The sequence below is a fragment of the Kitasatospora sp. NPDC094019 genome, from assembly GCF_044764505.1.
Taxonomy (GTDB): domain Bacteria; phylum Actinomycetota; class Actinomycetes; order Streptomycetales; family Streptomycetaceae; genus Kitasatospora.
In genome coordinates this window covers 932,891-987,744 of the sequence record NZ_JBIWIF010000001.1, presented here as the reverse complement: position 1 = coordinate 987,744, position 54,854 = coordinate 932,891, and the positions used below count along the sequence as shown (strand labels likewise).

Below are 54,854 nucleotides of genomic sequence, written 5' to 3'. Positions count from 1 at the left end.
ATCGGCCGGGCCGGGCGACCGTTCGAGGAAAGCGACGGTGATCGGCCCGCCCCGGTTCCCGCTCGCCCCTCGCCGCCGGAGGGGCCCCGAGAACCAGGACATCGGGTCGGCACGACAACGCTCCGGGCTCGCGGTGGTGCGGTCCGATGTGCTCGCCGTACCCGGGATCGCCGAGGACGGCCCGACAGCCGAGCAGCAGCAGGGTCAAGAGCCGAGCAGCAGGGTGAAGAGGGCGGGCTACGGCACATCACGGCTCGGCAACAGGCCGTGGTCCCCCCGAGTACGAGCGATATGGTCCCGCTCTCACATCCATTTCGACAGGGACTTCCATGCGCATACGCATCGCCCTTGCCGCCGCGGTCCTGGTCGGGACCGCGACGGCGTGCAGCAGTACTTCCGGCACCGGCACCGGGGCCGCCTCGCCGTCCGTACTGCCGACGGTCACGAGGACCGTCGTCGAAACGGTCACGGCGCCCGCAGCCCCAGCTCCCACGGTCACGGTCACAAGCACGGCGACGGTGACCGCGATCGTCACGCCGGAGCCGACCGGTGAGGCCGCGGCGAAGCCCGACGGCACGATCGCCGGAAGTGGGACCTACCTGGTCGGCACGGACGTTCAGCCCGGCACGTACAAGACAGCCGGCCCGAGCGACAGCACGGGCCTCTGCTACTGGGAACGCAGCAGCGGAACCAGCGGGGACGCCGGTTCGATCATCGCCAACGACGCGCTGACCGGACAGGGAGTAGTGACGATCAAGAAGTCCGACGCCCTGTTCAAGTCGCAGGGATGCCAGAAGTGGACGAAGGTCGGCTGATCCGACAGTGACCCGCCCGGCCGCCGTGGCGGCGGCCGGGCGCGTTGTGCTGATCGTTCGCGCGGCGTGGCCGGTCCGGTTCCCGAACCGCCTCGACGAGGCGACGAACGCCCTCGGCACGAGCCGTGCCGCCGCACCGGTGGCCAGGACCGCGCTCGGATCCATGTGTACAGAATGCGTACTGCCCGCCCGGTGGGTACCGGACGGGCAGCAGCGGAAGGGCCTATGAGCCGGCACTTCCGGTCGTTCTCTGTGCACCGCACCCGCGTGGCGAACGCAGGCCGCGTGCGGTGCGAAGTGTGTCGTGCGCCTCGGGGGTTCCGGGTAGAGGGCCGGGCGTCCCGAGGGGTGGGGCCGTCGTGCGGCCCCGGAGGCGTCAGACCTGGACGGCCGTGTTGACGCGCTTGGTGATGGCCGACTTCTTGTTGGCGGCCTGGTTGGCGTGGATGACGCCCTTGCTCACGGCCTTGTCCAGCGCCTTGGAGGCGGCGCGGGCCAGCTCGGTGGCCTTCTCGGTCTCGCCGGCCGCAGCGGCCTCGCGGGCCTTGCGCAGGGCGGTCTTCAGCGAGGACTTGACGGCCTTGTTGCGCAGGCGCGCCTTCTCGTTGGTCTTGTTGCGCTTGATCTGGGACTTGATGTTCGCCACGAAAGTGCCTCAGTCTGTGAAATCGGATCTGGGGGTTCCCGGCCGGGGCCGGGAGGCTGCACCAGCGGCCCTCGGGTCAGCTGAGAGGGCATGCCGGGGCCAGGTGCAGCGGCCAACGCTACCAGGGTCGGCGGGCCCGGCCCAAACCGGTCAGGCCCGCAGGAGCGGTTCGCCGTAGTGCTCGACCTCGGGGAACGGCCGGTAGAAGTGGTGCAGCAGCGCGCGCCACTTCTGGTACTCGGGGGAGCGGCGGAATCCCTCGGTGTGGTCGGTGAGCTTCTCCCACTCCACCTGGAGCAGGAACCGGGAGCCGCGCCCCTCGTCCAGGCAGCGGCGCAGGGCCAGCGAGCGGAAGCCCGGCCGGCCGGCGATCAGGGGTCGGGCCTCGGCGAAGGCGGCGAGGAAGTCCTCCTCCTGGCCGGGCAGGACGTCGAGCAGAGCGCTTTCCAGGATCATGGCCCGCCATCCTGCCGCCCCGCCCCGCCCCGATCCCCCGCGGGGGCGGCCCCCGCGGGCCCCCGGGCGGCCCGAAGCGGACGGGTGGCGCGCGGTCCGGCCGCGGGAGGTGGGAAGATGGGAGGAACTATCTCGATCGGACGACCGTCCGGTCGCCCGGGAAGCCGGTCAGCGATGATCCGGACACCCCCGGCCCCCGGACCAACGGAGAATCGGACCAAGGTGCCCGCGACCCCCAGCAATGTGCCAGAGCCCAGCCGTACCGACCCGGCGCTGATCCGCAACTTCTGCATCATCGCCCACATCGACCACGGCAAGTCGACCCTCGCCGACCGGATGCTGCAGATCACCGGCGTGGTGGACCCGCGGCAGATGCGCGCCCAGTACCTCGACCGCATGGACATCGAGCGCGAGCGCGGCATCACGATCAAGTCGCAGGCCGTCCGTCTCCCGTGGGCGCCGAAGACCGGTCCCCAGGCCGGGACCACGCACATCCTCAACATGATCGACACCCCGGGCCACGTGGACTTCACGTACGAGGTGTCCCGCTCCCTCGCGGCGTGCGAGGGCACCATCCTGGTCGTCGACGCGGCCCAGGGCATCGAGGCGCAGACCCTCGCCAACCTGTACCTGGCGCTGGAGAACGACCTCACCATCGTCCCGGTGCTGAACAAGATCGACCTGCCGGCCGCGCAGCCGGAGAAGTACGCCGCGGAGATCGCCCACATCATCGGCTGCGACCCGTCCGACGTGCTCCAGGTCAGCGCCAAGACCGGCCTCGGGGTCGAGGACCTGCTGGACCACATCGTCAGCACCGTCCCGGCCCCGGTCGGCGTCAAGGACGCCCCGGCCCGCGCGATGATCTTCGACTCGGTGTACGACTCCTACCGCGGCGTGGTCACCTACGTCCGTGTCGTGGACGGTCAGCTGACCAAGCGCGAGCGCATCGCGATGATGTCCACCGGCGCCACCCACGAGCTGCTGGAGATCGGCGTCATCTCGCCGGAGCCGAAGGTCGCCGACGGCCTGGGCGTCGGCGAGGTGGGCTACATCATCACCGGTGTGAAGGACGTCCGGCAGTCCAAGGTCGGTGACACCATCACGTCGATGCACAAGGGCGCGACCGAGGCGCTGGGCGGCTACAAGGACCCGCGCCCGATGGTGTTCTCGGGTCTGTACCCGCTGGACGGCTCGGACTACCCGCTGCTGCGCGACGCCCTGGACAAGCTGCGGCTGAACGACGCGGCGCTGGTGTACGAGCCGGAGACCTCGGTCGCGCTCGGCTTCGGCTACCGCTGCGGCTTCCTCGGCCTGCTGCACCTGGAGATCATCCGGGAGCGGCTGGAGCGCGAGTTCAACCTCGACCTGATCTCCACCGCCCCGAACGTGGTCTACCGCGTGGTGATGGAGGACGGCACCGAGCACACCGTCACCAACCCGAGCGAGTTCCCCACCGGAAAGCTCGCCGAGGTGTACGAGCCGGTCGTGCGCGGCACCATCCTGGCGCCGAACGAGTTCGTCGGCGCGATCATGGAGCTCTGCCAGGCCCGCCGGGGCAACCTCCAGGGCATGGACTACCTGTCCGAGGACCGGGTCGAGCTGCGCTACACGCTGCCGCTCGCCGAGATCGTCTTCGACTTCTTCGACCAGCTGAAGTCCAAGACCCGCGGCTACGGCTCCTTCGACTACGAGCCGATCGGCGAGCAGAGCGCCCAGCTGGTGAAGGTCGACATCCTGCTGCACGGTGACGCGGTGGACGCGTTCTCCGCGATCGTGCACAAGGACAAGGCGTACGGCTACGGCGTGATGATGGCCGGCAAGCTCCAGAAGCTGATCCCGCGCCAGCAGTTCGAGGTGCCGATCCAGGCGGCGATCGGCTCCCGGGTGATCGCCCGCGAGACCGTCCGCGCCATCCGCAAGGACGTCCTCGCCAAGTGCTACGGCGGTGACATCTCCCGGAAGCGGAAGCTGCTGGAGAAGCAGAAGGAGGGCAAGAAGCGGATGAAGATGGTCGGCCGGGTGGAGGTTCCGCAGGAAGCCTTCATCGCCGCGCTGTCCACCGACGCCGAGACCCCCAAGGGCGAGAAGAAGTAGCCCGCGGCGCCATCGCGAGGGGCCCGGGACGCACACCGCGTCCCGGGCCCCTCGCGCGCGTGCGTCCCGTCGTCTCGCGCGTGTGTCCCGTCCCCTCGCGCGTGCGTCGCCGCACACGGGGCCGCTCAGCGCAGCGACATGACGACGCTCCTGAGGATCGCGGCCTTGACCAGCCGCCCGGTCCGGCCCGTGAGCACCGAGGGCCGCATCGAGTCGTCACCGTGGATCAGCTGGACCAGCCCGTCGCGCCGGCCGAGGCTCAGGCACTGCACGACGTAGCGGAAGGCGAACGGCTCGTCGGTGCGTCCGGCGAGCACCTTGCCGAGGTACTGGCCCTGCGGCAGGGCGGTGGCGCAGCCCATCCGGAGGGTGCCGGTGCCGGGGACGGTGACCTCGGCGGCGTCGCCGATCACGTACACCTCGGGGTGCGAGACCGACCGCAGGTGGTCGTCGACGATCGCCCGGCCGGCCGGGGTGACGGCGAGGCCGGCCTCGGCGGCGAGCGGGTGCGGTTCCATCGAGGCGGCCCAGACGACGAGGTCGGCGGGGATCCGGCCGTCGGCGGTGCTGAGGCCCTCGGCGTCGACGGCGGTGACGGCGGTGTGCTCGTGGATCGTGACGCCGAGCCCGCGCAGCACCCGGTGCACGTGGCCGCGGCCCTTGGCGGAGAACCAGCCGCCGACCTGGCCGGCGGCGACGATCCGCACCGTCCGGTCGGGGTGGGCCTCGGCGAGTTCGGCGGCCAGTTCGATGCCGGTGGCGCCGCCGCCGACCACGGCGACGGTACCTGGGCCGTCGGCGGTGCGCAGCCGGTCGGCGATCGCGGCGGCGTGCTCGGCGGCGTAGGCGTGTTCGGCGGCGCCGGGGACGTCGTGCCAGGCGGTGCGGCTGCCGAGGGCGTGGACCAGGGTGTCGTAGGCGACGACCTCGCCGTTGTCGAGGACGATCTTGCGGCCGTCGAGGTCGATCCCGGTGGCGCGGGCCGCGATGTGGCGGACGGCGCGGCCGCGCAGCACCTCGGCGACGGCGGGCCGGTGCTCGGGGTGCCCGGCGGCGGTCTCGTGCTGCCGGACGCGGTGCAGGATCCGCTGCTCGGGGGCGATCAGGGTGACCCGGCCTCGCTTCCCGGCGCGGGTGGCGGCGGCGAGGCCCGCGTAGCCGGCGCCCAGTACGACGATCTGCTTCTCGGTCATGTCGTCCCGCTCCTTCGTGACGCCGTCGGTGGCGTCCGCTCGCGTCGCCCCGGGGTGGCCGGGGCGCGCTCTCCGCGTGTTCGGAAGGGGGACGACGGAGCCCGCCGGGGTGTGACGGTGACCTGCGTCACACCGCCGGAGGGGCGGCGGCGGGGTTGAGGTGGGTGAGCTTCTCCGGGTTGACGACGGTGTACGCGGAGGTGATCCGGCCGTCGGCGACGGTGAAGCCGATCACGCCGCCGACCACGCCCGGCTCCAGGTACCAGACCAGGCCGGGTTCGCCGTTGACGAGGGCGTACTCGATGACGGTGTCCGGGGTGCCCCACTTGGCGACCAGGCCGGCGACGAGCCGGGAGACCTTGTCGGCGCCGAACACCGGGCGGGCGCCGGCGGTGACGATGCCGCCGCCGTCGGAGTGCCAGACGACCTCGGGGTCGAGGACGGCGAGCAGGCCCTCGATGTCGCCGCGGGCGGTGGCGGCGGCGAACGCCTCGACGGCCTGCCGGTGCTCGGCGGGGTCGGCGGTGGCCCGGCGGCCGCCGTCCTTGACCCGGCGGCGGGCGCGGGAGGCGAGCTGGCGGGCGGCGTCGGGGCTGCGGTCGAGGGAGGCCGCGATCTCGTCGAAGCCGACGCCGAAGACGTCGTGCAGGACGAAGGCGGCGCGTTCGGCGGGGGTGAGCTGTTCGAGGACGGCGAGCAGGGCGAGGGAGACGGATTCGCCGAGTTCGGCGAGGTCGGCGGGGGAGGCGGGGCCGCTCTGGTAGGAGACGGACGGTTCGGGCAGCCATTCGCCGAAGTAGGACTCGCGGCGGGCCCGGGCGGAGCCGAGCTGGTCGTAGCAGAGGCGGGTGACGACGGTGCTGAGGTAGGCGCGGGGGTCGGCGACGCCGTCGCGGTCGGCGGCGCGCCAGCGCAGCCACGCCTCCTGGAGGACGTCCTCGGCGTCGGTGAAGGAGCCGAGCATCCGGTAGGCGACGGAGCCGAGGTAGCGCCGGTTGGCCTCGAAGGCGTCCGGGACGGTCCGGCCGGTCGCGGCCGCGCCGGTGCTGCCGCTGCTGTCGGCGCCGTTGCCGGTGCTGCCGCTGCTGCCGGAGGTGCTGGGCGCGGCGGTCGTCGCCGACGGGTCGTCACTCACGGCCCCACGGTAGCGTCCCGCCCGTCGGCGCGGCCGGGCGGGACGGCCCCGGACGTGCGCGAACCCGGGGCGGTCGGCCGTCGGGCCGGACGCCCCGGGTTCGCCGGGACACGGGCGGCGCGCGGAGGACGCGCGACCGCGGCGGGGACGCTACTCGACCTCGGCGACCGCCTCGGCGAACTGCGCCTGGTAGAGCCGGGCGTACGCCCCGCCGGCGGCGATCAGCTCGTCGTGGCCGCCCTGCTCGACGATGGAGCCGTTCTCCATCACCAGGATCACGTCGGCGTCCCGGATGGTGGAGAGCCGGTGGGCGATGACGAAGCTGGTGCGGCCGGTCCGCAGCCGGGCCATGGCCCGCTGGATGAGCACCTCGGTGCGGGTGTCGACGGAGCTGGTGGCCTCGTCGAGGACCAGGATCGACGGCTGGGCGAGGAAGGCGCGGGCGATGGTGATGAGCTGCTTCTCGCCGGCGCTGACGCCGGCGCCCTCGTCGTCGATGACCGTGTCGTAGCCGTCCGGCAGGGTGCGGACGAAGCGGTCGACGTGGGCGGCCCGGGCGGCCTCGACCACCTGTTCGCGGGTGGCTCCCTGGGCGCCGTAGGCGATGTTGTCGGCGATGCTGCCGCCGAACAGCCAGGTGTCCTGGAGCACCATGCCGATGCCGGAGCGCAGGTCCTCGCGGGACATGGCGGCGATGTCGACGCCGTCGAGGGTGATCCGCCCGGAGCTGACCTCGTAGAACCGCATCAGCAGGTTGACCATGGTGGTCTTGCCGGCGCCGGTGGGGCCCACGATGGCGACGGTCTGGCCGGGTTCGACCTTGAGCGAGAGGTCCTCGATGAGCGGCTTGTCGGGGTCGTAGCGGAACGCGACGTCCTGGAAGACCACCCGGCCGCGCAGGGTGTCGGGGCGTTCCGGCATGGCCGGTTCGGGGGTCTGCTCGGCCGAGTCGAGGAGTTCGAAGACGCGCTCGGCGGAGGCGACGCCGGACTGCACCAGGTTGGCCATGCTGGCGACCTGGGTGAGGGGCTGGCTGAACTGCCGGGAGTACTGGATGAACGCCTGGACGTCGCCGATGCTCAGGGCGCCGCTGGCCACCCGCAGGCCGCCGACGACGGCGATGAGCACGTACTGGAGGTTGCCGATGAGCATCATCGCGGGCTGGATGATGCCGGAGATGAACTGGGCCTTGAAGCTGGAGGCGTAGAGGGCCTCGTTGTGCTCGCGGAAGGTCTCGGCGGACTCCTTCTGCCGGCCGAAGACCTTGACCAGGGTGTGGCCGGTGTACATCTCCTCGATGTGGGCGTTGAGCTGCCCGGTGGAGCGCCACTGCTGGACGAACTGGGGCTGGGCGCGCTTGCCGACGCGGGTGGCGACGACGACGGACAGCGGGACGGCGATCAGCGCGATCAGGGCGAGCAGCCAGGAGATCCAGAACATCATGGCGAGGACGCCGACGACGGTGAGCAGCGAGTTGATCACCTGGCCGGTGGTCTGCTGCATGGTCTGGCTGATGTTGTCGATGTCGTTGGTGACCCGGCTGAGGACCTCGCCGCGGGGCTGCTTGTCGAAGTAGCTGAGCGGCAGCCGGGCGAGCTTGGCCTCGGTGTCCTGGCGCAGCCGGTAGCCGACGCGCTGGATGGCGCGGGCGGCGAGGCGGCCCTGGACGACGCCGAAGACGGCGGAGGCGACGTAGATGGCGAGGACCCAGAGCAGGATGCTGCCGATGGCGTCGAAGTCCATGCCCTGGCCGGGGGTGAAGTCGACCGAGGAGATGAGGTTGGCGATGTCGCCGTCGCCGCGGGCGCGCATGGCGTCGACGATCTGCTGCTTGGAGGCACCGGCCGGGAAGCGGCTGCTGACGACGCCGGCGAAGATGAGGTCGGTGGCGTGGCCGAGGATCTTGGGGCCGACGATGGCGGCGCCGATGCTGAGGACGCCGAGGGCGAGGACGCCGGTGATCAGGGCGCGTTCGGGGCGGAGCAGTTTGAGCAGTCGCTTGCCGGAGGTCTTGAAGTCCATCGACTTCTCGGCGCCCTGACCGCCCATGAAGCGGCCGGGGCCGGCCGGTCCGCGGCGGGCGGCGGCGGCCTGGGAGTTGCCGCCCGCCGCGTCGGGCCCGCCGGGCCGTCCGCCCGGTCCGCCCGGTCCACCCGGACGTCCGCCGGGCGCCTTGGCGAAGTCAGGCCGTCCGCCCGGTCCACCCGGACGTCCGCCGGGCGCCTTGGCGAAGTCAGGCCGTCCGCCGGGTCCGCCCGGACGTCCGCCGGGTGCCTTGTCGGCCCCGGGTGCGGGCCTGTCGGGGCTGGTCACGCCGCCTCCTGCTCGGTGAGCTGGGAGAGCACGATCTCCCGGTACGTCGGATTGCCGGCCATGAGCTCGCCGTGGGTGCCGGTGCCGACCACGGCGCCCTCGTCGAGGACGATGATCCGGTCGGCGTCGCGGATGGTGGAGACGCGCTGGGCGACGATCACGACGGTCGCCTGGGTGGTCTCGCGGGCGAGCGCCTTGCGCAGCTTGGCGTCGGTGGCGTAGTCGAGCGCGGAGAAGGAGTCGTCGAAGAGGTAGATGTCGGGCCGGCGCACCAGGGTGCGGGCGATGGCCAGGCGCTGGCGCTGGCCGCCGGAGACGTTCCCGCCGCCCTGGGCGATGGGCGCGTCGAGGCCCTCGGGGAACTTCTCGACGAACTCCTTGGCCTGGGCGATCTCCAGCGCGTGCCAGAGCTCCTCGTCGGTGGCCTCCGGCCGGCCGTAGCGGAGGTTGCTGGCGACGGTGCCGGTGAACAGGTAGGGCTTCTGCGGGACGAGTCCGACGCTGTCCGAGACGGCGACGGGGTCGAGTTCCCGGACGTCGACGCCGCCGAGCAGGACCTGCCCGGAGCTGACGTCGAAGAGCCGGGGGACGAGGCCGAGCAGGGTGGACTTGCCGCTGCCGGTGGAGCCGATGACGGCGGTGGTCTCGCCGGGCCGGGCGGTGATGTCGATGCCGCGCAGCACGGACGCCTCGGCGCCGGGGTAGCGGAAGTCGACCTCGCGCAGTTCGAGGTGGCCCCGGCGCGGTACCCCGGTGACGGGGGCGACGGGCGGTACGACGCTGGAGTCGGTGCCGAGCACCTCCTGGATGCGTTCGGCGCAGACCTCGGCGCGCGGCACCATCATGAACATGAAGGTGGCCATCATGACGCTCATCAGGATCTGCAGCAGGTAGGAGAGGAACGCGGTGAGCGCGCCGATCTCCATGTCGCCGCTGTTGATCCGGTGGGCGCCGAACCACAGGACGGCGACGCTGGAGACGTTGACGACGAGCATCACGCTCGGGAACAGGTAGGCCATCAGCTTGCCGACCTGCAGCGAGACGCCGGTGAGGTCCTCGTTGGCGTCGCCGAACCGGTTCTGCTCGTGGTCGTCCTTGACGAACGCGCGGATGACCCGGATGCCGGTGATCTGCTCGCGCAGCACCCGGTTCACGGTGTCGATCTTCTCCTGCATGCTGCGGAAGCGCGGGCGGAGCTGGCGGACGAGCACGGCGACCACGATCGCCAGGGCGGGGACGACCGCCAGCAGCAGACCGGAGAGCGGCACGTCCTGGTTGAGGGCCATGATGATGCCGCCGACGCACATGATCGGCGCCGCGACCATCATGGTGAACGACATCAGGACCAGCATCTGGACCTGCTGGACGTCGTTGGTGGTGCGGGTGATGAGGGACGGGGCGCCGAACTGGCCGACCTCGCGGGCGGAGAAGCTCTGGACGCGGTCGAAGACGGCGGCGCGGATGTCGCGGCCGACGGCCATGGCGGTGCGCGCCCCGTAGTAGACGGCGCAGATCGAACAGAGGGTCTGGAGGACGGTGACGCCGATCATCACGGCGCCCACCTGCAGGATGTAGCCGGTGTCCCCCTTGATGACGCCGCTGTCGATGATGTCGGCGTTGAGTGTGGGCAGGTAGAGCAGCCCGAGGGTGGACACCAGCTGGAGTACCACCAGCAGGGTGATCGGTCGGGAATAGGGGCGGAGGTACGCCCTGAGCAGTCTGATCAGCACTGGCTCACTCTTGTCGTCGGCGGCGGCTTTGGCATCCCAATTCTCGTTGTTCGGAGGGCTCGTACAGCCGATTCCGGGCAAGCGAGCCGGATCTTTGTCCGGCTCTTTGCCGAACGTTCCGGGCGCCGGGGTGGTGCCGTGCACCGATGGTTCGGGAGGGTGCCAGCTCGGCCCGCCCCCTTACGGAATGACCGGTTTCCCCCTAGGCTGCTGAAAGCCCTCTTGTTACTCGCTGGTACCGGCCCGGTCGCGTCAGGCGGGCCGGCGACCGCCCCCACGGCCGCCGCGCGTCCAGTCCGCGGTGCCGGCCCCACCCGCAGACCCGTTCCGCAGACCCGTTCCGCAGGCCCGTTCCGCAGACCCGTCCCTCCACGTCCATCGGACGGCCACCCGCCCCCGGAGGTCCTCGTTGAGTTCCGCGCAGTCCCTGATCGACTCCGGCCGTCCCGACCTCGTCGCCGGGCGTCCGACCTCCGTCGCCCACCTGTTCCAGGAGCGGGTCGCGCTGACCCCCGGCGGTGAGGCGTACCGCTACCCGGTGCCGGTCGACGAGCACGCGGCCGACAGCACCCCCGGCGCCGAGCAGTGGCGGTCGCTGACCTGGGCGCAGGCCGCGGCCCGGGTGTACGCGGTGGCTGCGGGGCTGCTGTCGCTGGGCATCGAGGCCGAGGACCGGGTCGCGCTGGCCTCCTCCACCCGGCTGGAGTGGGTCCTGGCCGACCTCGGCAACATGTGCGCGGGCGCGGCCACCACGGCCGTCTACCCGAGCACCAACGCCGACGAGACCGCGTTCATCCTCTCCGACTCCGGCTCCCGGGCCCTGTTCGCCGAGAACACCGCCCAGCTGGACAAGGTCGTCGCCGAACTCGACCGGCTGCCCGAGCTGCGGACCGTCGTCCTCTTCGACGCGCCCGACGGGCCGCCCGAGGCCGGCCGGCTGAAGGTGCTCTCCTTCGCCGAGCTGGAGCAGCTCGGCGCCGACTACCTGGCCGCGCACCCGGACGCGGTCCAGAAGGCGATCGCCGCGCTCGACAAGGAGCAGCTGGCGACCCTGATCTACACCTCCGGCACCACCGGCCGCCCCAAGGGCGTGCGGCTGGTGCACGACTGCTGGGCGTACGAGGGGCGGGCCCAGGAGGCCAGCGGGCTGCTGGGCGCCGACGACGTGCAGTTCATGTGGCTGCCGCTGTCGCACGTGTTCGGCAAGACGCTGATCTCCGGGCAGATCGCCACCGGGCACGTGATGGCGCTGGACGGCCGGGTGGACCGGATCATCCACAACCTCCCGGTGATCCGGCCGACCGTGATGGCCTCGGCGCCGCGGATCTTCGAGAAGGTCTACAACGGCATCGCCGGCAAGGCCAGGGCCGAGGGCGGCGCCAAGTACAAGATCTTCATGTGGGCGGCGCGTACCGCCCGCGACCACGCCCGCGCGGTGCAGGAGAGCCGGATCGCGACCGGGGTGGGGACCGCTCCGGCGGGGCTGCGGCTGAAGCACGCGATCGCCGACCGGCTGGTGTACGCGAAGATCCGGGCCGCGTTCGGTGGGCGGCTGCGCGGGGCGGTCTCCGGCAGTGCCGCGCTGGCGCCCGAGATCGGCTACTTCTTCGTCGGCGCGGGCGTGCCGATCCTGGAGGGCTACGGCCTGTCCGAGACCAGCGCCGGCTCCTGCGTCAACCGGGCCGAGGACATCCGGGTGGGCACGGTCGGCCGCCCGCTGCCGGGCACCGAGGTGCGGATCGCCGAGGACGGCGAGATCCTGCTGCGCGGCCCCGGGGTGATGCGCGGCTACCACAACCTGCCGGAGAAGACCGCCGAGGTGCTGGAGTCGGACGGCTGGTTCCACACCGAGGACATCGGCGAGCTGTCCCCGGACGGCTTCCTGCGGATCACCGACCGCAAGAAGGACCTGTTCAAGACCTCCGGCGGCAAGTACGTCGCGCCGAGCGAGGTCGAGGGCAAGTTCAAGGCGGTCTGCCCGTTCGTCAGCAACATCCTGGTGATCGGCAACGGCCGCAACTTCTGCACCGCGCTGATCGGTCTGGACGAGGCCGTGATCATGCCGTGGGCCGCCGAGCACGGGATGGCCGGCAGCTCGTACGCCGAAGTGACGGCCGACCCGCGGACCCATGAGCTGATCGAGGGCTTCGTGCGGCGGCTGAACGGCTCGCTGCAGCGCTGGCAGACGATCAAGAGGTTCCATCTGCTGCCGCGCGACCTCGACGTCGAGCACGGCGAGCTCACCCCGAGCCTGAAGATCAAGCGCCCGGTGGTGGAGCGGACCTACGCGGACCAGGTCACCGCGATGTACACGGGCGCCAACGAAGCCTGAGCGCGCCCGTCCCGTACGGCCGGGGGGACCACTCCGGCCGTACGGGACAATGGGGTCATGCCCTCCGCACTCCCCGACGGCGAACCGGTGCCGTCCGACGGTTCCCTGCCCGCCCACGCCCTCGACGGGCTGGGCTCGCGGCCGTTCGGCTTCTACCTGCACGTGCCCTACTGCGCCAGTCGCTGCGGCTACTGCGACTTCAACACCTACACCGCCACCGAGCTGCGCTCCTCCGGCACGGTCGCCTCCCAGGAGACCTACGCGGACAACGTGGTCGCCGAGGTCCGGCTGGCCCGCCGCGTGCTCGGCGACGCCGCCCCGCCGGTGCGCACCGTCTTCCTGGGCGGCGGCACCCCGACCCTGCTGCCCGCCCGCGACCTGGTGGCGATGCTCGCCGCGATCCGGGAGGAGTTCGGGCTCGCCGAGGGGGCCGAGGTCACCACCGAGGCCAACCCGGAGTCCGTGGACCCGGCGTACCTGGCGGAGCTGCGCGAGGGCGGCTACAACCGGATCTCCTTCGGCATGCAGTCGGCCCGCCCGCACGTGCTGAAGCTGCTCGACCGCCACCACACCCCCGGCCGCCCCGAGGCATGCGTCGCCGAGGCGCGCGCGGCGGGCTTCGAGCACGTCAACCTCGACCTCATCTACGGCACCCCGGGCGAGTCCGACGACGACTGGCGGGCCTCCCTGGACGCCGCGATCGGCGCCGGCCCGGACCACGTCTCCGCCTACTCGCTGATCGTCGAGGAGGGCACCCGGCTGGCCGCCCGGGTCGGGCGCGGCGAACTCCCGATGATCGACGACGACGTGCACGCCGACCGCTACCTGATCGCCGAGGAGGCGCTGAGCGCGGCCGGCTACTCCTGGTACGAGGTCTCCAACTGGTCCACCACCCCCGAGGGCCGCTGCCGCCACAACGAGCTGTACTGGACCGGCGGCGACTGGTGGGGAGCCGGCCCCGGCGCCCACAGCCACGTCGGCGGCGTCCGCTGGTGGAACGCCAAGCACCCCGCCGCCTACGCCCGCGCCCTCGCCGAGGGCCGCACCCCGGCCCAGGGTCGCGAACGCCTCGCCGCCGAGGACCGCCGGGTCGAGCGGATCCTGCTGGAGCTGCGCCTCGCCGAGGGCATCCCGCTGGACCTGCTGACGGAGACCGGCCTGAAGGCCGCCCGGCAGCACCTGGCCGACGGCCTCCTCGCCCCGGAGCCCTGGGCCGACGGCCGCGCCGCCCTCACCCTCCGGGGCCGCCTGCTGGCCGACGGGGTGGTACGTGACCTGGTGGACTGAGACTCGCTAACGTGGTGTCAGCCGTCGGAGGGAGCGCGCAATGACCGCCATCGATGACCGGATGACTGGGATCTTCGAGAACCTGGAGGTCCCGGAAGGCTTCAAGGCCGAGCTCATCAGGGGGGAAATCGTGATGACGGCCGGGCCGGAGCTGGCCCACAACCTCATCATTCGCGCCATCCAGCATCAGACGCCCTATGACCGCTGGAACGCGCTGACCACGCAGGACGTGGCCTTCGTCGGTGCGGCCAGCGAGCCGCAGCCGGACCTGGTCGTGTTCGAACGCGGGGCGGTCGAGGAATCCGGGCGGCTGTTGCCCGCGTCAGTGGTGACGCTGGTGGTCGAGGTGGTCTCCAAGACCAGTGTGTTCCGCGACTACCGGACCAAGCGGGAGTTGTACGCCGAGGGTGCGATTCCCGTGTACCTGATCATCGATCCGATCAAGGGCGTGTGCGTGCTGCTGACCGAGCCGGCCCGGGCGAGTGCCTCGGGGCTGCCCGACTACGTGGCCGAGCGGACCACCAAGTTCGGCGAGCCCGTGCCGCTCGACCTGCTGGGTGTCGTGCTCGACACCACGGAGTTCCAGCCCTGCTCCTGACCCGGCCGGGGCCCGGCGCTACTGGTCGATCCGGCGGACGGGCTGCCCGGTCAGTCGGGCCATCGTCTCGAAGTCGGCGTCCTGGTGCAGCACCGTGAGCTTGTGGCGGGCGGCGGTGACGGTGACCAGCAGGTCCACCGGACTCGCGCACTGGTGGGCGCCCGACTGGGCGAGCCGTTCCTGCAGTTCGGCGGCGTCCTGCCAGGCGCTGTCGTGCAGGTGCTGGTACGGGAAGAGCTCCCGCAGCAGACCGGTCGCCTCGAAGTAGGCGGCCCGGCCGCCCACCGCGCGCAGGTACTCCTGGCGGACCGGCTCGCAGAGCAGTACCAGCCCGGCCGTCACCGCCTCGTCCCAGGCCGCTCCGGTCTGACCGCGCATCAGCCGGACCAGCGCGCTGGTGTCGATCAGGAACTCCTCGGTCACGCGGCCGGCCTTCCGGACGCGCCCGAAGTGTCGTCTGGGTAGCCGATGACCGAGAAGTCGATCTCGCCCTCGGCGACCATTTCCCGCATCCGGGCCAGTGCCGCGGTCCGGCGCCGGCGGTCCGCTATCTCCCGGAGGGCGGCGTTGACGGTGTCCTTCTTGGTGGTGGTGCCGAGGTAGCGGGCGGCATCGGCAAGTGCCTCGTCGTCCAGGTCGATCACGGTGCGGGACATGGTGACCTCCAACGGCGTATATCCGGTTGGGGAAAAGGATATACGCCGGGGTGTCACTCCGGCAGGGCGACGAAGTCGATCAGTTCCTCGACCCGGCCAAGCAGCTCGGGCTCCAGGTCCCTGAAGGAGTTCACCTTCGACAGGATGCGCTTCCAGGCCGCCGGGGTGTCCTCGGGCCAGCCGAGGCGGCGGCAGGTGCCGGTCTTCCAGTCCTCGCCCCGGGGGACCGCGGGCCAGGCCGGGATGCCGACGGCGGCGGGTTTCACGGCCTGCCAGACGTCGATGTAGGGGTGGCCGACGACCAGGACGTGCGGGCCGGTGACGCGGGCCGCGATGCGGTGCTCCTTGGTGCCCGGGAGCAGGTGGTCGACCAGGACGCCGAGGCGGCGTTCCGGGCCGGGGGCGAACTCGGCGACGATCGCGGGCAGGTCGTCGACGCCCTCCAGGTACTCGACGACCACGCCCTCGACCCGCAGGTCGTCGCCCCAGACCCGCTCCACCAGCTCGGCGTCGTGCCGCCCCTCGACGTAGATCCGCGACTCGCGGGCCACCCGGGCCCGGGCGCCGGGGACGGCGACCGAGCCGGAGGCGGTCCGGGCGGGGGTGCGGGCCGGGGCGGGTCCGGCCGGCCGGACCAGGGTGACCGTCCGGCCCTCCAGCAGGAAGCCGCGCGGGACCAGCGGGAACACCCGGTGCTTGCCGAACCGGTCCTCCAGGGTGACGGTGTGCCCCTCCGCGGTCTTCTCGCAGCGCACCACCGCGCCGCAGAAGCCGGACGCGGCCTCCTCGACCACCAGGTCCCGCTCGGCGGGCACCTCGGGGGCCGGCGCCTGGTTCTTCCACGGCGGGGTCAGGTCGGGTCCGTACTGGCGGCTGCGCATTCCCCGGAGTCTATTTCCCGGAGCCCACGGGGCGTCAGCCGGTGAACGGCGAGTTCACCACCAGCAGCTCGGCGATCCGCGCGCGCAGGGCCGCGGAGTGCGGCAGCGGTACCGGCGCGCCGCCGCGCTCCATGCGCACGCCCCGGTCGGCGAGCACGTAGACGGCCCGCAGGGTGCGCAGGGTGTTGGAGACGACGGCGGGCACGGCGCCGGTGGTCGCGGAGGGGCGGCGCGGCGGCTGCGCGGCGATCGGGTCGAGCCAGCCGAGGGCCTGGCGCTCGGTCAGCCCGGGGCGGGTGAGGATCTGGGCGACGGCGCGGCCGAGCCGGTCGTCCTCCATGGCGTCCAGCACGTGGTCGGTGGGGGCCAGCAGCCGGGCGGTGACCAGGCCCAGCAGCGGGGTCGGGTCGGGGAGCAGCGGGCCGCGGCCGAGGGCGGCCAGGTAGTCGGCGCCGTGGGCGACCGCGTGCAGCCAGCCGAGTTCCGGGTCGAAGCCGCGCAGGTCGGTCTCGTCGGTGTACCAGCGGCCGAAGGCGTCCAGCCAGACGGGGCGGTGGGTGCCGAGGTCGGCGAGTTCGGCGAGGACCAGCGGGGCGAAGGTGCGGGCCTGGATCCCGGGGTCGGTGAGGCGTTCGGCCATCCCGTCGCCGAGGGCCAGCCGCTGGTCGGGCGTGAGCTGCGGTACCCAGCGGCACAGCTGCTCGTAGGCGAGGCTGTCGCGGACGTGCGGGTCGGGCGAGCGCAGCGCGTCGCTGACGGCGGCGAGGGTCTCGGGGGTGGGGGCGGCGGATTCGAGGGCGGTCCAGTTGATCACGGGCGGACCCTAGAGGCGGGGGCGGTCGCGGGCCACCGGTTTACGGGTCCGGGAGCGGCCCGGTTCACAGCCCGGGCGCGCCCCAGACCGGGAACCAGCGGCTGAGGTCCTTCTCCAGCCGCAGATCGTTGCCGAGCATCGCGTTGACCTCCAGTTCCAGCGGGTTGTCGCGCTTCTCGCCGCCGCCGGGCAGTGGTGCGAAGGGGTAGAAGGTGCCGCGTTTGTACAGGTAGACCAGGGCCAGCGGGCGCCTTCCGTCGGCGTCGCGGAACCCGACCAGCGAGCAGAGCAGCTGCGGGCCGAAGCCGTGCGCCTCCAGTTCGCTGTTGACCGCGTGCAGGTCGTTGACGAGTGCCGGGAGTTCGTCGGGCGCGTGCCGGGCGAGCAGCCAGGAGTAGCCGTAGGAGTCCCTGGACGCCTCGACGGGGACGCCGCCGCGTTCGGTGTCGGCGTCGAGCAGGGCCCGGACCTGCCGTTCGACCTCGTCGAAGGCGCCGCCCTCGACGGAGGCGAAGCAGACCGAGCCGAGCCCGGTGGGCCGGAAGCCGGCCGCGGCCTCCAGGGTGAGGGCGGCGGACGGCACGCCGAACAGCTGGTCGAGGTCGGGCTTGACGGGCTTGGTGCGGCCGAACAGCGTGTCGAGGATGCCCACGACGGTCCTTCCGGTCAGGGGTGTGCGGGGCGATCGGGCGGGGCGGTCGGGTCCGAACGGGCAGGGCCGGACCGGTGCTGGTGGTAGGGGCGGTGGCGGTGGTGGGGCGGCCGGACGGATCAGCGGCCGAGGTCGGAGGAGATCTTCGCCAGCTGGGCCAGCCGCTGCTCCAGCGACGGGTGGGTGGAGAACAACTGGGTGGCGGCCTCCCGGGCGCTGAGCGCGGGTGCGAAGTAGAACGCGTTGTACGCCTGCGACTGGCGCAGGTCCCGGGTCGGGATGGCGGCGATCTGACCGGTCACCTTGGTGAGGGCCGAGGCCAGCGCGCTGGGCCGGCCGGTGAGCTGGGCGGCGGCCCGGTCGGCGGCCAGCTCGCGGTAGCGGGAGAGCAGCCGGGTCAGCAGGAAGCTGATCGCGTAGACGGCGACCGACACCAGGGGGATCACCAGGGCGGCGATCGCGGCATTGGAGTCGTTGTTGTTGCGCCCGCCGCCCATGAAGCCGCCGTACATGGCGATCCGGGTCATCGCGCCGGCCAGGACGCCGAGGAAGCCGGCCACCGTCATCACGGCGACGTCCCGGTGGGCGACGTGCGACAGCTCGTGGGCGAGCACGCCCTCCAGTTCCTCGGGTTCCAGCCGGCGCAGCAGGCCGGTGGTGACGCAGACCACCGCGTTCTGCGGGTTGCGGCCGGTGGCGAAGGCGTTCGGCATGTCGTTGTCGGCGACCGCCACCCGGGGTTTGGGCATGTCGGCGAGCGCGCAGAGCCGGTCGACGGCGCCGTGCAGCTGCGGGTACTGCTCCGGGGTGACCCGGTGGGCGCCCATCGCCCGTTCGGTGATCCGGTCGCTGAACCAGAACTGGGCGACGAACAGGCCGCCCGAGATCAGCACGACGATCGGCCACGCGCCGCGCAGCAGCACGATCAGCAGACCGGTGAATCCCACGTACAGCAGGCCGATCAGGAACATCGTCCCCACCATGCGGCCGGTCAGGCCGCGGTCGGGGGCGAAGCGGGTGTGCCGGTCCGAGCTCGTCATCTCTGCTCCTCCGTTCGCCGTCCGCTTCCGATGCTGCCACCGGGCGGGCCCCGCGGCATCACCCGCGCGCCGTGGACTGCGGGCAGGATCACCCCGGCCGGGCCGTTCCTGCCGTCGGACCCGGGCCTTACACTGGCAGGTACGGTTCTGGCACTCGTGCGTTCAGAGTGCCAAGGCCGGGCCCCGCGGGGTCGGACCGGACAGCTCGAACACGGACACATGCCACGACGGTGTGTCACAACGGACAACGCGTGAAGACGGAGGTGCGTGCCCATGGCCGGTGAGGTCCGCCAGCTCGACGACCGCAAACTCGCGGTGCTTCGCGCGATCGTCCAGGACTACGTGGGGACGGAGGAGCCGGTCGGCTCCAAGGCCCTGGTCGAGCGGCACAACCTCGGGGTCTCCCCGGCCACCGTCCGCAACGACATGGCGGCGCTGGAGGAGGAGGGCTACATCCACCAGCCGCACACCAGCGCCGGGCGGATCCCCACCGACAAGGGCTACCGGCTGTTCGTCGACAAGCTGGCCGAGGTCAAGCCGATGAGCGCGCCCGAGCGGCGGGCGATCCGGCACTTCCTCGACGGCGCGGTGGACCTCGACGACGTGGTCGCCCGTACGGTGCGGCTGCTCGCCCAGCTGACCCGCCAGGTCGCGGTGGTGCAGTACCCCTCGCTGAGCCGCTCCACGGTGCGGCACATCGAGCTGGTCGCGCTGGCCCCGGCCAAGGTGATGCTGGTGCTGATCATGAACACCGGCCGGGTCGAGCAGCGGCTGGTGGACTGCCCGGGCACGGTCGGCGAGACCGTGCTGGCGGACCTCCGGGGCCGGATCAACGCCCGGGCCGCCGGACAGCGGCTCCCGGACGTCCCGGGGCTGCTGGAGGAGCTGCCCGCGCAGTTCGATGCGGCCGACCGGCCGACCGTGTCGACGGTGCTGGCGACGCTCTTCGAGACCCTCGCGGAGCAGCGCGAGGAGCGGATCATGCTGGCCGGCACGGCCAATCTGACCCGCTTCGGCCACGACTTCCCGCTGACCATCCAGCCGGTGCTGGAGGCGCTGGAGGAGCAGGTCGTCCTGCTCCGCCTCCTGGGTGAGACCGCGGACGCCGGGATGACGGTCCGGATCGGGCGCGAGAACGCCTACGAAGGGCTGAATTCCACCTCGGTCGTCTCGGTCGGTTACGGTTCGGGCGACGAGAGCGTGGCCAAACTGGGGGTGATCGGTCCGACCCGGATGGACTACCCGGGCACAATGGGGGCGGTGCGAGCGGTGGCACGGTACGTGGGTCAGATTCTGGCCGAGTCGTAGGAACGGTCGTCGTCGGACAGCTGACGGCGCCCGAAGTCGCAAGCACTCACACAGGCGGAACAAGCGGAGCATTTGGTGGCCACGGACTACTACGCGGTACTCGGCGTCCGACGGGATGCGGGGCAGGACGAGATCAAGAAGGCGTTCCGGCGCCTGGCACGCGAACTGCACCCGGACGTCAACCCGGACCCGAAGACGCAGGAGCGGTTCAAGGAGATCAACGCCGCCTACGAGGTGCTCTCCGACCCGCAGAAGCGCCAGGTCTACGACCTCGGCGGCGACCCGCTCTCGCCGAACGGCGGCGCGGGCGCGGGCGGCTTCGGCGCGGGCGCGGCGGGCTTCGGCTTCTCCGACATCATGGACGCCTTCTTCGGCGCCGCCTCCGGCCAGCGCGGACCGCGCTCCCGGACCAGGCGCGGCCAGGACGCCATGATCAGGCTGGAGATCACCCTGGAGGAGGCCGCGTTCGGCACCACCAAGGAACTCCAGGTCGACACGGCGGTCACCTGCACCACCTGCAGCGGCGAGGGCGCCGCGCCCGGCACCTCCGCGCAGACCTGCGACATGTGCCGCGGCAAGGGCGAGGTCTCCCAGGTCACCCGGTCCTTCCTGGGCCAGGTCATGACCTCCCGCCCCTGCCCGCAGTGCCAGGGCTTCGGCACCGTCGTGCCGACCCCGTGCCCGGAGTGCGCCGGCGACGGCCGGGTCCGCGCCCGTCGCACCCTGACCGTCAAGATCCCGGCCGGTGTCGACAACGGCACCAGGATCCAGCTGGCCGGCGAGGGCGAGGTCGGCCCCGGCGGCGGCCCGGCCGGAGACCTCTACGTCGAGATCGCCGAGACCAGCCACCCGACCTTCCAGCGGCGCGGCGACGACCTGCACTGCACGGTCACCATCCCGATGACGGCGGCCTCGCTCGGTACCCAGGTGCCGCTGCAGACCCTGGACGGGATCGAGGAGGTCGACATCCGGCCCGGCACCCAGTCCGGCCAGTCGATCCCGCTGCACGGCCGGGGCATCACGCACCTGCGCGGCGGCGGCCGGGGCGACCTGATAGTGCATGTCGAGGTGCAGACGCCCACCAAGCTCGACCCCGAGCAGGAGGAGCTGCTGCGCCGCCTGGCGGTGCTGCGCGGCGAGGAGCGGCCGTCCGGCCAGTTCGCGCCCGGGCAGCAGGGGCTGTTCTCCCGGCTGAAGGACGCCTTCAACGGCCGGTAGCCGTCCCGCGCGGGGGTGCCGAGGCTTCCTCGGCACCCCTTTCGCGTTCCCGTCCCCGTTCCCACCCCGGAGGTTCCCCGCATGACCGCGCCCGTGTTCGTCGTCGACACCGAGCGGATCGCCGCCGCCGCGCCGGGCGCGTCCGTCCGGCTGGACGGGCCGGAGGGCCGGCACGCCGCCGCGGTGAAGCGGCTGGAGCCCGGCGAGGCGGTCACCCTGGCCGACGGCCGGGGCCTCGGCGTGGACGGCACCGTCGCGGCGGTGCACGGCAAGGACGCGATCGAGGTCACCGTGACGGCCGTGCGGCGCGAGCCGGAGCCGTCGCCGCGGATCGTCGTCGTCCAGGCCCTGCCCAAGGGCGACCGGGGCGAGCTGGCGGTCGAGACCATGACCGAGGTCGGCGTGGACGTGGTGATCCCCTGGGCGGCGTCGCGCTGCATCACCCAGTGGAAGGGCGAGCGCGGCGCCAAGGCGCTCGCCAAGTGGCGGGCCACCGCGCGGGAGGCCGGCAAGCAGTCCCGGCGGCTGCGCTTCCCCGAGGTCCGCGAGGCGATGACCACCCGGCAGCTGGCCCCCGTGCTGGCCGCCGCCGCGTTCGCCGCGGTGCTGCACGAGGAGGGCTCCGAGCCGCTGGCCGGGGCGGTCCTGCCGGACACCGGGGACCTCGTGCTCGTGGTCGGCCCGGAGGGCGGCGTCTCGCCGGAGGAGCTGGCCGTCTTCGCCGGGGCCGGCGCCGCGCCGTACCGGCTCGGCCCCTCGGTGCTGCGCACCTCCACGGCCGGGGTGGCGGCCGGCGCGCTGCTGCTGGGCCGCACCGGCCGCTGGGCCTGACGGCGGCGTCCCCCGTCGGGGTTTCGCGGACCGCGAAGTGCGGGCGCGCCGCGCCCCCGCCTGCCTAGGGTGGCGACCGTGAGCGAACCCGAGAGCACCCCCGAGGGCGCCTACCTGCGCCACCCGCACCTGCACGGCGACCTGGTCACGTTCGTGGCCGAGAACGACGTCTGGCTCGCCCCGCTCGACGGCGGCCGGGCCTGGCGGCTGACCGCCGACCACCGTCCGGTCCGCAGACCGATGTTCTCCCCGGACGGCCGCCGCATCGCCTTCACCTCCACCCGGGACGGCGCCCCCGAGGTCCACCTGGTCCCGGTGGACGGCGGCCCGTCCCGGAGGCTGACCCACTGGGGCGACGCGCAGACCCAGCTGCGCGGCTGGACCGCCGACGGCCGGCCGATCGCCACCACCGCCGCCGGCCAGTCCTCGCTGCGCCGCACCTGGGCGCTGGCGGTGCCGCCGGACGGCGGCGAGGCCGCCCGGCTGCCGTACGGGCCGGTCGGCGGCCTGGCCTTCGAGCCCGGCGGCGACCGGGTGCTGCTGGTCTCCGCCCACAGCGTCGAGCCGGCCTGGTGGAAGCGCTACCGGGGCGGGCGGACCGGCCGGCTGTGGATCGGCACCGACCGCTTCGAACGCGTGCACGAGGAGCTGGACGGGAACATCGAGTCGCCGCTCTGGGTGGGCGGGCGGATCGCCTTCCTCTCCGACCACGAGGGCGTCGGCGCGCTGTACTCCAGCCTCCCGGACGGTTCCGACCTGCGCCGGCACGGCATCTCGCCGGAGGGCTTCTACGCCCGCACCGCCACCACCGACGGGAGCCGGGTGGTCTGGCACAGCGCCGGCGACCTGTGGCTGCTGGAGGACCTCGACGGTGCCGAGCCGCGCCGCCTGGACGTCCGCCCGTCCGGTCCGCGCACCGGCCGCCGCCCCCGCCCGGTGTCCGCCGCGCACTGGCTGGAGGGCGCCGCCCCGGACCGCACCGGGCGGGCCGGGGCCGTGGTGGTGCGAGGTTCCGTGCACTGGCTGACCCACCGGGAGGGCCCGGCCCGGGTACTGGACGAGACGCCGGGCGTGCGCGGCCGGCTGGCCCGGGTGGTGCCCGGCCCGGCCGGCGAGGACGCCGCCCAGGGCGTGGTGTGGGTGACCGACGCCGAGGGCGAGGACGCGATCGAGTACGCGCCCGCAGTGCTCGGCGCCGAGCGCCGCCGACTGGCCGCCGGCCGGCTGGGCCGGGTCCGCTCGCTGCTGGTCTCCCCGGACGGCAAGCAGCTGGCGGTCGGCGCGCACGACGGCCGGGTGCTGCTGGTGGGCCTGGCCGACGGCGCCGTGCACGAGCTGGCGCACAGCACCGACGGCGAGGTCAGCGGCCTGGCGTTCAGCCCGGACTCGGCCTGGCTGGCCTGGTCGCAGCCGACCCTCGGGCCGTGGTCGCTGCGCCAGATCGTGCTGGCCAACCTGGCCACCCGGACGGTCTCCGAGGCCACCCCGCAGCGGTTCGTCGACACCTCCCCGGCGTTCACCGCCGACGGCCGGCACCTGGCGTTCCTCTCGGTCCGCAGCTTCGACCCGGTGTACGACTCGCACGTCTTCGACCTGTCCTTCCCCAACGGCTGCCGCCCGTACCTGATCACGCTGGCCGCCGACACGCCGTCGCCGTTCGGGCCGCGCCGGGGCGGCCGACCGGCCGGCGGGGAGGACGACGAGCCGAAGGGCCGCCGGGCGGACGGCGAGGAGGGCGCGGCGGACGCGCCGCCGGCGACCCGGGTCGACCTGGACGGCATCGCCGACCGGATCGTGGCGTTCCCGGTCGAGGGCGGCCGCTTCGGCGTCCTGCGGGCCGCCAAGGACGGCGTGCTGTGGACCAGGGTCCCGCTGCTCGGCGAGCTGGGCGACGAGGCCGCCTCGCTGGAGGACGAGCGCCCGCGGCCGACCCTGGAGCGCTTCGACTTCCGCAAGCGCCGGGCGGAGCAGCTGGTGGACGGCCTGGACGCGTTCGCGGTGAGCGGGGACGGCACCCGGCTCGCGGTGCTGGACGAGGGCGAGCTGCGGATCGTGCCCGCCGACCACAAGGCGTCCGGCGAGGACGACGAGATCGACGTCGACCTGGACCGGCTCCGGGTGACGGTCGATCCGGCGGCCGAGTGGCGGCAGATGTACGACGAGAACGGCCGGCTGATGCGGGACAACTTCTGGCGTCCCGACCTCGGCGGGGTGGACTGGGCCGGGGTGCTGGCCCGTTACCGGCCGCTGGTGGAGCGGCTCGGTTCGCACGACGACCTGGTGGACCTGCTCTGGGAGGTGCACGGCGAGCTGGGCACCTCGCACGCGTACGTGGTGCCGCACGGGCTCCACACCGAGGCGGCCCGCCGGCAGGGCCTGCTGGGCGCGGACCTGGTCCGGGACGGCGAGGTGTGGCGGGTCGCGCGGATCCTGCCGGGGGAGTCCTCCGACCCCCGGGCGCACTCACCGCTGGCCGCCCCGGGCGCGGCCGTCCGCCCCGGGGACGCGGTGCTGGCGGTCAACGGCCGCCCGGTGGACCCGGTGACCGGCCCGGCGCCGCTGCTGGCCGGCACCGCCGGGCAGCCGGTCGAGCTGACGGTCGCGGGGAAGGACGGCACCGACCAGCGGTACCCGGTGGTGGTCCCGCTCGCCGACGACGAGGCGCTGCGCTACCACGACTGGGTGGCCGGGCGGCGGGCCGCCGTCCGGGAGCTGTCGGACGGCCGGCTCGGCTATCTGCACATCCCCGACATGCAGACCACCGGCTGGGCGCAGATCCACCGCGACCTGCGCTCGGAGATGGCCCGGGAAGGCGTGGTCGTCGACGTCCGGGGCAACCGGGGCGGGCACACCTCGCAGCTGGTGGTCGAGAAGCTGGCCCGGCGGATCGTCGGCTGGGGCGTCGCCCGGGACGCCGCCAGTCCCTCGCCGTACCCGGAGGACGCGCCGCGCGGCCCGGTGGTCGCGCTGGCGGACGAGTACTCGGGCTCGGACGGCGACATCGTCAACGCGGCGATCCAGGCGCTGGGGATCGGCCCGGTCGTCGGTACCCGCACCTGGGGCGGGGTGATCGGCATCGACAGCCGCTATTCGCTGGTGGACGGGACGCTGGTGACCCAGCCGAAGTACGCGTTCTGGTCGGAGCAGCGCGGCTGGGGCCTGGAGAACCACGGGGTGGACCCGGACGTGGAGGTGCCGTTCCCGCCGCACGCCTGGGCGGCGGGGGAGGACCCGCAGCTCGCCGAGGGGGTGCGGATCGCGTTGGCGGCGCTCGCCGAGCGGCCGGCGAAGACCCCGCCGGTGCTGCCCTGGGAGGCGTAGCCGGTGCGGCGGCGGGAGGCCGGGTCCGGCCCGGCCTCCCGCTCCGGGGCGGCCCCCGCCGAGGGCGCGGGGCGGCGGGGGCACCGGTGCGGGGAGTACCGGCGGGCGACGGCGGGGCTCGGCTAGCATGCCGCCGTACGCTCCCACCAGACCTGCACCAGCATCCCGCGAGGAGATCCCGATGGCCGGCGAGCCGCAGCCCGACTGCCTGTTCTGCAAGATCGTGGCGGGCGAGATCCCGGCCACCGTGGTCCGGAAGACCGACCGGACCCTCGCCTTCCGCGACATCGCCCCGAAGGCCCCGGTGCACGTCCTGGTGATCCCGCACGCCCACTACCCGAACGCGGCCGCGCTGGCCGAGGCGGAACCCGACATCGCCGGCGAACTGCTCGCCGAGGCGGGCCGGGTCGCCGCGGACGAGGGCGTCGAGGACTACCGGCTGATCTTCAACACCGGCGCCGGCGCCGGCCAGACGGTCTTCCACGCGCACGTCCACGTGCTCGCCGGCACCTCCATGACCGAGCGCATGGTCTAGGCGTGTCGCAGCGCGAACTCGTCGTCCTCGGGACCGCAAGTCAGGTTCCGACCCGGCACCGCAACCACAACGGCTACCTGCTGCGCTGGGACGGCGAGGGCCTGCTCTTCGACCCCGGGGAGGGGACCCAGCGGCAGATGCTGCGCGCCGGGGTCTCGGCCACCCAGCTCACCCGGATCGCCGTCACGCACTTCCACGGCGACCACAGCCTGGGCCTGGCCGGGGTGATCCAGCGGATCAACCTGGACCGGGTCCCGCACCCGGTGGACGTCTACTTCCCGGCCTCCGGCGAGGTGTACTTCGAGCGGCTGCGGTACGCCACCGCCTTCCACGAGACGGCCGTGCTGCGGCCCCGGCCGATCGAGGAGCCGGGCCCGCTGCCCGCGCCCGGCGCCCGCTTCGCGCTGGAGGCGGTCCGGCTCTCGCACCCGGTCGAGTCCTTCGGCTACCGGCTGAGCGAGCCGGACGGCCGCCGGCTGGTGCCCGAACGGCTGGCCGCCCTGGGCATCGCCGGCCCCGACACCGGCCGGCTCCAGCACCAGGGCGCGATCGAGGTGGACGGGCGGCGGATCACCCTGGAGGAGGTCAGCGAGCCCCGGCCCGGGCAGCGGTTCGCCTTCGTCATGGACACCCGGCTCTGCGAGGGCGTCCACGAGCTGGCCGAGCGCGCCGACCTGCTGGTCGTCGAGGCGACCTTCTCCGACGCGGACGCCGGGCTGGCCGAGGACCACGGCCACCTCACCGCGGGCCAGGCCGCCAAGGTCGCCGCCGAGGCGGGTGTCCGCACCCTGGTGCTGACCCACTTCTCGCAGCGCTATCCCGACCTCGGCCAGCACCTCGCCGACGCCCGCAAGCATTTCGACGGGCCGATCGTGCTTGCCGAGGACCTCGCCCGGGTACCAGTACCGCCCCGGCACAAGTGAGGCGCCCACCCGTCAGGGCCGCGGTGAACAGCGTGGAAAACCGCTCGCGCCGCCCGGCGTTCTGCCGCAGCATCGTCGGGTGCGGCCCCGCCGCCCGCCGCGGCGATCACGTGCGCGGCGTACCCTGGTGCCCCGGAGAGACCGAGCGGCACACGAGACACGGATGGGATGAGGCAGGCCCCAGCGCCGACCTATGAGTGACACATCGCAGACCCGTACGAACGGACAGCCGCGCCCCGAACCGGCCGAGGACGGCCGGGTCAGCGCCCGCATCGTCATCCCCGAGAAGCATCCGATGGTCACCCTGCTCGGCACCGCCGACTCGCTGCTGCGGGTGATCGAGCGGGGCTTCCCCACCGCCGACATCCACGTCCGGGGCAACGAGGTGACCGCGACCGGCGAGCGCGCCGAGGTCGCCCTCGTCAAGCAGCTGTTCAGCGAGATGATGCTGGTGCTGCGCACCGGCCAGCCCCTCACGGAGGACTCCGTGGAGCGTTCCATCGCCATGATCCGCAGCGGCGTCGACGACCCGGACAGCCCGGCGCCGTCGACGGTGTTCACCGCGAACATCCTGTCCAACCGGGGCCGGACCATCCGCCCGAAGACCCTCAACCAGCAGCGCTACGTCGACGCCATCGACAAGCACACGATCGTCTTCGGCCTCGGCCCGGCCGGCACCGGCAAGACCTACCTCGCGATGGCCAAGGCCGTCCAGGCCCTCCAGGCCAAGGAGGTCAACCGGATCATCCTGACCCGCCCGGCCGTCGAGGCGGGCGAGCGGCTCGGCTTCCTGCCCGGCACCCTCTACGAGAAGATCGACCCGTACCTGCGGCCGCTGTACGACGCGCTGCACGACATGATGGACCCCGACTCGATCCCGCGGCTGATGGCCGCCGGGACCATCGAGGTCGCACCGCTCGCCTACATGCGCGGCCGCACCCTCAACGACGCCTTCATCATCCTCGACGAGGCCCAGAACACCTCGCCCGAGCAGATGAAGATGTTCCTCACCCGCCTCGGGTTCAACTCCCGGGTGGTCGTCACCGGCGACACCAGCCAGATCGACCTCCCGGGCGGCACCCGCAGCGGCCTCAAGGTCGTCCAGGAGATCCTGGTCGACGTGCCCGACATCCACTTCTCCGTCCTCACCAGCACCGACGTGGTCCGCCACAAGCTGGTCGGCCGGATCGTGGACGCGTACGAGCGCTGGGACGCCCTCCAGGAGGCCCAGGAGACCGAGGAGCGCAGGCTCCCGGTCAAGGCCGCCCAGCGGCGCGGCTCACGCGCACCCCGCCAGTCCCATCGCACCGAAAGCTGAGTAACCAGCCCGTCATGTCGATCGACATCGCCAATGAGTCCGGCTGGGACGTCGACGAGGAGTCCATCCTCGACGTCGCCCGGTACGCCCTGGACAAGATGCGGATCCACCCGCAGTCCGAACTGTCCGTGATCCTCGTGGACGGGGCGGCGATGGAGGAGCTGCACATCCAGTGGATGGACCTCCCGGGGCCCACGGACGTGATGTCCTTCCCCATGGACGAGCTGCGCCCCGGCAAGGAGGGCGAGGAGCTGCCGCAGGGTCTGCTCGGCGACATCGTGCTCTGCCCCGAGGTCGCCGAGCAGCAGGGCAAGGCCGCCCCGTCCAAGCACTCGATGGACGAGGAGATCCAGCTGCTCACCGTGCACGGCGTGCTGCACGTGCTCGGTTACGACCACGAGGAGCCGGACGAGGAGGAGGAGATGTTCGGCCTCCAGAAGGCGATCCTCGACGGCTGGCGGGCCGAGCGCGGCCTCGGCGGCATCTCCCCGGCCCCCACCACCCACTGAGCGCGGAGCCCGAACCCCTGTGAGTGGTGAAAGTACGAGCTTCATCCTGGGCGCGGTCGCGCTGGTCGTGCTCGGCTGGCTGGCCGCCTGCGCCGAGGCCGGCATCTCCCGGGTCTCCCGGTTCCGGGCCGAGGAAGCGGTCCGGTCCGGGCGCAGGGGCTCGGCCCGGCTGCTGGCGCTGGCCTCCGACCCGATCCGCTACCTCAACCTGGCCACCCTGATCCGGGTGGCCAGCGAGATGGCGGCGGCGGTGCTGGTCACCGTGGTGTGCGTGCGCAACATCGACACGACCTGGCAGGCGGTGCTGCTGGCGTTCGGCGTGATGGTGCTGGTGTCCTTCGTGGCGGTGGGGGTCTCCCCGCGCACGATCGGCCGTCAGCACCCCCTCAGCACCGCCACCGCGGCCTCCTTCGTCCTGCTGCCGCTGGCCCGGATCCTCGGCCCGATCCCGAGGCTGCTGATCCTGCTCGGCAACGCCCTCACGCCCGGCAAGGGCTACCGGGAGGGACCGTTCGCCTCCGAGGCGGAGCTGCGGGCCCTGGTCGACCTGGCCGAGAAGAACGACGTCATCGAGGACGAGGAGCGCCGGATGGTGCACTCCGTCTTCGAGCTGGGCGACACCATCGTCCGCGAGGTGATGGTGCCGCGCACCGACCTGGTGATGATCGAGCGGCACAAGACCGTCCGGCAGGCGCTGACGCTGGCGCTGCGCTCGGGCTTCTCGCGGATCCCGGTGGTCGGGGACAACGAGGACGACGTGGTCGGCATCGTCTACCTGAAGGACCTGGTCCGCCGCACCCACATCAACCGCGACTCGGAGTCGGACGAGGTCGGCGCCGTGATGCGCCCGGCGGTGTTCGTGCCCGACTCCAAGCCCGCCACCGACCTGCTGCGCGAGATGCAGCAGATGCGCTCGCACGTGGCGATCGTGATCGACGAGTACGGCGGCACGGCCGGCCTGGTCACCATCGAGGACATCCTGGAGGAGATCGTCGGTGAGATCACCGACGAGTACGACCGGGAGATCGCCCCGGTGGAGGACCTCGGGGACGGCTCCTACCGGATCACCGCCCGGCTGCTGGTCGAGGACCTGGGCGAGCTGTTCGGGATCGAGCTGGAGGACGAGGACGTCGAGACGGTGGGCGGCCTGCTGGCCAAGCACCTGGGCCGGGTGCCGATCCCCGGTTCCTCCTGTGCGATCCCGCTGCCCGAGGAGGTCCCGGGCGGCCTGACCGCCATCCGCCTGACCGCCGAGAGCTCCGCCGGTCGCCGCAACCGCATCGGCTCCGTCGTCGCCGCCCCGGTGCGGGCGGCCGAGGACCCGGGGCCCGGGGGCGACGAGTAGCGTCCGGGTACGTCCGGGGCGACGATGGGGGCATGACTCACCAACTTCGCGCGGAGTACGGCCCGCAGGGGGCAGCGGGCGGGGTGAAGGTCTGGCACGTCGTGCGGGAGGGGGATCCGGCCACGGCGCTGTGCGGCCGGAGCATGCCCGCCGAGGCGGAGACCCGGCCGGAGCAGGAGTGGGGGACCGGGCTCCGGTGCTGCCAGCAGTGCGGGTCGCTGTACATGCACGAGGTGCCGCACATGCAGGGGAGCCACCCCTACGGCTAGGCGGGGCCCGGGCCCGGCACAGGTCCGGCCGCCAACCGGAAGGCAGGCCGGACGACAGGTCCGAAAGCAGACCGGAAAGCAGACCGGAAAGCAGACCGGAAAGCAGACCCGACAACGAACAGCCGGGCGCTACGACCGAGTCGGAGGTCGTCATGAAGCTGCAGGACGAATTGCCCGTCGACCACAGACTGGTGCTGGTGTGGCGGATCGGGGCGGGGCTCGGCGGGGTGTTCCTGATCGTGTTCGGCTGCCTGGGACTGGCCGACCACCCGGGTTTCCTGTCCACCGAGGGCAATGACATCGCCGGCATGTCCACCAACGGCGCGCTGAGCGTGCTGTCCATCGTGGTGGGCGGTGTGCTGGTGGTGGCCGCCGTCGTCGGCGGCAATGTCGCCGCCAACGTGAACATGGCGGTCGGCGTGCTCTTCGTGCTGTCCGGGTTCTACGGGCTCACCGTGCTCGGCCGCCCGGACGCCAACATCCTGAACTTCGGGATCCACAACGTGATCTTCGCCTTCGCCTTCGGCGTGGTCATCACCACCTTCGGGATGTACGGACGGGTCAGCGGCCACCTGCCGCACGACAACCCCTACTGGCGCAAGCGGGCGGCTGAGGAGACGGCGATGCCCTCCGGCCCCAAGACCTTCGTGAAGGTGATCAGGCCCGGTCCGCCGAACCCGATCGGCCACTGAGCGGCCCGGCCGACGGGGCCTATGCTCCTGGGCATGAGTGACATCGTCGAGCTGGACCCCGAGGACAAGAAGATCATCACCCTGGCCCGCTCCGCCCGCGCCCGCAACGGCGTCGCGGAGGGGGCCGCGGTGCGTGACGAGACCGGCCGGACCTACGTGGCCGGGACGGTCGCGCTGGAGTCGCTGCGGCTGAGCGCGGTGCGGACGGCGGTGGCGATGGCGGTGGCCAGCGGCGCGAAGTCGCTGGAGGCGGCGGCCGTGGTGTCCGAGGCGGAGCAGCCCGACGAGGCCGATCTCGCGGCGGTGCGGGACCTCGGCGGCCCGGGCACCCCGCTGCTGCTGGCCGGTCCCGACGGGGTGCTGCGGACCTCCGTCGAGGCCCGCTGAGCGATCGCGGCGCGGCCGGTGCCCGGGGTTCGCGCCCCGGGCACCGGCACGTCCGGGTCCTGGCCGCCCGCACGTCCGGGCTCTTGCGCCCGCACGTCCGGGCCCTTGCGCCCGCACGTCCGGGCCCTTGCGCCCGCACGTCCGGGCCCATGGATCGTGCAGATAATCTCACCGGGGACGGGCGGGGAATCCGCGCGGTGAGGGGGCTGGGCGATGGGGCCGTACGCGTTCTTCGCGGGACTGCTGCTGGGCGTGATGGGCATGGGGAAGTGGCAGGAGACCGGCTCGCCGTTCTGGCTCTGGGGCTCGGTCTCCTTCCTGCTGATCGTCCTCGGCTGGGGGCTGGGCGCGCTGTTCGGCGGGAAGAAATGACCGGCCCGGACGCCGGTGGCGCCCCCCTCGCGGGTGATCAGGGAGAATGGGGCCCATGAGTGCCCCTTCCTCCTCGTACCGCTCCGGCTTCGCGTGTTTCGTCGGCCGACCCAACGCGGGCAAGTCGACCCTGACCAACGCTCTGGTGGGGACGAAGGTCGCGATCACCTCCGACCGCCCGCAGACCACCCGGCACACCGTCCGCGGCATCGTGCACCGCCCGGACGCCCAGCTGGTGCTGGTCGACACCCCCGGCCTGCACAAGCCGCGCACCCTGCTCGGCGAGCGCCTCAACGACCTGGTCCGCAGCACCTGGGCCGAGGTCGACGTGATCGGCTTCTGCCTGCCCGCCGACCAGAAGCTCGGCCCCGGCGACAAGTTCATCGTCAAGGAACTCGCCGAGATCAAGAAGACCCCCAAGGTCGCCATCGTCACCAAGACCGACCTGGTCGACTCCAAGCGGCTCGCCGAGCAGCTGATCGCCGTCCACCAGCTCGGCGTCGAGCTGGGCATCGAGTGGGCCGAGATCATCCCGGTCTCGGCGGTCGGCGAGAAGCAGGTGGACCTGGTCGCCGAGCTGATCACCAAGCTGCTCCCGGAGGGCATGCCGCTCTACCCGGACGGCGACCTCACCGACGAGCCCGAGCAGATCATGGTGGCCGAGCTGATCCGCGAGGCGGCCCTGGAGGGCGTCCGCGACGAGCTGCCGCACTCCCTGGCCGTCGTGGTCGAGGAGATGCTGCCGCGCGAGGGCCGCCCGGCCGACCGTCCGCTGCTCGACATCCACGCCAACGTGTACATCGAGCGGCAGAGCCAGAAGGCGATCGTCATCGGCGCCAAGGGCGCCCGGCTCAAGCACGTCGGCACCACCGCCCGCAAGCACATCGAGGCGCTGCTCGGCACCCCGGTCTACCTGGACCTGCACGTCAAGGTGGCCAAGGACTGGCAGCGGGACCCGAAGCAGCTGCGCAAGCTCGGGTTCTGACCGACGGCGGGTTCCGACCGCGGGGCGCGGTGGCGAGGGGGCTGGGATGAAGCTGAACACGCGTGAGTGGGGCACCGGTGACCGGGTGGCGCTGCTGGTGCACGGGATCATGTCCGACCACCGCAGCTGGCGGTCGGTCGGTCCGGCGCTGGCCGCGCGCGGCTACCGGGTGATCGCGGTCGACCTGCGCGGCCACGGCGCCAGTCCGCGTGGGGAGGGCGCCGCCCCGGTGGACCGCTACGGCCCCGAGCACTACGCCCAGGACCTGGTGGACACCCTGCCGACGGGCGCGGACCTCGCGATCGGCCACTCCCTCGGCGCCCTGACCCTGCTGCACGCGGTGGACCGGCTACGGCCGGCCCGGGCCGTCTACTCCGACCCGGCCTGGCGGTTCGTCCGGCCGGGCCTGTTCGACCCGGCCGTGTTCACCCAGTTCAAGGCCGCCACCCGGGAGCAGATCGGCGTGCTCAGTCCGCGCTGGGCCGCGGCGGACGTCGAGGTCGAGCTGGCCACCCTCGCCGTCTGGGACCCGGACACCGCGCTCGCCCTCTCCGCCCTCGCGGAGCGGGCCGGGCTGCCGGGAGCCCCGGCGGTGCCGTCCCTGGTGCAGCTGGCCGACAACAGCTGGCTGATCGGGCCGGAGGACGTGGAGACGCTGCGCGGCCTGGGCTACGAGGTCCGTACGGTGCCCGGGGCCGGGCACACCATCCACCGGGACGACCTCGCGGGCTTCCTGGCCTCGCTCGACGGCTGGCTCTGACGGCCGGCTCCGGTGGCCGCTTCCGGCGGCGGTCGGCGGTGACGGCCGGTGCCGCGGCCGGTCAGGCGCCCTCGCGCAGGACCAGCGAGACCAGCTCCCGCTGGGACTCGGTCAGCTTGGGGTCCGCGCAGTGCACCGTGCGCCCGTCGACGGTGATCGCGTAGTGGTAGCCGTCCGGCACCCCGTAGGAGGGCGCGCGCAACCCGCCCGCGACGGCCTCGCGGGCGAGCGCGTGCACGTGCGGGGCGTCCACCCGCTCGGTGGTGTCGAGCTCAGCGCGGCGGACGTGTCCCGCGAGGCCGCCGGTCCGGGTCACCTGGATACGCATGGTGTCCATGGTGCTACCCAGGGATGGCGTTTGCCGGTGTTTTTCCGGACCTTGACCCAATCCGCACTCAGGTCGGGCTGATGCCGACCTTCGCCCAGGAGGCGGTCACCGTGTCGGCGATCTCCGGCTCCGGGTAGCGGGCCCTCGCGGCCGCCACGGTGGCCCGGGCGAAGGCCGTGAAGTCGGCGTCGGCCGGCAGCCGGCGCCCGGTCAGCGCGTCGTACCAGATCCGGCCCGCGCGCTCCCAGGAGTGGCCGCCGAGCGCGGTGGCGAGCAGGTAGAACGCGTGGTTGGGGATGCCCGAGTTGATGTGCACGCCGCCGTTGTCCTGGCCGGTGCGCACGTAGTCGCGCATGTGCGCGGGCTGGGGGTCCTTGCCGAGCCGCGGGTCGTCGTACGCGGTGCCGGGTTCCTTCATCGAGCGCAGTGCCGTGCCCTGCACCCCCGGGGCGAGCAGGCCGGCGCCGATCAGCCAGTCCGCCTCGGTGGCGTCCTGGACCAGCGCGTACTGCTTGACCAGGGAGCCGAAGACGTCGGAGACCGACTCGTTGAGCGCGCCGGGCTGGTCCCGGTACTCCAGGCCCGCGGTGAACTGGGTGACGCCGTGGGCGAGCTCGTGGCCGATGACGTCGATGCAGGCGGTGAAGTCGCCGAAGACCTCGCCGTCGCCGTCCCCGAAGACCATGCGGCGGCCGTCCCAGAAGGCGTTGTCGTAGTCCTGGCCGTAGTGGACGCTGGCGTCCAGGCGCAGCCCCTGGTCGTCGATGGAGTGCCGTCCGTAGACGGCGGAGAACAGGGTCCAGGTCGCGCCGAGGCCGTCGTAGGCATGGTTGACGGACTGGTCCGGGACGGCGCCGTCGCCCTCCCGGCGGACGGTGCGGCCGGGCAGGCGTTCGCGGTGCCCGGCGTCGGAGATCACCCGCTCCAGCCGGTCGGCGGCGGCGGTCCGGTCCGGCAGGGCGGCGGTGAGCCGCGCGGCCCGGTGCGCGGCGTCGAGGGCGAGGGAGCGGGCGGCGGGCTCGTGACCGTCCTCGGCGAGGCGGTCCAGGACGTACGGCGGAACGATCGCGCAGAGCGTCGGTTCGGCTGTCATGTGGCCCAGGGTGAGGCATTGATGACGTGTTGTCACCGGCGTGGACAGGATTGCGCGCCGCCCGGGCCGGGCCGCACGCCGTCCGTACGCCACCCGTGGGCGGCCGGTGGACGGTCCGGGCGGAGTCCGCGGGCGGTCCGGGTGCCGTCTCAAGGGGTGGGAAGGGCGCCCGGCCCGCTTCGGGGGCGAGCGGCGCTGGGTTAGGCTTGACCGCATCATGCGCATCGGGCTGCTTCTTCTTAGCTGCCGCGTCGAGGGCCTGTAGTCCGTCCAGGGCCGGCTCCCTCGCCGCGGGGACTGTGCTGCGCGCTGAATTTCGGGCGACCCGGGACCGGGTCGTGAGCGGCAGCAGGCCGGCCGAGTCGGGTGACACCTCACCCCGACCCGCCCGCACACCGCATCACAGGAAGCCGAGACTCACCTCCATGACCGAGCAGAGTTCCGCCGCGCCCATCCACGCCGCCCGCGCCTTCGTCGACCGTCCGACCCCGATCACCGCTGCCTCGGTACGCCAGCGGCCGTCCGGGATGCGGTACGGCCGCTACCTGCCGTTCGGCGCCGTCGACCTGCCGGACCGCACCTGGCCGAACCAGGTGATCACCAAGGCGCCGCGCTGGCTGTCCACCGACCTGCGGGACGGCAACCAGGCGCTGATCGACCCGATGTCCCCGGCCCGCAAGCGCAAGATGTTCGACCTGCTGGTGGCGATCGGCTACAAGGAGATCGAGGTCGGCTTCCCGTCGTCCGGGGCCACCGACCACGCCTTCGTGCGCTCGCTGATCGAGGAGGGGGCGATTCCGGAGGACGTCACCATCTCGGTGCTGACCCAGGCGCGCGAGGAGCTGATCGAGAAGACCGTCGAGTCGCTGGTCGGGGCGCCGCGGGCGACCGTGCACCTGTACAACGCGACCGCGCCGCTGTTCCGCCGGGTGGTGTTCCGCAACGACCGGGCGGCCACGAAGGCGATCGCCGTCGACGGCACCCGGCTGGTGATGGAGTACGCCGAGAAGCTGCTGGGCGACGACACCGTCTTCGGCTACCAGTACTCGCCGGAGATCTTCGTCGACACCGAGCTGGACTTCGCGCTGGAGGTCTGCGAGGCGGTGATGGACGTCTGGCAGCCGGGCGAGGGCCGCGAGATCATCCTGAACCTGCCGGCCACCATCGAGCGGGCCACCCCGAACGTCCAGGCCGACCAGTTCGAGTGGATGTCGCGCAACCTGTCCCGCCGGGAGTCCGTCTGCCTGTCGGTGCACCCGCACAACGACCGGGGCACCGCCGTGGCCTCCGCCGAACTGGCCTACATGGCCGGTGCGGACCGGATCGAGGGCTGTTTGTTCGGGCAGGGCGAGCGGACCGGCAACGTCGACCTGGTGACCCTGGGCATGAACCTGTTCTCGCAGGGGATCGACCCGCAGATCGACTTCTCCGACATCGACGAGGTCCGCCGCACCGCCGAGTACTGCAACCAGATGGAGGTGCACCCGCGCCACCCGTACGCCGGTGACCTGGTGTACACCTCCTTCTCCGGCTCCCACCAGGACGCCATCAAGAAGGGCTTCGACGCCCTGGAGGCGGACGCCGCCGCCGCGGGCGTGCCGGTCGCCGAGCACACCTGGGGCGTGCCGTACCTGCCGATCGACCCCAAGGACGTCGGCCGCACCTACGAGGCGGTCATCCGGGTCAACAGCCAGTCGGGCAAGGGCGGGGTGGCGTACGTCCTGAAGAACGACCACAAGCTGGACCTGCCGCGCCGGATGCAGATCGAGTTCTCCCGGACCATCCAGGCCAAGACCGACGCCGAGGGCGGCGAGGTCACCCCGGCCGAGATCTGGCGGGTCTTCGAGGACGAGTACCTGCCGACCACGGACAACCCGTGGGGCCGGATCTCGCTGACCGGTTCGCGCACCCTGACCACCGAGGACGGCCGGGACGCGCTGACCGCCCACGCGGTGGTGGACGGGGCGACGGTCAGCCTGGCCGGTACCGGCAACGGCCCGGTCTCGGCCTTCGCGGACGCGCTGGCCCAGATCGACGTGGACGTCCGGGTGCTGGACTACGCGGAGCACGCGCTGAGCGAGGGCGGCGACGCCCAGGCCGCCGCGTACGTGGAGTGCGCGGTGGACGGCCGGGTGCTGTGGGGCGTCGGGATCGACGGCAACACCGTGCTGGCCTCGCTGAAGGCGATGATCAGCGCCGTCAACCGGGCGCAGCGCGGTTAGTTCGTACGGGTAAAAGTGGTCGGGCCGCCCCCTGCGGGGCGGCCCGGCGGCGTTTTCGGACGTCGCGGGGCGGGCATCCGGCGGGGGGCGCTCCGGCTGTGTCCTGCGCCACATTTTTTGTCGGATCGGGCCGTTCGAGGTACTGACACGTGTCGGCAACCGTGGCAACATCGTCCCACCGGTAAGCCGGGTCGGTGGGACGGCCCGGTGGCCGGTCGCGTGACCTGCCCATTGTTGTGCAGGCCGCCTGCCATGTCTGGGGAGTGGCGCCGTGACAGGGATGTGGGGTGTTCGCCCGCGGTGGCGGACTGATGTTCTCGGTGACTTCTTCTGCCCGGGCTGCGGCGGGGACCGCAACTACCGCCGGCAGCACGGCCGGCGGTGGCTGCGGCTGCTGGGGACCCCGGTGCTTCCGCTCGGACCGGTGATCGGCAGCGTGCAGTGCACCAGCTGCCACGGCCGGTTCGGGGTGGAGAGCCTGGAGCAGCCCACCTGTGTGCGTCTGGGCGGGATGCTCCGCGACGCGCAGTACACCGTCGCGCTGGCCGTGCTGGCGGCCGGTGGCACCGCCCACCGCGCGGCCCGGGAGGCCGCCTGCGGGGCGGTCCGGGACGCCGGGTTCGAGGACTGCGGCGAGGCTCAGGTGCTGGCCGCGCTGGCCGCACTGTCCGGTCTCGGCGGCGAGCTGTACGACGCGCACGGCATGGCGGGCGGGCTGGCCGTGGAACTGCACGCGGCCCTGGAGCCGCTGGCCCCGCACCTGGCCCGGCCGGGCCGGGAGCGGCTGCTGCTTCAGGGGGCGGCGATCGCCCTGGCCGACGGCCGGTACCGGCCGCAGGAGCGGGAGGCGCTGGCCGCGATCGGCCGCTGTCTGGACCTGCCGCACGCGCGGGTCGGGGCGCTGCTGGAGGCGGCGACCCGGGCGCCGTACTAGGGCCCGGTCCACTGGGGTGTGGTCCGGAGGACACGCTCCGGGGCCTCTTCCGTTCGGATCCTGTCGTTCTTCCCGCCCTCCGGGCGACCCTCGTAGCCGTCGCCCCCTCCCCCCACCGACCCCCTCACCCCACTGACCCCCACTGACCCCCACAACCGGGCCCCTTCCGCCCCCGGCCCCCGGCCGGAGGCCACCCCACGGCCGGGGCCCGCCGTGACCCGCACCGCTCGGCGATCCCCCACGGCCCCGGTGCGGGCACACGGCTGTCCGCTGCTGGGGGACAATGGTGGGATGTCCACACTGTTCCAGGGTCGCCGCCGGGGTGAGGCGGGCGCATGAGTCTCTTCCGCGACGACGCTGTGGTGCTCCGGGCGCAGAAGCTCGGCGAGGCGGACCGGATCATCACCCTGCTCACCCGCAACCACGGCAAGGTGCGGGCGGTGGCGCGCGGGGTGCGCAAGACCAAGTCGAAGTTCGGCGCGCGCCTGGAGCCGTTCTCGCACGTCGACGTGCAGTTCTTCAGCCGGAACAGCGAACTCGTCGGGCGCGGCCTCCCGCTCTGCACCCAGGTGGAGACGATCGCCCCGTACGGTGGCACGATCGTCACCGACTACGGCCGGTACACCGCGGGGACGGCCATGCTGGAGACGGCGGAACGGTTCGCCGAGAACGAGGGCCAGCCGGCCGTGCAGCAGTACCTGTTGCTGGTCGGCGGACTGCGCACGCTGGCCGCCGGGCTGCACGAGTCGCACCTGGTGCTGGACGCGTTCCTGCTGCGCTCGCTCGCGGTCAACGGGTACGGCGCGACCTTCGACGACTGCGCCAAATGCGGTCTGGAGGGACCGAACCGGTTCTTCTCGCTCCAGGCCGGCGGTGTGCTCTGCCCGGACTGCCGCGTGCCCGGATGTGCCGTACCCTCCCCTGAGACACTGGTACTGCTCGGCGCGTTGTTGTCAGGGGACTGGCAGACGGCGGACGCCTGCGAGCCGAGGTACTGGCGGGAAGGCAGCGGCCTGGTCGCGGCCTATCTGCAGTGGCACCTGGAGCGGGGTATCCGCTCGATGAGATACGTGGAGAAGTGAGCACATGGCAGCGCGACGGCTCTTCGGCGGCGGCAAGCAGAGGGAGTACCTCCCCCCGACCCCGCACCCCAGCGGCGCCCGGCCCCCGAAGATCCCCGGCGAGCTGGTCCCGGGCCATGTCGCGATCGTCATGGACGGCAACGGCCGCTGGGCCAAGGAGCGCGGGCTGCCGCGCACGGAGGGCCACAAGGTCGGCGAGTCGGTCGTGCTGGACGTGCTCAAGGGCGCGATCGAGCTCGGTGTGAAGAACATCTCGCTGTACGCGTTCTCCACCGAGAACTGGAAGCGCTCACCCGACGAGGTGAAGTTCCTGATGAACTTCAACCGCGACGTCATCCACCGCCGCCGCGACGAGATGGACGCGATGGGCGTGCGGGTGCGCTGGGCCGGCCGGATGCCCAAGCTGTGGAAGAGCGTCGTCCAGGAGCTCCAGGTCGCCGAGGAGCAGACCAAGGACAACGACGCCGTCACCCTGTACATGTGCGTCAACTACGGCGGCCGGGCCGAGATCGCGGACGCCGCGGCGGCGATCGCGGCCGATGTCGCGGCGGGCCGGCTGGACCCGAAGAAGGTCAACGAGAAGACCCTGACCAAGTACCTGTACCACCCGGACATGCCGGACGTGGACCTGTTCCTGCGCCCCAGCGGCGAGCAGCGGACGTCGAACTTCCTGCTCTGGCAGTCGGCCTACGCGGAGTTCGTGTTCCAGGACGTGCTCTGGCCGGACTTCGACCGCCGGGACCTGTGGCGGGCCTGCGAGCAGTACGCGATGCGCGACCGCCGGTTCGGCGGGGCGATCCCCAACGAGGCGCCGGCCGAGCTGGTCTCCGAGGTGCCGGCGCAGCGCTGAGGCGGTGCGGTGAGGCGCTGAGGTGGCGCGGCGCTGGTGCGGTGCGGAGCTTCGGCGGTGCGGTGGCGGCCCGACCTGGTGAAGGCGGGCCGGTGCGCGGAGAAGGGCCCGGGGAGGTGACTCCCGCGGGCCCTTCGGCGTGCTGGTGCTCAGACCTTGGCGGCGCACTCCGCGCAGGTGCCGAAGATCTCCAGGGTGTGCGCGATGTCGCTGAACCCGTGCTCGGCGGCGACCGAGTTGGCCCAGCGCTCGACGGCGGGGCCCTCCACCTCGACAGTGGCGCCGCACTGGCGGCAGACCAGGTGGTGGTGGTGCCCGCTGCTGCACCGGCGGTAGACGGCCTCACCGTCGGCGGTGCGCAGGACGTCGACCTCGCCGGCGTCGGCGAGCGACTGGAGCGTCCGGTAGACGGTGGTCAGACCGACCGAGTCCCCCCGGTGCTTCAGCATGTCGTGGAGCTCCTGCGCGCTGCGGAAGTCCTCGATCTCGTCCAGGACCGCCGAGACGGCGGCGCGCTGCCGGGTCGATCGGGCTCGCGGCGACGGGCCTGCGGTGGTCACCGTGGGTCCTCCTGGTGGTGTGGGCGACTGGCACCTCATTGTGCCAGCCCCGCACCGGGCGTCGGAGTGGTCGCCTCGGCCCGCTCCGGGCCGGGCAGTCGGACGTCGCAGATCTGCGGCCCGCTCTCCGGGAGGTCGCGGTGGCGGCGCCGGGCGAGGGGCGCGGCGATCGCGCCGAACACCGCGAACACGACGATGGCCAGCAGCACGATGGCCGGGCCGGAGGGCACGTCCAGCTGGTACGAGCCGGTGACGCCGGCCAGGGCGACGAGCACCCCGACCGCGATCGAGCCGGCCTGGGTGGCGGCGAAGGAGCGGGTGAGCTGCTGGGCGGCCGCGACCGGAACCACCATCAGGGCGCTGACCAGCAGCAGGCCGACCACCCGCATGGCGACGGTGACGGTGACCGCGGCCATCACCGCGAGCAGCAGGTTGAGCAGGCGCACCGGGACGCCGGTGACCCGGGCGAAGTCCTCGTCCTGGCAGATGGCGAACAGCTGGCGGCGCAGGCCCAGGGTGACGGCGACGACGACGGCGCCGAGGGCGCCGATGGTGGCCAGGTCGGTGGGGGAGACGGTCAGGATGGAGCCCCAGAGGTAGCTCTCCAGCGAACCGGCCCCGGCCTGGGCGGACTTGGAGACCAGCAGCTTGCCGCAGGCCATGCCGCCGTAGAAGAGCATCGCGAGGGCGATGTCGCCGCGCTGGTTGCCGCGGGCGCGGACCAGTTCCATGGTGACGGCGCCGAGCACGCAGACCGCCACGGCCATCCAGACCGGGCTGGTCTGGAAGATGAAGCCGAGGCCGACGCCGGTCATCGCGACGTGGCCCATGCCGTCGCCCATCAGCGCCTGGCGCCGCTGCACGAGGTAGATGCCGACGGCGGGGGCGGTGATGCCGACCAGTACGGCGGCGATCAGCGCCCGCTGCATGAAGTCGTAGCTGAGCATCTCGGTCATGACAGCAGTCCCCGGGGTCGGTCGTGTTCGTGGCCGTGGTCGGCGTGCGGATGGACGTGGTCGTGACCCGGCAGGGCGTGCAGACCGGTGTTGGGAACGGGGGGGCCGTCGTGCGCGACGCAGCCGTCGCGCAGCACCACGGCCCGGTCGATCAGCGGCTCCAGCGGTCCGAGTTCGTGCAGCACCAGCAGGACGGCGGCGCCGCGCGCGACCTCGGCGCGCAGGGTGTCGGCGAGTACCTGCTGGCTGGCGGCGTCCACCCCGGCCATCGGCTCGTCCATGATCAGCAGATCGGGGGCGCCGGCCAGGGCGCGGGCGATCAGCACCCGTTGCTGCTGGCCGCCGGAGAGGTCGGCGACCCCGTCCCGGGCCCGGTCGAGCATGCCGACGGCGGCCAGCGCGCGGTCCACGGCGGCGCGGTCGGCGCGGCGGAACGGGAGCAGCCGGTGCAGGGGCAGCCGGCCGGTGGAGACGACCTCCCGGACGGTGGCCGGGACGCCGGAGGCGGCGGTGGTGCGCTGCGGCACGTAGCCGATCCGGTGCCAGGCGCGGAACCGGGCCAGCGGGGTGCCGAACAGTTCGAGCGTGCCGCGCTCCAGCGGGACGGCCCCGGTGACGGCCTTGACGGTGGTGGACTTGCCAGAGCCGTTGGCGCCGAGCAGGGCGACCACCTCGCCGGGACGGACGGTGAGGTCGACGCCGCGCAGCACCGGCCGGCCGCCGCGCGAGGCGACGGCGTCGTGGAGGCGGACGGCCGGGGGTGCCAGGGGGGCCGGGCCGACGGCGTGGGCCGGGGTTGCCGGTTGGGCCTGGGGTGCCGGGTGGGCCGGGTGGGCCGTTGGGGCGGTCGGGGTCGGGGAGGTCATGCGGGTGCTCCCGTCAGCTGGTGGGTGCGGCGGCCGCGGCCGGGGCGTCGGCGCCGAGTGCGGTCCGCAGGTTGGCCAGGTTCTGCCGCATGACCGAGAGGTAGTCGTCCTTGGCCGGGTCCTTGACGCCTTCCAGCGGGTCGAGGACGGCGGTCCTGAGGCCGAGGTCCTTGGCGACGGTGTCGGCGAGCTTGGGGCTGACCAGGGTCTCGAAGAAGATCGTGGTGACGCCGTTCTCCTTGGCGGCCTTCTGGACGTCGGCGAGGCGGGCCGGGGTGGGCTCGGACTCGGGGTCGACGCCGTTGATGGCGACCTGGGTGAGGCCGTAGGCCCCGGCGAGGTAGCCGAAGGCGGCGTGGCTGGTGACGAAGGTGCGGTTCTTGACGTCCTTCAGCCCGTCCTTGAACTCCTGGTCCAGCGCGGTGAGCCGGCCGACCAGCTCGTCGGTGTTCTTCCGGTAGTCGTCGGCGTGTGCGGGGTCGGCCTCGGCGAACCCGGCGCCGACGCTCCTGGCGACCGCCGCGTAGCGGGTCGGGTCGAGCCAGATGTGCGGATCGCCGGCGGCCCCGTCGTGGTCGTGTCCGTCGTGTCCGTCGGCGCCGTGGTCGTGGCCGTCGCCCTCGGTGTGGCCCTCGGCGAGGTGGTGGTCCTCCAGCGGGGAGGCCGCGGTGGCGTCGATCCGGTGCTTGGAGTCGGAGCCCGCGACCGCCTTGTCGACGGTGGGCTGCAGACCCTTGAGGTAGACGATCGCGTCGGCCTTCTTGACCGTGCCGACCTGCTTGGCGGTGAGTTCGAGGTCGTGCGGCTCGACGCCGGCGGCGGTGAGGTCGGTGACCTTCACGTGCTCGCCGCCGATCCGGGCGGCGAGGAACTCCATCGGGTAGAACGACGCGACGACGTTCAGCTTGCCGTCCGCGCCCGGGGTCCCGCCGCCGCTGCCGCAGGCCGTCAGGGTGAAGGCGGCGGTGAGGGCGGTGGCGGTCAGGGCTATGGCGCCGCGAGTACGTCGTCGGATCATCATGACAACCATTCTCAGATTAGATGGAAATGATTGTCAAATCACTCGGACGGGTGAACGGGTGGTGACGCTGAGTGGGCCGGTGCCGGAGATACCGATTTGAAACCCGTACCCATATGGCCGGTAACCTGAGGGCTCGGGTACGCGCAACCAGCCGTGCCCTGACCGTGCCGTACGTACTGAAGAGAGCACTGTGGCAGCCGACAAGATCGAGACGATCGTCAGCCTGAGCAAGCGCCGTGGCTTCGTCTACCCCTGCAGCGAGATCTACGGCGGCACGCGTGCCGCCTGGGACTACGGTCCGCTGGGCGTCGAACTCAAGGAGAACATCAAGCGCCAGTGGTGGCGCGCGATGGTCCAGGCCCGTGAGGACGTCGTCGGACTCGACTCGTCGGTGATCCTGGCCCGCGAGGTCTGGGAGGCGTCGGGCCACGTCAAGACCTTCAACGACCCGCTGACCGAGTGCCTCTCCTGCCACAAGCGCCACCGGGCCGACCACCTGGAGGAGAAGTACGAGGCCAAGCACGGCTTCCCGCCGCCGAACGGTCTCCAGGACGTCAACTGCCCCGACTGCGGTGTCAAGGGTCAGTTCACCGAGCCCAAGGACTTCTCGGGCATGCTGAAGACCCACCTCGGTGTCACCGAGGAGGCGAGCGGCCTGGCGTACCTGCGCCCGGAGACCGCCCAGGGCATCTTCACCAACTTCAAGGCCGTCCAGACCACCTCGCGCAAGAAGCCGCCGTTCGGCATCGCCCAGGTCGGCAAGAGCTTCCGCAACGAGATCACCCCCGGCAACTTCATCTTCCGGACCCGTGAGTTCGAGCAGATGGAGATGGAGTTCTTCGTCAAGCCGGGCGAGGACGAGCAGTGGCACGAGTACTGGCTCCAGCAGCGCTGGGACTGGTACGTCGGCCTCGGCCTGCGCACCGACAACATGCGCCTGTTCGAGCACCCGAAGGAGAAGCTCTCCCACTACGCCAAGCGCACGGTGGACATCGAGTACCGCTTCAACTTCGGCGGCACCGAGTTCTCCGAGCTGGAGGGCATCGCCAACCGCACCGACTACGACCTGACGGTGCACAGCGAGGCGTCCGGCCAGGACCTCAAGTACTTCGACCAGGAGTCGGGCGAGCGGTACTTCCCGTTCGTCATCGAGCCGGCGGCCGGCCTCAACCGCGCCATGCTGGCCTTCCTGATCGACGCCTACTTCGAGGACGAGGCGCCGAACGCCAAGGGCGTCATGGAGAAGCGCGTCGGCATGCGGCTCGACCCGCGGCTGGCCCCGGTCAAGGTCGCGGTGCTGCCGCTCTCGCGCAACGCCGACCTCTCGCCCAAGGCCCGCGGCCTGGCCGCCGACCTGCGCACCGCCTGGAACGTCGAGTTCGACGACGCCGGTGCCATCGGCAAGCGCTACCGCCGCCAGGACGAGATCGGCACGCCGTTCTGCGTGACGGTCGACTTCGACACCCTGGAGGACAACGCGGTGACCGTGCGCGAGCGCGACACCATGGCACAGGAGCGCGTCTCGCTCGACCAGGTGAAGTCCTACCTGGCGGCGCGGCTCATCGGCTGCTGACGCCGGCGGGCCCGGCGCCCGCGGCCTTCCGTGCGAACCCCCGTTCGCCCCGGTTCCTCCGGGGCGGGCGGGGGTTCCGCGTTCCCGGGGCGCTCCGTGGTCGCTGCTCCGGAGTCGCTGCTCCGGAGGCGCCGCTTCTGCTCCGGCCGCCGTGATGATCGGCTGATGTCCGCCCCGGGTCGCCGGACCGGCCCCAGCTACGGGGAGGTTGGGATGGCGGATCCATGGACGATCGCGTCGGGCGTCGGGGCCCTGACTTCGGTCGCGGGGGCCTGGGCGGTCTACCGGGGGCAGACGAGGCAGGTGGACTTCGAGCTCGCCCGCACCCTCCACCTCGACCTGACGAGCGGTGAAGTGGCGCTGGCCCGCTACGTCCTGGTGGCCTTCCGCCGGGAGCAGCGGCCCTACGGGCCCGAGGTGCTCGCCGCCTACTTCACGATGCTGTGGTGCTTCGAGCGCGTCCTCCAGGGTCGGCGGCCCATGATCCGCTCGCCGCTCGACCGGGTCCGCCGCAGCTCTCCGGTGCGCTTCCTGGACGAGGCGCTCTCCATGCACGTGGCGAGCTGGGAGCGGAACCTGCCGGAGATCCGGAACCGGCTGAACGAGGCCCTGGCCGAGGCGCACGGGGACCAACTGCGCGACCGGGGTCTGACCGCCGAGTTCGAGGCGCTCGCCCGGGCGCTGCGCTCGGCCGGGGTGATGCCGTCGTCGGCCCCGGTCGCCCTTCCCGCGGAGGGGGATCCCGCCTCGGCCCCGTGAGGGGCGGCGGCGCCGCCCCGGGCGGCGGGGGCCTGGACCGACCGGGGCGGGTGCGAGCGTGGCGCCGGGCGAGCGGGCCGTCGGGCGAGCGGGCCCGGACTCAGCGGCGGCCCCAGCGGGAGCGGGGCCGACCGGCCGGGGCGGTGGGGAGTCCGGCGGTGCGGAGCGCGGCGAGGGTGGTGCGGTGCTGTCCGGGATCCGCGAGCAGAGGCGTGAGCAGTGCCTCGTAGAGGTCGGTCCGACCGGCCAGCGCGCCGGCCAGCCGGACCAGTTCGGCCGGGGGGCGCAGCGTCGCCAGCTCGCCCAGCAGCAGGGCGGGCAGCGGGGCCGGGAGCGTGGTGGCCAGGGCGGTGAGGTCGCCGGTGGGACGGCCGGCGGCCTGGCGCAGCAGGGTCCGGGCGTCGGCGGCGCGGTCCGCCTCGTGGAGGACGGTGGCGAGGGCGGCCAGTTCGGCGGTCGGGGCGGAGCCCCATTCCCAGAGCAGGGTGGCGCCGTCGGCGTGCTGCCCGGCCTGCTCCAACCCGTCCAGCAGGGCCGGCAGATCGGCGGCCGGGCAGGAGCGCAGCGCGTTGAAGAGGTCCCCGGCCTCCTCGGCCAGCCCGGCCCGGCGCAGCTCGGCGAGGGTGGCGGCGGCGTGGTGGGGGCTGCCGTGAACGGCGCTGCGGGCGAGGTGGAGGGAGGCTCCGGTCGGTCCCCGGTGGGTGAGCCGGGCGGCCAGCGCGGCGGTGTCCTCCGGGGTGAGGTGCTCGGCTGCCTGGCCGAGGATGTCGGCGGCCTCGGTGGGGGACGCCTGCCGGTACAGGCCGGTGATGCGCTCGGCGAGGGCGGCGAGTTCGCCGGGGGAGCGGTGGCGTGGCGGGGCGGGCGCACCCTCGGGCGCCGGAGAGCGAGTCGGGGCGGTGGGCCCGGGGGCGGGGCCGGCGGGTGCGGGGTGGGGGCCGGCGTCGGCGTCGGTCGGGAGCCGGTGGACGGTGTGCTGGACGGCGTGGCGGTTGTCGCTGTGGATGTCGCGGTGGATGCCCCGGTGGGTCTCGTCCTGGCCGCCGCCCGGTATGCCGTCCGCTGCGGCATCCGGGGTGCCCGGGCCGCTCCCGGGCCGGTCCCCGCCGCCGACCCGCGGCGACGGCTGCCGCAGCCGCTCCTCCAGGTTCTTCAGTCGGTCACTCAGCTCCAGGCAGCGCGCGCCCAGACCTTCGCGCAGCATCCGGGCCTGGGTCAGCTGCCGCAGCAGCTCGCTGTCCGCCCGCTGCCGTTCGGGCAGCGACCGGACGGCTTCGACGAGCCGCCGCTCGCGTTGGCCCGCGTACTGTCCGGCCCGCAGTAATTCGTCCAACTGGGCTCTGAGTTCGAGAGCGTCCTGCTCGCTCGCGCCGACGCCCGCGTCCGGGGCGAGGGGCTGTTCCGTGTGCCGTGTACGCATGATCACCGCAACCTGTCCAACTTGACCCTGACGGCCAGTCATCCTGGCGTTGAAATACGGCGCTGGAGTTACGGCAGTGCGTCCACAGTCTTGCGAGTGGTGTCCGAGGGCGCATGAGGCGCACGGGTGGTGAGCGACCCGGCGCGCGCCCGACTACTCGTGCGCCTCCCGGTCTGAGGTGGCGGTCCCGCTCACCGCTCGGTCGCGGCGAGGCGGGCGCGGGCCTCCATGAGGGCGAAGCCGAGCAGGTTCTCGCCGCGCCACTCGGCGGGCCGCTCGGCGCGCTCGTTGTCCGCGCCGAGGCCGATGCCCCAGATCCGGTCGAGCGGGCTGGCCTCCACCAGGACCCGACGGGAGGTCGACAGCAGATAGGCGCGGAGCCCGGCGTGGCCACCGAACTTGGCGACATTGCCCGCCACGACCAGCTCGAAGCGGCCGGCGCACCAGGCCGCGTCGTCGAAGCCGCGGACCTGACGGCCCAGCTTCTTCGCCTCGGCGGCGCTCGGCGCGGCCAGGATCAGGGCGAGCGTCCCACTGTCGTCGAACATCCGGGCCTTGCCCGCCATCATCCAGTGCTCGGCGGTCCGGTACTCGACGCCGTCGACGGTGAACGGGTGCTCGGGCCACCACTGGCTCAGTGCGCCGGGGCCGAGCGACCCGTCCCGCTGCGGCTGATGGCCCCAGAACAGCAGCCATTTGGTCCGTGCGCCTGCCGCCACCGCCGCGGTCAGGGCGGCGCGGTCGCGGGCGTCGGTGGGGTTGATCGTGCGCTCGTCACTCATATCGTCATACTGACACGAAGGGGGGTGGTGCGGCGAGCGGGTTTTCCGCCGCCGGGGTGAGGGAGTGAGCGAGTGAGGGGCGAGGGGCGCCGGACTTGCCGGGGGTGTGGTTCGGCGGGGTGACGTCCTCTTCGCCTGCCGCTCCCGCTGTCGCTGGCGCTGCCGTCGAGCTGGGTGCGGGCGGCCCCGCTCCGGCCGTGGGGTGGCCTTCGGTCCGGGTGGGGTGAATCCTTTCCGGGAGTCGTCGCCTCCTATGGGCGGCTTCGGTGAGGACCGGGGCGGACGAGGAGATGGCGATGACGGTCTGGGTGGCTGTGGCGGTCGGCGTGGCGTTGACCGTGGCGTGCGGTGCGACGGTGCTGCGGAAGTGGGGGCGGCGGCGTGGCTGAGGTGCGGGAGTGGCCGGGGAGTTCGGTGGTGACCGCGGCGCAGGAGGGTGATGCGGAGGCGATCGCCGCGCTGGTCTCGGGGGCGCATCCGCATGTGCGGCGGTTCGCGCGGTCGCTCTGCGCCACGCCGGAGGACGCCGAGGACGCGGCCCAGGAGGCGCTGATCATCCTCTATCGCAAGATCGGGATGCTGCGGGCGACCGGGGCTCTGGCCTCGTGGATGTTCCGGATCGTGCGGAACGAGTGTCTTCGGCGGGCGCGTTCGACGCTGTGGGAGCGTCCGGTGGTGGGGGAGGCGCCGTTCCGGTCGGCCGAGGAGGAGGTGCTGGGGCGGCTGGAGGCCGGGCGGGTGGCGGAGGCGATCGCGGCGTTGCCGGAGGATCAGCGACGGGTCCTGGTCATGCGGGACGTCCAGGGGCTCAGCGGGCGGACGGTCGCCGATGCGCTGGGGCTCAGCACCGCGGCCATGAAGTCGCGGTTGCACCGGGCGCGGGCGACGGTCCGGGCGGTCACCGGTGGAGGGGAGTGGTGAAGGGCGGGGCCCCGGGCTTTTCCAGCCGGACGGTGGCCCGGCATCTGGGGCGGGGCGGGGTCGGATTCGGCGCGCTGGTGGGGGCGTTCGTGCTGCTGCCGGTTGCCGGGCCGGTGACGCTGTTCCTGTTGCCGCTCGGGCTGGTCGCCCTGCGCGGGTGTCCGACCTGCTGGGTGATCGGATTGCTGGAGACGGTGTCGCGGCGGCGGCTGCGGCGCGAGTGCGTCGGCGGGCGGTGCGAGTTGCGTTCCGCCGGGGCCGAGTAGGACGTCGGTCGTGGGGGGCCCCCCCCGGGGGGGCCCCCCGCCCCCGGGCCCCCCCCCCCCCCCCCCCCCCCCGCCGCCGTGGGGGGGGGGGGGGGGGGGGGGGGGGGGGGGGGGGGGGGGGGGGGGGGGGGGCCGCGGGGGGCGGTGTGGGCGGGGGGGGGGCCCCCCCGGGGGGGGGGCCCCACGACGGAGCGGGACCCAGGCCGGCCGTCAGCCGATGGAGCGGGGGAGCCGGGTCGTCAGATAGAGGACGGTGAAGGACCCCAGGAGCTGGATGCCGAGGCAGAGGGCGAGCGCGCGGTCCATGCCCAGCGTGGGGGAGAGGCTCAGATAGAGGGAGCCGAGGGTGGCCACGCCCAGGGCGAGGCTGGCCTGCTGGCCGGTGGCGAGGACGCCGCTGCCCACGCCGGCCCGCGCGGAGGGCACCTTGGCGAGGACGACGCGGAACAGCGGGGTGCCGATCAGGCCCTGGCCGATGCCGGCGAGCGCGACACCCGGGGCCATCCGCAGCGGGGAGAAGCCGTTCCAGTCGGCGAGCACGGTGACGGCCAGCGTGACCAGGCCGAGGGCCTGGACGACGGCGCCGGCGGTCAGGACCCGGCTGCCGAAGCGGCCGATCAGGCGCGGGCCGGAGAGCGAGGCGGTGAAGTAGCCGACGGCCATCGGGACCAGCGCCCAGCCCGCCGCGACCGGGCCCAGGTGCAGGCCCTGCTGGAGTGCGACCGCGATGACGAACATGAAGCCGCCGAAGCCGCCGAAGTAGGGGAGGGCGATACCGAGGCCGCGCCGCATCTCGGGGATCCGCAGCAGGGTGGGCGGCACCAGCGGTGCGCCGCCGAGGCGCTCGGCCCTCCGCTCGACCAGGGCGAAGGCGGCGGCGAACACGGGGAACAGCGCCAGCAGCAGCCAGGACCACAGCGGCCAGCCGGCGGCGCGGCCCTCCATCAGTGGCACCAGCAGGGCGAGCAGAGCGGCGGTGAGCAGCACCGTCCCGGCCACGTCGACCTTGGCGCCCTGCGGAGCGCGGCTCTCCGGGACGAAGCGCAGGGCGAGGACGAGGGCGAGCAGGGCGAACGGGACGTTCAGCAGGAAGACCGAGCGCCAGCCGGTGCCGAAGAGGTCGGCGGCGACCAGCATCCCGCCCAGCACCTGCCCGATGACCACCGAGATGCCGCCGACCGCGCCGTAGACCGAGAGGGCGCGCCCGCGCCGGGCGCCATGGGTGGCGGCGGTGATGGTGCCCAGGACCTGGGGGATCAGCAGGGCGGCCGAGGCGCCCTGCGCGGCCCGGGCGGCGACCAGGCTCCACGCTCCGGGGGCGAGTCCGCAGGCGAGCGAGGTCACGGCGAAGGCGGCCGCTCCGACGACGAAGAGGCGGCGGCGGCCGAAGAGGTCACCGAGCCGTCCGCCGAGGACGAGGAGGACGGCGAAGGCGATGCCGTACCCGGCCGCGACCAGCTCCAGGACGGCGGGTCCGGCGGCGAGGTCGTGGTCGATGGTCGGCAGGGCGACGTTCACTATGAAGAAGTCAAGCATCGGGAGGAACGCCCCGAGCAGGACGGTGACCAGTCCGGCTGTTCCGAGGGAAGGGGTGGCCGAGGAGGGGGGAGCGGAGGTGGCGGAGGTGGCTGAAGTGGCTGAGGCGGAGGTGGGGACGAGGGGCCTGGCGGCGGTCAGTTGCTGGGTCACGGTCCTACGATCCGCCCTGGCGCACCCTGGTACCAGAGTGTGCTTATCCAGGTATAAGAAGTACCTGGCAACAGGATGAGCTGTGCCGCATGCTGGTGGAATGAGTCTGACCGCCGTCACGGCGACCACCGGGAAAGTACCCGCCGACCCTCGGCGGCAACAGCTGGCGGCGTTCCTGCGCAGCCGCCGCGAGCGGATCACCCCCGAGCAGGTGGGGCTGCCGCCGACCGGCCGGCGGCGGACGCCGGGGCTGCGCCGTGAGGAGGTGGCGCAGATCGCCGCGGTCGGCGTCACCTGGTACACGTGGTTGGAGCAGGGGCGCGAGATCCAGGTGTCCGTGCAGGTACTGGACGCGGTGGCGCGAGCCCTGCTGCTCGACCCCAGTGAGCGGGCCCATCTGTTCACCCTGGCCGGCGCGGAGGATCCGGCGCCGGTGCGGGAGTGCCCGACCGTCACCCCCGCGGTCCGGCTGACCCTGGACCGCATGGCCCCCTACCCGGCCGCGGTGATCAACTCCCGCTACGACGTGCTGGCCCACAACGCGCAGTACACCGGGATCGTCGGCGATCTGGCCGCGCTGCCGCCCGAGGACCGCAATCTGATGTGGCTGGCCTTCACCCCCTCCCGCTTCCGCGAGGTGCTGGTGGACCATGAGGAGGAACGGGACGTCATGGTCGCCCGGTTCCGCTCCGGCATGGGCGACCACGGGGACGAACCCGCCTGGCGGACGCTGCTCTGCCGACTGCGCAAGGCGTCCCCGGTGTTCGACGCGGCCTGGCAGCGGCACGACGTCCTGCGGCCGGGGAACGGCTTGAAGCGGTTCCTGGTACCGGAGGTGGGACTGCTGCGACTCGACTACACCAGTCTCTGGCTCGGTCCGGCCCAGGGGCCGCGCCTGGTCGTCTACACCCCGAAGGACGAGGAGACCGCCGCGCTGCTGGCGCGGCTTCCCACCCGGCTGCCGTCGGCCGCGGCGGGAGCGGGGGTGCCGCTCGGCTGACGGCCGCCCGGAGCGGGCCAGGCCGAGGGCCAGGCAGAGTGCGGCCAGCGGGAGCTCGACGCCTCCCGCCATGATCAGCGCGGCGAGCGTCTCCTGGCCCGGCAGCGCGGTGGTGACGTCGACCAGGGCGTCGCCCGCGAGCAGCAGGGCCACCGCCGCGGCCGGCCCGACGGCCGCCGGGCCCCGGCGCCGCAGCGCGGCGTCGAGTCGGAGCAGGGCGCCGAGTTCGCACAGGTCGAAGGCGGCCCACGCGGTGTCGCCCGAGGCCACGAGCAGGGCCGCCCAGGGCAGCAGCAGGAACGCGGCGAGCGCGGGAACCCGCTCGGCGAGCGGGCCGAGCACGGGCCGGCCGGCCCGTGCGGGGCTCGGTGCGAAGGCGGGGACGAAGCCGACGGCGGCGGTGTTCATCGGACACCCCCGCCGACGACGCCGACGCGGGCCCGGACCAGCGGTGACCGCTCGGCCGCGGTACCGCCCGCCTCGACGAGCACTCCGTCGAACACGCCCTCGCCCCAGGCCAGCCAGAACTCCCCGCCGACCGTGACCACCTCGGCGGTGCGGACGACCGGGCCCGGCCGGCCGGGCAACCTGAGCAGCCGTCCGCCGGTGAACCCGACGACCGGGACCGCGCCGCCTCGCGGCAGCCGCCCCCAGGCGAGGCCCTGCCGGAAGCGGCGGCGCCCGCCCGCCCCGACCCCGGCCCAGGCGCGGGCCCCGCGCAGCAGACCGGAGGCGAGCCGGCTCGCGACCAGGACGTCCACCAACTCGTCGTGCTCGTAGATCTCCAGGGCCGCCCGCCCGCGGGACCGGCCGGCCCCGACGCTGCGCACCGACCACGGCCCGGAGGCCGGGTGGGCCGGCCCCAGCAGGCCGGCGGGCCCGACCGGAAGCAGCCCCTCGGCCGAGGCGGCCGCGGTGGTGGCACCGAGGGCCGGACCCCCGTGCGGCAGATCGGCGGAGTGCGATGCGTAGCTCGTCATGCCCTCAAGACTGGCCGTCCCGAGCGGCGTTGTCGGTAGTGCACCGATCCGAATCGGGGGTGTACCCAGCATCACCATTTCTCGGTACCGACCTTCATGGTGACGGCCGGTCACAGCGCTCTAGGCTGTCCGCCATGCTCTCCACGAAGCTGCGCCGCGCGCTCATCGGGAGCGCCGCCCGGCCTCCGTGGCCTGCGGCGCTCTGGCGGGACGCGCGGTTCCTCGCCGCCGGAATCCCGCTCTCCCTGCCCCTCTGGCTGACCGTCCTCGTCCCCAAGATGTCCCTGTTCCTCATCGGCGTGATCCTGTTCGGGCTGCGCCTGCTCTCCACCGCGCAGCGCGCCCGGCTGCGGGCGCTGCGCGGGGTCGACGTACCACCGCTGCTGCTGCCCGTCAGCACCTCGGCCGGTGTGGTGACCAGGCTGCGCACCGCCGTGGGCTGGCGTCAGGTCGGCTACCACCTGGTCGTCGCCCCGCTGGTCGCGCTCGGCGCGCTGGCCGTGCTGTGGGCGTGGGGCGCGGCCGTGGTGGCCTCGACGGTCTTCGGCTGGGCCTGGATGATGCCGCCCTCCTCGCCGGTCGCGGACAGCTGGGCCAGGCTGGACGTCCCGCTCACCGTCGGCGGCGTGCTGCTGCTGGCGGTCCTGCCCTGGGCGGTCCGACAGCTGGCCGCCCTGGACGAGGTGCTGTCGGTGCGCATGCTCGGCCCGGGGCGGACAGCGGTGCTGGAGCACCGGATCGAGGAGGTGGTGGAGAGCCGGGCCGGCCTGGTGGACGCGGTCGACGCCGAGCGCCGCCGGATCGAGCGCGACCTCCACGACGGCGCCCAGCAGCGGCTCACCTCCCTGGCGATGAACCTCGGCCTGGCCCGCCGCACCCTCAAGGACGTCCCGCCCGCGGCCATGCAGGTGATCGTCGAGGCGCACGAGGAGGCCCAGGCGGCCATCGACGAGCTGCGGGACCTCGTCCGCGGCCTGCACCCGGCCGTGCTGGAGGACCGAGGGCTGGACGCGGCGCTGTCCGGGATCGCGGCCCGCGTCCCGCTGCCGGTCCGGTTGGACGTCGACCTGGCCGAGCGGATAGCACCCACGGTCGAGGCCGTCGCCTACTTCACCGTCTCCGAGGCGCTGACCAACGTCGCCAAGCACGCCCGGGCCTCCCGGGTGGAGGTCTCGGTGCGGACGGCCGGCGGCCGGCTGCACCTGGTCGTCCGCGACGACGGCGTGGGCGGGGCGGACGCCGCCCGGGGCACCGGCCTGACCGGCCTGCGGCAGCGCACCGCCTCGGTCGACGGATCCCTGTCCCTGCTCAGCCCCGTCGGGGGCCCGACCACCATCACCGTGGAGTTGCCGTGCGCGCTGTGATCGCCGAGGACTCGGTCCTGCTCAGAGTCGGTCTGGTCAAGGTCCTGGAGGCCGTGGGCTACGAGGTGGCCGCCGCCGTCGGGGACGCCGAGGCGCTGCTCGTCGCGGTGGAGGAGCACCGTCCGCGGGTGGTGGTGGCGGACGTCCGGATGCCGCCCGGCTACTCCGACGAGGGCGTGCGGGCCGCGTTGGTGATCCGCCGGCAGTGGCCGGAGGTGGCGGTGCTGCTGCTCTCCCAGTTCGTCGAGGAGCGCTACGCCGCGGACCTGTTGACCAGCAACACCAGTGGGGTCGGCTATCTGCTCAAGCAGCGGGTGGCCAACGTCGACGAGTTCGTGGACGCCCTGCAGCGGGTCGCCGAGGGCGGGACGGCGCTGGACCCGGAGGTGGTGGCCCAGTTGCTGGTGCGGCGCCACCGGGACCCGCTGGAGCGGTTGACGCCGCGCGAGCGGGACGTGCTCGCCCTGATGGCGGAGGGCCGGTCGAACGCGGCCATCGCCGGCGCTCTGGTGGTCAGTGACAGCGCGGTGGCCAAGCACATCAACTCGATCTTCGCCAAGCTCGATCTGCCGCAGGCCGACGACAGCCACCGCCGGGTGATGGCGGTGCTGCGCTTCCTGGAGGTGGCATGAGGACGCGGGACGCCGCTCCGGCGGCGGGCGCCGGCCCGGCTCCGGGCGGTGCGCCGACGGTGGCCCGCGCACCGGCACCGGCACCGGCACCGGCACCCGGGCCCACCCCCGCCGGCCGCCGGATCTGGCGGGTGCTCGGTA

General features: G+C 73.1%; 54 protein-coding genes (1 of these 54 cut by a window edge). 32 read left to right on the top strand and 22 right to left on the bottom strand.

All coding sequences use genetic code 11. The annotated features are described in order from the left end of the window. Positions 1-329: 329 nt before the first annotated feature. Positions 330-815 (top strand): hypothetical protein, encoded by a 486-nt coding sequence (locus ACIQ9P_RS04645; protein ID WP_402349564.1) that lies wholly within the window; start codon positions 330-332, stop codon positions 813-815. Between the two features lie 376 nt (positions 816-1,191). On the opposite strand, the gene rpsT is transcribed toward ACIQ9P_RS04645, so the two are convergent. Both rpsT and ACIQ9P_RS04635 read right to left on the bottom strand, forming a co-directional pair. After that, complete coding sequence (gene rpsT / locus ACIQ9P_RS04640) at positions 1,192-1,461, bottom strand: 30S ribosomal protein S20 (protein WP_402349562.1); 270 nt, start codon at positions 1,459-1,461, stop codon at positions 1,192-1,194. A gap of 150 nt (positions 1,462-1,611) precedes the next feature. Then, positions 1,612-1,917 (bottom strand): antibiotic biosynthesis monooxygenase family protein, encoded by a 306-nt coding sequence (locus tag ACIQ9P_RS04635; RefSeq protein ID WP_402349559.1) that lies wholly within the window; start codon positions 1,915-1,917, stop codon positions 1,612-1,614. A 222-nt stretch (positions 1,918-2,139) separates the two neighbouring features. On the opposite strand from ACIQ9P_RS04635, the gene lepA reads away from it, so the two are divergent. Then, on the top strand, positions 2,140-4,011 hold the full coding sequence (gene lepA, locus ACIQ9P_RS04630; protein ID WP_402349556.1) for a translation elongation factor 4: 1,872 nt from the start codon (positions 2,140-2,142) through the stop codon (positions 4,009-4,011). Positions 4,012-4,136: 125 nt separating this feature from the next. On the opposite strand, the gene ACIQ9P_RS04625 is transcribed toward lepA, so the two are convergent. The 4 genes from ACIQ9P_RS04625 to ACIQ9P_RS04610 form a co-directional block, all read right to left on the bottom strand. Next, on the bottom strand, positions 4,137-5,204 hold the full coding sequence (locus ACIQ9P_RS04625; protein WP_402349555.1) for an NAD(P)/FAD-dependent oxidoreductase: 1,068 nt from the start codon (positions 5,202-5,204) through the stop codon (positions 4,137-4,139). A 127-nt stretch (positions 5,205-5,331) separates the two neighbouring features. After that, positions 5,332-6,339 carry an RNA polymerase sigma factor SigJ gene (gene sigJ, locus ACIQ9P_RS04620; protein ID WP_402349552.1) on the bottom strand — a complete coding sequence of 336 codons (1,008 nt, stop codon included), beginning with the start codon at positions 6,337-6,339 and terminating at the stop codon, positions 5,332-5,334. 150 nt (positions 6,340-6,489) lie between these two features. Continuing rightward, on the bottom strand, positions 6,490-8,388 hold the full coding sequence (locus ACIQ9P_RS04615) for an ABC transporter ATP-binding protein (protein WP_402349869.1): 1,899 nt from the start codon (positions 8,386-8,388) through the stop codon (positions 6,490-6,492). A gap of 260 nt (positions 8,389-8,648) precedes the next feature. Continuing rightward, positions 8,649-10,382, bottom strand: coding sequence for an ABC transporter ATP-binding protein (locus tag ACIQ9P_RS04610; protein WP_402349550.1), 1,734 nt, complete (start codon positions 10,380-10,382; stop codon positions 8,649-8,651). Between the two features lie 409 nt (positions 10,383-10,791). Here ACIQ9P_RS04610 and ACIQ9P_RS04605 point away from each other — a divergent pair, with 409 nt between their 5' ends. Genes ACIQ9P_RS04605 through ACIQ9P_RS04595 form a run of 3 tightly spaced genes read left to right on the top strand, consistent with a single transcriptional unit; the run spans position 10,792 to position 14,599 of the window. Next, complete coding sequence (locus tag ACIQ9P_RS04605; RefSeq protein WP_402349547.1) at positions 10,792-12,714, top strand: AMP-dependent synthetase/ligase; 1,923 nt, start codon at positions 10,792-10,794, stop codon at positions 12,712-12,714. A gap of 57 nt (positions 12,715-12,771) precedes the next feature. Continuing rightward, positions 12,772-14,001, top strand: coding sequence for a radical SAM family heme chaperone HemW (gene hemW, locus ACIQ9P_RS04600; protein WP_402349544.1), 1,230 nt, complete (start codon positions 12,772-12,774; stop codon positions 13,999-14,001). Between the two features lie 40 nt (positions 14,002-14,041). After that, positions 14,042-14,599 (top strand): Uma2 family endonuclease, encoded by a 558-nt coding sequence (locus tag ACIQ9P_RS04595; protein ID WP_402349541.1) that lies wholly within the window; start codon positions 14,042-14,044, stop codon positions 14,597-14,599. Positions 14,600-14,617: 18 nt separating this feature from the next. On the opposite strand, the gene ACIQ9P_RS04590 is transcribed toward ACIQ9P_RS04595, so the two are convergent. The 6 genes from ACIQ9P_RS04590 to htpX form a co-directional block, all read right to left on the bottom strand. Beyond that, positions 14,618-15,022 carry a PIN domain nuclease gene (locus ACIQ9P_RS04590; protein ID WP_402349539.1) on the bottom strand — a complete coding sequence of 135 codons (405 nt, stop codon included), beginning with the start codon at positions 15,020-15,022 and terminating at the stop codon, positions 14,618-14,620. After that, positions 15,019-15,255: a type II toxin-antitoxin system VapB family antitoxin gene (locus ACIQ9P_RS04585; protein WP_402349536.1), complete on the bottom strand. Its 237-nt coding sequence runs from the start codon at positions 15,253-15,255 to the stop codon at positions 15,019-15,021. The genes ACIQ9P_RS04590 and ACIQ9P_RS04585 overlap by 4 nt, the downstream gene beginning before the upstream one ends. A 53-nt stretch (positions 15,256-15,308) precedes the next feature. After that, a complete protein-coding gene (locus tag ACIQ9P_RS04580; protein ID WP_402349533.1) occupies positions 15,309-16,136 on the bottom strand; it encodes a DUF3097 domain-containing protein in 828 nt (275 codons plus the stop codon). 34 nt (positions 16,137-16,170) lie between these two features. Beyond that, the gene (locus ACIQ9P_RS04575) at positions 16,171-16,950 is read right to left on the bottom strand and encodes a DUF2785 domain-containing protein (protein WP_402349530.1); all 780 of its coding nucleotides are present in this window, start codon (positions 16,948-16,950) and stop codon (positions 16,171-16,173) included. Positions 16,951-17,014: 64 nt separating this feature from the next. Then, positions 17,015-17,602: a hypothetical protein gene (locus ACIQ9P_RS04570; RefSeq protein WP_402349528.1), complete on the bottom strand. Its 588-nt coding sequence runs from the start codon at positions 17,600-17,602 to the stop codon at positions 17,015-17,017. 119 nt (positions 17,603-17,721) lie between these two features. Then, positions 17,722-18,642, bottom strand: a complete 921-nt coding sequence (gene htpX / locus ACIQ9P_RS04565) for a zinc metalloprotease HtpX (protein WP_402349525.1) — start codon at positions 18,640-18,642, stop codon at positions 17,722-17,724. 273 nt (positions 18,643-18,915) lie between these two features. Between htpX and hrcA the strand changes: the two genes are divergently transcribed. From hrcA to ACIQ9P_RS04490, 15 genes are all read left to right on the top strand, one after another. Continuing rightward, positions 18,916-19,950 carry a heat-inducible transcriptional repressor HrcA gene (gene hrcA / locus ACIQ9P_RS04560; RefSeq protein WP_402349522.1) on the top strand — a complete coding sequence of 345 codons (1,035 nt, stop codon included), beginning with the start codon at positions 18,916-18,918 and terminating at the stop codon, positions 19,948-19,950. Between the two features lie 75 nt (positions 19,951-20,025). After that, positions 20,026-21,168 carry a molecular chaperone DnaJ gene (gene dnaJ / locus ACIQ9P_RS04555; RefSeq protein ID WP_402349519.1) on the top strand — a complete coding sequence of 381 codons (1,143 nt, stop codon included), beginning with the start codon at positions 20,026-20,028 and terminating at the stop codon, positions 21,166-21,168. Positions 21,169-21,249: 81 nt separating this feature from the next. After that, positions 21,250-21,999, top strand: a complete 750-nt coding sequence (locus tag ACIQ9P_RS04550) for a 16S rRNA (uracil(1498)-N(3))-methyltransferase (protein ID WP_402349516.1) — start codon at positions 21,250-21,252, stop codon at positions 21,997-21,999. A 78-nt stretch (positions 22,000-22,077) separates the two neighbouring features. After that, positions 22,078-25,320: a S41 family peptidase gene (locus ACIQ9P_RS04545; RefSeq protein WP_402349514.1), complete on the top strand. Its 3,243-nt coding sequence runs from the start codon at positions 22,078-22,080 to the stop codon at positions 25,318-25,320. Positions 25,321-25,501: 181 nt separating this feature from the next. Next, entirely contained in the window at positions 25,502-25,855 is a 354-nt protein-coding gene (locus ACIQ9P_RS04540; RefSeq protein WP_402349511.1) for a histidine triad nucleotide-binding protein, read from the top strand. Between the two features lie 2 nt (positions 25,856-25,857). Continuing rightward, positions 25,858-26,778, top strand: coding sequence for a ribonuclease Z (locus ACIQ9P_RS04535; protein ID WP_402349508.1), 921 nt, complete (start codon positions 25,858-25,860; stop codon positions 26,776-26,778). Positions 26,779-26,971: 193 nt separating this feature from the next. Further along, on the top strand, positions 26,972-28,096 hold the full coding sequence (locus ACIQ9P_RS04530) for a PhoH family protein (protein WP_402349505.1): 1,125 nt from the start codon (positions 26,972-26,974) through the stop codon (positions 28,094-28,096). Positions 28,097-28,110: 14 nt separating this feature from the next. Then, on the top strand, positions 28,111-28,605 hold the full coding sequence (ybeY, locus tag ACIQ9P_RS04525; protein WP_402349502.1) for an rRNA maturation RNase YbeY: 495 nt from the start codon (positions 28,111-28,113) through the stop codon (positions 28,603-28,605). A 19-nt stretch (positions 28,606-28,624) separates the two neighbouring features. After that, positions 28,625-29,950, top strand: a complete 1,326-nt coding sequence (locus tag ACIQ9P_RS04520) for a hemolysin family protein (protein ID WP_402349500.1) — start codon at positions 28,625-28,627, stop codon at positions 29,948-29,950. Between the two features lie 32 nt (positions 29,951-29,982). Next, positions 29,983-30,219 (top strand): hypothetical protein, encoded by a 237-nt coding sequence (locus ACIQ9P_RS04515; protein WP_402349496.1) that lies wholly within the window; start codon positions 29,983-29,985, stop codon positions 30,217-30,219. 152 nt (positions 30,220-30,371) lie between these two features. After that, positions 30,372-30,911: a DUF4383 domain-containing protein gene (locus tag ACIQ9P_RS04510; protein WP_402349494.1), complete on the top strand. Its 540-nt coding sequence runs from the start codon at positions 30,372-30,374 to the stop codon at positions 30,909-30,911. Between the two features lie 33 nt (positions 30,912-30,944). After that, positions 30,945-31,298 (top strand): cytidine deaminase, encoded by a 354-nt coding sequence (locus ACIQ9P_RS04505; protein ID WP_402349491.1) that lies wholly within the window; start codon positions 30,945-30,947, stop codon positions 31,296-31,298. Positions 31,299-31,511: 213 nt separating this feature from the next. Further along, entirely contained in the window at positions 31,512-31,670 is a 159-nt protein-coding gene (locus ACIQ9P_RS04500; RefSeq protein ID WP_266269334.1) for a hypothetical protein, read from the top strand. 55 nt (positions 31,671-31,725) lie between these two features. Next, positions 31,726-32,655, top strand: a complete 930-nt coding sequence (gene era / locus ACIQ9P_RS04495; protein ID WP_402349488.1) for a GTPase Era — start codon at positions 31,726-31,728, stop codon at positions 32,653-32,655. 46 nt (positions 32,656-32,701) lie between these two features. After that, a complete protein-coding gene (locus ACIQ9P_RS04490) occupies positions 32,702-33,415 on the top strand; it encodes an alpha/beta fold hydrolase (protein WP_402349485.1) in 714 nt (237 codons plus the stop codon). Between the two features lie 61 nt (positions 33,416-33,476). Here ACIQ9P_RS04490 and ACIQ9P_RS04485 read toward each other — a convergent pair whose 3' ends face one another. Next, entirely contained in the window at positions 33,477-33,743 is a 267-nt protein-coding gene (locus ACIQ9P_RS04485; protein WP_030395784.1) for a protealysin inhibitor emfourin, read from the bottom strand. 67 nt (positions 33,744-33,810) lie between these two features. After that, on the bottom strand, positions 33,811-34,836 hold the full coding sequence (locus ACIQ9P_RS04480) for a M4 family metallopeptidase (RefSeq protein ID WP_402349481.1): 1,026 nt from the start codon (positions 34,834-34,836) through the stop codon (positions 33,811-33,813). Between the two features lie 425 nt (positions 34,837-35,261). On the opposite strand from ACIQ9P_RS04480, the gene leuA reads away from it, so the two are divergent. From leuA to ACIQ9P_RS04460, 4 genes are all read left to right on the top strand, one after another. Further along, positions 35,262-37,058 (top strand): 2-isopropylmalate synthase, encoded by a 1,797-nt coding sequence (gene leuA / locus ACIQ9P_RS04475; protein ID WP_402349478.1) that lies wholly within the window; start codon positions 35,262-35,264, stop codon positions 37,056-37,058. Between the two features lie 280 nt (positions 37,059-37,338). Further along, the gene (locus ACIQ9P_RS04470; protein ID WP_402349866.1) at positions 37,339-37,992 is read left to right on the top strand and encodes a TerB family tellurite resistance protein; all 654 of its coding nucleotides are present in this window, start codon (positions 37,339-37,341) and stop codon (positions 37,990-37,992) included. Positions 37,993-38,327: 335 nt separating this feature from the next. Next, positions 38,328-39,074, top strand: a complete 747-nt coding sequence (gene recO, locus ACIQ9P_RS04465) for a DNA repair protein RecO (RefSeq protein WP_402349475.1) — start codon at positions 38,328-38,330, stop codon at positions 39,072-39,074. A 4-nt stretch (positions 39,075-39,078) separates the two neighbouring features. Next, entirely contained in the window at positions 39,079-39,924 is an 846-nt protein-coding gene (locus tag ACIQ9P_RS04460; RefSeq protein ID WP_402349472.1) for an isoprenyl transferase, read from the top strand. Between the two features lie 149 nt (positions 39,925-40,073). On the opposite strand, the gene ACIQ9P_RS04455 is transcribed toward ACIQ9P_RS04460, so the two are convergent. From ACIQ9P_RS04455 to ACIQ9P_RS04440, 4 genes are read right to left on the bottom strand one after another with little or no spacing between them, the layout of a single operon-like run. Continuing rightward, the gene (locus ACIQ9P_RS04455; RefSeq protein ID WP_045938470.1) at positions 40,074-40,484 is read right to left on the bottom strand and encodes a Fur family transcriptional regulator; all 411 of its coding nucleotides are present in this window, start codon (positions 40,482-40,484) and stop codon (positions 40,074-40,076) included. Between the two features lie 35 nt (positions 40,485-40,519). Further along, a complete protein-coding gene (locus ACIQ9P_RS04450; RefSeq protein WP_402349468.1) occupies positions 40,520-41,440 on the bottom strand; it encodes a metal ABC transporter permease in 921 nt (306 codons plus the stop codon). Further along, the gene (locus tag ACIQ9P_RS04445; protein ID WP_402349465.1) at positions 41,437-42,306 is read right to left on the bottom strand and encodes a metal ABC transporter ATP-binding protein; all 870 of its coding nucleotides are present in this window, start codon (positions 42,304-42,306) and stop codon (positions 41,437-41,439) included. The genes ACIQ9P_RS04450 and ACIQ9P_RS04445 overlap by 4 nt, the downstream gene beginning before the upstream one ends. Positions 42,307-42,319: 13 nt before the next feature. After that, positions 42,320-43,327 carry a metal ABC transporter substrate-binding protein gene (locus ACIQ9P_RS04440; RefSeq protein WP_402349462.1) on the bottom strand — a complete coding sequence of 336 codons (1,008 nt, stop codon included), beginning with the start codon at positions 43,325-43,327 and terminating at the stop codon, positions 42,320-42,322. Positions 43,328-43,517: 190 nt separating this feature from the next. Between ACIQ9P_RS04440 and ACIQ9P_RS04435 the strand changes: the two genes are divergently transcribed. After that, positions 43,518-44,900 (top strand): glycine--tRNA ligase, encoded by a 1,383-nt coding sequence (locus ACIQ9P_RS04435; protein ID WP_402349459.1) that lies wholly within the window; start codon positions 43,518-43,520, stop codon positions 44,898-44,900. Positions 44,901-45,113: 213 nt separating this feature from the next. Beyond that, positions 45,114-45,659: a hypothetical protein gene (locus tag ACIQ9P_RS04430; protein WP_402349456.1), complete on the top strand. Its 546-nt coding sequence runs from the start codon at positions 45,114-45,116 to the stop codon at positions 45,657-45,659. 100 nt (positions 45,660-45,759) lie between these two features. Here ACIQ9P_RS04430 and ACIQ9P_RS04425 read toward each other — a convergent pair whose 3' ends face one another. Beyond that, on the bottom strand, positions 45,760-47,079 hold the full coding sequence (locus ACIQ9P_RS04425) for a hypothetical protein (protein WP_402349453.1): 1,320 nt from the start codon (positions 47,077-47,079) through the stop codon (positions 45,760-45,762). Positions 47,080-47,270: 191 nt separating this feature from the next. Continuing rightward, positions 47,271-47,861 carry an NADAR family protein gene (locus tag ACIQ9P_RS04420; protein ID WP_402349450.1) on the bottom strand — a complete coding sequence of 197 codons (591 nt, stop codon included), beginning with the start codon at positions 47,859-47,861 and terminating at the stop codon, positions 47,271-47,273. 414 nt (positions 47,862-48,275) lie between these two features. Between ACIQ9P_RS04420 and ACIQ9P_RS04415 the strand changes: the two genes are divergently transcribed. Next, a complete protein-coding gene (locus ACIQ9P_RS04415) occupies positions 48,276-48,782 on the top strand; it encodes an RNA polymerase sigma factor (RefSeq protein ID WP_402349447.1) in 507 nt (168 codons plus the stop codon). Between the two features lie 32 nt (positions 48,783-48,814). After that, complete coding sequence (locus ACIQ9P_RS04410; RefSeq protein WP_402349444.1) at positions 48,815-49,048, top strand: hypothetical protein; 234 nt, start codon at positions 48,815-48,817, stop codon at positions 49,046-49,048. Between the two features lie 210 nt (positions 49,049-49,258). On the opposite strand, the gene ACIQ9P_RS04405 is transcribed toward ACIQ9P_RS04410, so the two are convergent. After that, positions 49,259-50,584, bottom strand: a complete 1,326-nt coding sequence (locus ACIQ9P_RS04405) for an MFS transporter (RefSeq protein WP_402349864.1) — start codon at positions 50,582-50,584, stop codon at positions 49,259-49,261. 253 nt (positions 50,585-50,837) lie between these two features. Between ACIQ9P_RS04405 and ACIQ9P_RS04400 the strand changes: the two genes are divergently transcribed. Then, positions 50,838-51,737: a helix-turn-helix transcriptional regulator gene (locus tag ACIQ9P_RS04400; RefSeq protein ID WP_402349441.1), complete on the top strand. Its 900-nt coding sequence runs from the start codon at positions 50,838-50,840 to the stop codon at positions 51,735-51,737. A gap of 404 nt (positions 51,738-52,141) precedes the next feature. Here ACIQ9P_RS04400 and ACIQ9P_RS04395 read toward each other — a convergent pair whose 3' ends face one another. Further along, positions 52,142-52,717 (bottom strand): hypothetical protein, encoded by a 576-nt coding sequence (locus ACIQ9P_RS04395; RefSeq protein WP_402349439.1) that lies wholly within the window; start codon positions 52,715-52,717, stop codon positions 52,142-52,144. A 134-nt stretch (positions 52,718-52,851) separates the two neighbouring features. Between ACIQ9P_RS04395 and ACIQ9P_RS04390 the strand changes: the two genes are divergently transcribed. The 3 genes in view from ACIQ9P_RS04390 to ACIQ9P_RS04380 are tightly spaced (each overlapping or abutting the next) and all read left to right on the top strand, a layout consistent with a single transcriptional unit that may run on beyond the window. Next, positions 52,852-54,081, top strand: a complete 1,230-nt coding sequence (locus ACIQ9P_RS04390; RefSeq protein WP_402349436.1) for a histidine kinase — start codon at positions 52,852-52,854, stop codon at positions 54,079-54,081. Next, positions 54,069-54,713 carry a response regulator gene (locus ACIQ9P_RS04385; RefSeq protein WP_402349433.1) on the top strand — a complete coding sequence of 215 codons (645 nt, stop codon included), beginning with the start codon at positions 54,069-54,071 and terminating at the stop codon, positions 54,711-54,713. Before ACIQ9P_RS04390 ends, ACIQ9P_RS04385 begins: the two co-directional genes overlap by 13 nt. Then, positions 54,710-54,854, top strand: the 5' end (the start) of a protein-coding gene (locus tag ACIQ9P_RS04380) for a DUF4097 family beta strand repeat-containing protein (RefSeq protein WP_402349430.1). It continues 758 nt past the right edge of the window; only the first 145 of its 903 coding nucleotides appear in the window; its start codon is at positions 54,710-54,712; the stop codon falls past the right edge of the window. Before ACIQ9P_RS04385 ends, ACIQ9P_RS04380 begins: the two co-directional genes overlap by 4 nt.

Bases quoted from the DNA above. Each gene is read 5' to 3' on its own strand.
- ACIQ9P_RS04645 (WP_402349564.1), top strand. From the start codon at position 330: ATGCGCATACGCATCGCCCTTGCCGCCGCGGTCCTGGTCGGGACCGCG.
- ACIQ9P_RS04635 (WP_402349559.1), bottom strand. From the start codon at position 1,917: ATGATCCTGGAAAGCGCTCTGCTCGACGTCCTGCCCGGCCAGGAGGAG.
- ACIQ9P_RS04625 (WP_402349555.1), bottom strand. From the start codon at position 5,204: ATGACCGAGAAGCAGATCGTCGTACTGGGCGCCGGCTACGCGGGCCTC.
- ACIQ9P_RS04615 (WP_402349869.1), bottom strand. From the start codon at position 8,388: ATGGGCGGTCAGGGCGCCGAGAAGTCGATGGACTTCAAGACCTCCGGC.
- hemW (WP_402349544.1), top strand. From the start codon at position 12,772: ATGCCCTCCGCACTCCCCGACGGCGAACCGGTGCCGTCCGACGGTTCC.
- ACIQ9P_RS04595 (WP_402349541.1), top strand. From the start codon at position 14,042: ATGACCGCCATCGATGACCGGATGACTGGGATCTTCGAGAACCTGGAG.
- ACIQ9P_RS04585 (WP_402349536.1), bottom strand. From the start codon at position 15,255: ATGTCCCGCACCGTGATCGACCTGGACGACGAGGCACTTGCCGATGCC.
- ACIQ9P_RS04580 (WP_402349533.1), bottom strand. From the start codon at position 16,136: ATGCGCAGCCGCCAGTACGGACCCGACCTGACCCCGCCGTGGAAGAAC.
- htpX (WP_402349525.1), bottom strand. From the start codon at position 18,642: ATGACGAGCTCGGACCGGCACACCCGCTTCGCCCCCGACCGCGGCCTG.
- hrcA (WP_402349522.1), top strand. From the start codon at position 18,916: ATGGCCGGTGAGGTCCGCCAGCTCGACGACCGCAAACTCGCGGTGCTT.
- ACIQ9P_RS04550 (WP_402349516.1), top strand. From the start codon at position 21,250: ATGACCGCGCCCGTGTTCGTCGTCGACACCGAGCGGATCGCCGCCGCC.
- ACIQ9P_RS04540 (WP_402349511.1), top strand. From the start codon at position 25,502: ATGGCCGGCGAGCCGCAGCCCGACTGCCTGTTCTGCAAGATCGTGGCG.
- ACIQ9P_RS04530 (WP_402349505.1), top strand. From the start codon at position 26,972: ATGAGTGACACATCGCAGACCCGTACGAACGGACAGCCGCGCCCCGAA.
- ybeY (WP_402349502.1), top strand. From the start codon at position 28,111: ATGTCGATCGACATCGCCAATGAGTCCGGCTGGGACGTCGACGAGGAG.
- ACIQ9P_RS04515 (WP_402349496.1), top strand. From the start codon at position 29,983: ATGACTCACCAACTTCGCGCGGAGTACGGCCCGCAGGGGGCAGCGGGC.
- ACIQ9P_RS04510 (WP_402349494.1), top strand. From the start codon at position 30,372: ATGAAGCTGCAGGACGAATTGCCCGTCGACCACAGACTGGTGCTGGTG.
- ACIQ9P_RS04505 (WP_402349491.1), top strand. From the start codon at position 30,945: ATGAGTGACATCGTCGAGCTGGACCCCGAGGACAAGAAGATCATCACC.
- ACIQ9P_RS04500 (WP_266269334.1), top strand. From the start codon at position 31,512: ATGGGGCCGTACGCGTTCTTCGCGGGACTGCTGCTGGGCGTGATGGGC.
- era (WP_402349488.1), top strand. From the start codon at position 31,726: ATGAGTGCCCCTTCCTCCTCGTACCGCTCCGGCTTCGCGTGTTTCGTC.
- ACIQ9P_RS04490 (WP_402349485.1), top strand. From the start codon at position 32,702: ATGAAGCTGAACACGCGTGAGTGGGGCACCGGTGACCGGGTGGCGCTG.
- ACIQ9P_RS04485 (WP_030395784.1), bottom strand. From the start codon at position 33,743: ATGCGTATCCAGGTGACCCGGACCGGCGGCCTCGCGGGACACGTCCGC.
- ACIQ9P_RS04480 (WP_402349481.1), bottom strand. From the start codon at position 34,836: ATGACAGCCGAACCGACGCTCTGCGCGATCGTTCCGCCGTACGTCCTG.
- leuA (WP_402349478.1), top strand. From the start codon at position 35,262: ATGACCGAGCAGAGTTCCGCCGCGCCCATCCACGCCGCCCGCGCCTTC.
- ACIQ9P_RS04470 (WP_402349866.1), top strand. From the start codon at position 37,339: ATGTGGGGTGTTCGCCCGCGGTGGCGGACTGATGTTCTCGGTGACTTC.
- recO (WP_402349475.1), top strand. From the start codon at position 38,328: ATGAGTCTCTTCCGCGACGACGCTGTGGTGCTCCGGGCGCAGAAGCTC.
- ACIQ9P_RS04460 (WP_402349472.1), top strand. From the start codon at position 39,079: ATGGCAGCGCGACGGCTCTTCGGCGGCGGCAAGCAGAGGGAGTACCTC.
- ACIQ9P_RS04450 (WP_402349468.1), bottom strand. From the start codon at position 41,440: ATGACCGAGATGCTCAGCTACGACTTCATGCAGCGGGCGCTGATCGCC.
- ACIQ9P_RS04445 (WP_402349465.1), bottom strand. From the start codon at position 42,306: ATGACCTCCCCGACCCCGACCGCCCCAACGGCCCACCCGGCCCACCCG.
- ACIQ9P_RS04440 (WP_402349462.1), bottom strand. From the start codon at position 43,327: ATGATGATCCGACGACGTACTCGCGGCGCCATAGCCCTGACCGCCACC.
- ACIQ9P_RS04430 (WP_402349456.1), top strand. From the start codon at position 45,114: ATGGCGGATCCATGGACGATCGCGTCGGGCGTCGGGGCCCTGACTTCG.
- ACIQ9P_RS04425 (WP_402349453.1), bottom strand. From the start codon at position 47,079: ATGCGTACACGGCACACGGAACAGCCCCTCGCCCCGGACGCGGGCGTC.
- ACIQ9P_RS04420 (WP_402349450.1), bottom strand. From the start codon at position 47,861: ATGAGTGACGAGCGCACGATCAACCCCACCGACGCCCGCGACCGCGCC.
- ACIQ9P_RS04405 (WP_402349864.1), bottom strand. From the start codon at position 50,584: ATGCTTGACTTCTTCATAGTGAACGTCGCCCTGCCGACCATCGACCAC.
- ACIQ9P_RS04400 (WP_402349441.1), top strand. From the start codon at position 50,838: ATGAGTCTGACCGCCGTCACGGCGACCACCGGGAAAGTACCCGCCGAC.
- ACIQ9P_RS04395 (WP_402349439.1), bottom strand. From the start codon at position 52,717: ATGACGAGCTACGCATCGCACTCCGCCGATCTGCCGCACGGGGGTCCG.
- ACIQ9P_RS04390 (WP_402349436.1), top strand. From the start codon at position 52,852: ATGCTCTCCACGAAGCTGCGCCGCGCGCTCATCGGGAGCGCCGCCCGG.